Below are 56,031 nucleotides of genomic sequence, written 5' to 3' on the forward strand. Positions count from 1 at the left end.
TTTCAATATTTTTCTTGCATATTCCTGATCCAGCACTAGAATTACCTGCTCATTTAACGCTTTTTTATTCAAATTATCATAAATAATGGATTTTTCTACAATTTCAGGCAGCTGCTCAAAAATAATTTTCTGTGCAGCTTTTCCCATTATCCGTCTGCCTCTGGCAGGCATCCCCATTTCAAATCTCACTTCAACTTTATCTCCCTTTATGAGAACTGAAGTTCTTTCCAGAATTTCCTGTCCGCATCTGTCAATAAAAATTCTTCCACTTCCCCCAGTTCCTGTACTGTCATTCCCACTTTTCTGAATTTCCCTGTAAAAATTTCTCGTAAGAAAATCCGAAACTGCAATATTCTTATCCTTCGTATCTGTCAGTTCATAAGGAATTCCGCAAATTTTCCTATCCATTGTAACCCTCATTTTTGAAGGCGGAGCATAAGGATCCGACTGCACATGATCAATCGCAAGAACATACTTTTCAAACCTATATTCCCCTTTAAGCGACTTATACGCCGAATAGCTTTTTCCATCCATTGAAAATAATATTTTTTCTAATTCTTTATAATTTTTCATATTTTTATAGTCCCTTCTAAGTAATCCTGTTTTATTTTTAAATTTTATTATTTATGTCAATTTATCACTTTCCAAGTACTTATTCTCCTTTATTTTTAACATAATTTTACCACATTACTATTCTATTTCCAAAAATCTTTTTTCTTAGTTATTAAAAAACAAGGAGCTAAATACCAACTCCTTGTTTATTTTCTATATTTCTTTTATAAGTGGATAAAGTTTATTTTTTATAGAGGGGTATTTAAAAAAAAATCTTCAACTTCTTTTGCATTTTTCAAAGTTTCTTTTAATTCATTCACATCAGAATGATATAATTCTTTTTCTAAATTATTAATATAATTTTGCCATTCTTCTTCCATCTTATCTTTTGCAATATTAAATCCGCTTTCCGTATCATTCCAGTATTGAGTGATAGCATTGTCATATTTATATATATTTTTATTAAACTCTTTTATTATTTTCTCAGCAATTTTTTTCTTCCAACTACTACCACTAAAGATTCCCCATATTGCTAAACCTACCAAAATAGCAGCAGCAATACCTAAAGTTATAGGTCCTCCTATTGAAGCTACAAAAGCAGTAGCTGTAGCTGTTCCTCCTGCAATGGATATTCCTAAAGCTGAAAGAATACTAACTCCTTTTGCAACTAATATATAAGCACCTAGATTTCCTAAAGTCGAAGCCCAAAAAGCTAAACCACCTAAAGTAGCAACACCTGCTAAACCACCTATAAAAGCACTTTTAAAATCAAAATTAAGGTTAATATTCATACTATTAAAGTTATCAATTTCAAGACTCTTTTGCGTTTTTAATAAGTATTCATCCATTATATTTTTAAATTTTTCAGTTGTTTTTTCCAAATTTTTTCTGTATACATCTTGGACTTCTGAACTTATATATGAACCTAATTTTTCTAAATCAGTTTTTTTATTTTTGTATTCTCTTTCATCTATTATTTTTATAATATTTTCTTCTGTTAATATTCGATTATAGTCCTCTTTAAATTTTTGTTTGGTTTCATTATCTAAATCAAAAATTTTATTTTTAACATTTCTATTATTTTCTTCTAATAAAAACTTTCTTTTTGGTTCATTTTTCTTTATTTCTTCAAGAAGTTTAGAATAACGTTCTCTTTCATTTATTAAACCTTCGTATTTTTGTACTTCTTTTTTCATTTTTTCTGATTCATTTTTAATATAATCTTTCGTAATATTAAATACTTTTTTTTCAAGTAATTTAGGCAAATTCTCTATTGTATTTTTTAATTCTTTTTCAAAATTTTCTCTTAAATCTTCAATATCAATTGCATATGTAAAAAATCTCTTTCTTAAATCTTTTTTTGTAAATATTTTCTTTGAATTATATGAGTATCTCTCCCAAAAAGAATCAGCGACTGTGTCAGCAAATCTATCACAACCACTATCACATATATTTTTTAAATCTGTTCTAGGATTTATATGATGAGCATGTGTTGCGACTATAAATAAATTAGACATTGGAGATAAACCCGTTCCTTCTGTTTCTTCTAAGGGTGACAACACTTCAAGCGCTTCTTTTAAATAATTAGCATCTTCAATTTGTAAAAACCCTGAGGCTTGAGATAAATATACTAAAACATCAGCTTTTAATTGTGCTTGATTTGCAGCTATATTATCACTTTCAATTCCAGCAGTAATACCAGGTATATCCAAAATATCACAGTTTTTTAAAATAGGAGAATCTACAAATAATACTGCTGAACCAACATCTTTATTATAATCATGTCCTTTTCTAACTCCATATTGAGATAATATCTCTGCATTCCCACTAGCAATTTTCCATTCTCTACAATATTTTTCATCGTACAGTCTAGTGTCATCCCACTCTGTATTTTTACCTTTTCTAAAAATCCATAGTTCATCTTCAATATAATCAGGTCTCTCTAATATATCCTTAACATAGACAATAATAGATGTTGTAGGTGTCCAATTTGTAGGCATTTTTTCTTTACCTATTAAAGCATTAATCATAGTACTTTTTCCTGAATCTGATTTTCCAGAAAAAACAATTCTCGGCTTTCGTGTTATTCCTTCAATATTTTTTCTTAAATCTTCTATTTTACTGATATAATTTTGATTATTTTTAGGAAAAAAATCCTTGATGTAATTTATTATAGTATTTTTTATATAACGAACTTTATCCCAACAATCATTAATAGTTAGTTCATGAGGAATATCTTTTTTATAATTTGCTAGTTCATCTAATGACTTTCCTGTCCTTTTTGCTAATACAACTAATTCTTCTAATGATATTGTATCTAAATTTTGTTCTAATCTTGAAATTCTATCTTGTCTGACACTTATTAGTTCAGCTAATTCATTTTGTGTTAATTTTAAATAAGTTTCTCTAAAATCTTTTAAATTAAATTTTGTCATTTTACTTCTCCTTTACATTGTAATATTTAAAAAGTTAACTTCTTATTTTCTGTATAATATCATACAAACAAAGTTTTGTCAATAATTTTGATAAAAAATATGCAATTTGGCATATTTATAATTTAAAAAATTGAATTTATCGTTTTAAATCTTATTTTATATCCCTAAAATGAAATATTTTAATGACATTGGAGAACATCACAAAACTTTACAAAAAAAATACCCCAGCCAACGAAGACTAGAGTATCTTTTTCACCTTTTTTACAATTAATTATGAATAAAAATATTTCTTTTTTCATTCAAAATTACTGCACAATCTCTATTTTTTATTTTACAATATAAATTTACCGTTTTTCTAAACTTCCTGAAAATTAAAATTCAATCCCAATCTATCGCCTGTTGAGGTATATTCCCTAAATTTATAAATTAATGGTTTCCATTTTTGAGTATCAATGTGAGAATCATCCTTCATTATTTTTTCATCGACAAAAATCCCCTGTATTTCGCAGGTTACTATGGCAAACCAGTCTTTTTTTTGAACATCTGTAACTTTTGCCTCTATGTGAATTGAACACTCCTTTATTCTCACAGAATTTACCATTTCACCAGCTAGTTCAGTGAATCCTGCAATCTTAAACTTATCTTCACAATATGTATACCCAAGATTTTGCTTTACTTCTGATATTTCTGTATCGCCTGTAAATTTTTCAATTTTTTTCACACTTTCGTACAAGTTTTCATCTGGAATATTAAAAGTTACGTCCGATCCACCTTCAATATTCTTAAATCCTTTATTTCCAAATCCTATTCCCACAACTATTGATTTTCCAAGTACAAATGAAGATGATAACGGAGTTACATTGCTTTTGCCTGTTTCTTTATCCTTTGTAGTCATCAGTAATACTGGAAATCCATAATAAAACCCATTTTTTTCTAATTTTTTAAACATAATTACCACTCCTCAATATATGAAAATTTTTATGTACCTTCTTAGTAATTATACTCCCCAAATCTTTTTTCTCAATTTGCAAATAAATATTTTATCATTCAGTTATTTCTATCAAATTCCCTTCACAATCCTCAACAACGCTCTCATAATAACCATCTCCAGTCGTCCTAGGTCCACTTAAACATTTAAATCCATCATTTATAAGTCTTTTTGTCAATTTATCAACATTTTCTTTGTTCCCAACGCTAAAAGCAAGATGGATAAAGCCTTCATTCATTATTTTATCGTTTCTTTCCGAAAGTTCAGGACGTGACATTATTTCAAGCCGTGCTTCACTATCAGGAAAAGTTAGGAAATAAGTCTGTAATCCAGTATTTTTATTATGATATTTCTCATTTGCCCTTGCTTCAAAATATTTCTCATAAAATTCCCTTGTTTTTTCCAAATTTTTTACATAAATTGCTACATGATTTATTTTCATAATTGATCCTTTCAATATTTTTTATTCCAATCCTTCTATTTCCTTCTCAATTTGACTTTTTCCATCAACTAAATCCCATTTTTCATAGAGTTTTTCAATTCTTGGCATAAACATTCCAAGTAAAGGTCCAAATAGAACCATGCTAATTATCGTTCCTTCACGTAAACTCCATTCTAAATTCCTATTTTAAAACATAACCTCAATAGCCCCAAAATTAATAAATGTACAGGATAAAACAAATAATTCAAGATTTTATCCTGTTTTCCTCTCTCCTGTCAAGCCAACTTATAAGTAATGCTAAAGCCAATGTAAACAGTACATTATTTGAATTTAGCTGAAAAAGCACTGCCGACTGGAACAAGTCAATCTGCCCTCATACCAATTTTCCTTTTACATTTTTATTTTTTCTAAAATTCTGATTTTAATTATTTGAAATATTAAGTTTATATCCTTTATTAGAAAAGCTTGTAATAAATTTGTTATTTACATAGAGTTTAGTATAAAAAGTTCCACACAAAAGCAAAGGGGATTCGCTATTTTAAAAATCCCCTTATTTTTTACTAATTTTTTCAATAAATAATTTCAAATGCTAATCCAAATCTTCTCCATTACTTGCAATAACCTTTTTATACCAGTCAAATGATTTTTTCTTGCTTCTCTTCAATGTTCCATTTCCATCGTTATCTCTATCTACATAGATAAATCCGTAACGTTTTTTCATTTCTCCAGTCCCCGCACTTACTAAGTCGATAGGTCCCCAAGTTGTATATCCTAGAAGTTCCACTCCATCCAGTTCAACCGCTTCCTTCATTGCCTTTATATGATTTCTCAAATAGTCAATTCTATAATCATCTTCCACATATCCATCTGCATCTGGAACATCCACAGCTCCAAGCCCGTTTTCCACAACAAACAACGGTTTTTGGTATCTGTCATAAATTTCATTTATTGTCGTTCTAAATCCTAACGGATCTAGCCCCCATCCCCAGTCTGTCACTTCAATATATGGATTTCTCATTGTTTTTAGCAAGTTTCCTTCTCCAAGTCTATCGGCTTCAGCAGAGATACAACGAGTTGTGTAATATGAAAAACTAACAAAATCAACTGGATTTTCCCTCAAAATTTGCTCATCTTCATTTGTAATTCCAATGTTTATATTTTCTCTTTCAAAAAATTTCTTAGCATAGGCAGGATAATATCCACGAGCCTGTACATCTATGAAAAAATAATTTTCTCTGTCTTTTTCAAGTGCAGTCCATACATCTTCCGGCTTTGAAGTAAGTGGATAAAATTTCCCGGCCGCAAGCATACATCCAATTTTATTTTCAGGGTCAATTTCATGTCCAATCTTTGTAGCCCAAGCACTTGCCACTAATTCGTTGTGTGCCGCAGTATATAAAACCTGATTTTTATTTTCCCCTTCTTCAAAAACAATTCCTGCTCCCATAAATGGTGCGTGTAATAAAATATTAATTTCATTAAATGTAAGCCAGTATTTTACAAGTCCTTTATATCTAGTGAAAATTACAGTACACAATCTTTTGTAGAAATCAATAACTTTCCTGTTTCTCCATCCTCCATATTCCTTGATTAAATGAATAGGGAAATCAAAGTGCGTTATTGTAACCAATGGCTCAATGCCATATTTTCTACATTCCTTAAATACATTTTCATAAAATTCAAGCCCTTTTTCATTCGGAGTTTCTTCATCTCCATTTGGGAAAATACGAGTCCACGCAATCGACATTCTATAAGTCTTAAATCCCATTTCAGCAAACAATGCAATATCTTCCTTATATCTATGATAAAAATCAATCGCCCCTTTAGCAGGATAAAAATGCTCATCGTCAAATTCCAGCATTTTTCTCTCCCCAGTAATTACAGCAAGCCTATCTTCCCCAACTGGCGAAAAATCTACATTGGCAAGCCCTCTTCCATCCACATTATAAGCTCCTTCAAGCTGATTTGCAGCAGTAGCTCCGCCCCATAAAAAGTCTTTTCTAAATCCCATCTCTATTTCCTCCTTAATAATTTTCATATTTTTAATTATTTTTAAAAATTTTATCTTTATAATTATTTAAAATTTTAAACTTTAGAAATAATTCTTTATGTTAACAATACAACAGTTTTCAAAAACAATTTATAGTTTTCACTATCATTTCAAAATCAATTTAATTCTTTCAGTTTATTTCTCACAATTTCTATTAACTTTTAGTAATAATCTATATTTTTACAATAATTTAAAATCAAAACTAAAAAATAAACAAAAAAAACAAAACTAAAAGGGGAAAATATTCATTTAGAACCATTCCCCACCATTTCAGTTTTGTCTAATCCAAATAGCAATAATCTAAAATTTAAAAGTTTATAATTTCACATATTCTTTACATAGTAATTATACCCTAACTTTTTCATTTGTCAATAGAAATTTATTTTTTGTTTTCATGTTATTTAAGAAATAAAAATTTTATTTTTTTGATCTTTATAATAAACAATATTTAGTTAACCTAATCTGAAATTTAAACTAAATTATCAAATAATTTTATTATTAAAAAATAATACTAAATATAATGTCTCTAAACTATTCTGCATAATCAAAATCTTCTATTATTTTATCTAGATTCTCCATAGTAAAATTCTTTTTCAAATATTCCAATTTCTTTTTCAGTTCCTTTTCCTTTTTAAATATTCCAAGTTTATTTTCATATTCATCCAGTTTCCGAACTCCCTTTTTTATATTATCAAAAACTGCTTGTCTCGTAACTCCACATTGCTCTGCAATTTCTGAAAGAGAACTGTTTTCTTCCAGATAAAGTTCTAAATATTCTCTCTTTTTCTTTGGAAAAAGTTCGCCATAATAGGAAAATAATACAGAATATTTTAAAAAATCATCTAATTTATCCATATATTTTCAAACTCCCTTTATTTTTTTACTTTTTTTACAATTTGTTTTTTCCATACATACTTTTCCATTTTATTTTTATCAATTTTATTTTTCACAATTTTTATTTTTTCTAAAATTGCTTTATAATTTTCATTTTCAATTCCAAAAACATCTTTAGAAATTTTTTCACATTTTTCCAGTAATTCCAATGTCTTTTTATAATTTTTATTTTCAAAATAAGCATTTATAAAATTATTCAAAATATTTAAATAGAGATTACTGCCTTCTCCAACTCGTCTCTTTAATATTTTCAACACTTCATCTACTATATTTTCTGCCATCTTTTTTTCATCAAGTTTCAAATAAGGCTTTACCATATTGCTCAATATAATTGCTCCCTGAATCTCACTATCTTCCAGATCCTGCAATATTATCAAACTTTTTTTTTGCCATTTCACCGAATCCTGATACCGACCATTTTCCTCATAAAAAAGCCCCAAATTATTACAAATTCCAGCAAATATATATCCATTTTGAAAATTATTTTTTTTATAAATTTTTATCGCCTTATGATATTTTTCCTCAACTTTTTCATAATTCATCATAACCCTGTAAACTTCAGCAAGATTAGCATTACAAGTCACATACGGAAGACTGTTTTCACCATAAATCTCCAAAATAATATTTTCCGCCTTCGTCAATAATCTTACCGACTCATCAAATTTCCCCACATATTTCAACGCATTCCCCAATTCCGTCAAAATTTTCACATTTTCTTCACTCTCCTGCCCAAAAATTCTTCTAAACAACACCCTCAATTCTCTCAAAACCTCAATTTCCTTCTCAATTTCCCCATTATTCAAATACTCTTCCCTTTTCACAAGCAATTCCTGAATCCTATTTTCTTTTACTTCCTTTTCTTTTCCAGTCATTTATAATTTCCTTCTTTTTAAATTTTTTTTATTTTATACTCAAATTTATTTTAAATTAAACCGCTAAAAATCATATGAATTTAGGAGTTGACTAAAATAGTCACAGTTTTTAAGTTCAGTTTTAAGACAGTTTTACTATATATTCAAATCCCTTTAACAAATGTTCCCAACAACTCCATTTTTTATCGAAATAACTTATCAACAATTCAATATTAACCACTTTTTTTATTTAACTATTATATTCATCTCCATTTAAAAGCCAAAAATTACATTCTATTTATTTTTCTTTCAATCTTTTGTAAAAAATTTATAACAAATTAACTATCTAAATAAAAAATAATATTAACCTCACCATATCAATATTATTTATAATATCATAATTTTTTAAATAAATCTAATTTTTTTCCTTTAGGAAAGAGTAAAAATTTTGGAGAATGATTAAAAAAATTATATTTTTAAATAATTTAACTTTCTGTAAAATATAATAATTAATTTCATAAATTTGAATATATAGTAAAACTATCTTAAAATCGAACTCAAAAACTATGACTATTTTACTTAAAACCTAAATCTATATAATTTTCAATAGTTTAATTTTAAATGGATTCGAGTATAATTAAAAAAATATTTTATTCTATCTTTAAAAAATACACAAAAAAATTATAATAATAAATAAAAAAAACTCCGCTAAGGAGAATATGACATGACAAAAATAAATTCAACAAATAAAAAAATGGCGTCCCCGGTTGGACTTGAACCAACGGCCCTCTGATTAACAGTCAGATGCTCTAACCAGCTGAGCTACGGAGACACACATATTCAAAAAAGTTTGGCAACCGCCTATCTTCCCAGGACAAGTCCAAGTATTTTAGGCGCTAACAGACTTAACTGCCGGGTTCGAAATGTTACCGGGTGTATCCCTGTCGCTATCATCACCAAACTGGATATATATGCTGCCTATCAAGACAATGAGAAATAAATAGCAGAAGTAAAAGATCACCTTAAAAGCAGACGTAATATTAGTACTGGTCAGCTGAATGCATTGCTGCACTTGCACCCCCAGCCTATCAACCATATGTTCTCTATGGATACTGCGAATACTCATCTCAAAGCTGGCTTCCCGCTTAGATGCTTTCAGCGGTTATCCGTGCCAGACGTGACTACTCAGCCGTGCCACTGGCGTGACAGCTGATGCATCAGAGGTCTGTCCAACCCGGTCCTCTCGTACTAAGGTCAGATCTTTTCAGTATTCAGGCGCCTGCAGTGGATAGGGACCGAACTGTCTCACGACGTTCTGAACCCAGCTCGCGTGCCTCTTTAATGGGCGAACAGCCCAACCCTTGGGACCTTCTCCAGCCCCAGGATGAGACGAGCCGACATCGAGGTGCCAAACACTTCCGTCGATATGGACTCTTGGGAAGTATCAGCCTGTTATCCCCCGGGGTAGCTTTTATCCGTTGAGCGACGGTCCTTCCATGCGGAACCGCCGGATCACTAACTCCTACTTTCGTACCTGCTCGACCCGTCAGTCTTGCAGTCAAGCTCCCTTATGCGTTTGCACTCTCAGGCTGATTTCCATCCAGCCTGAGGGAACCTTTGAGCGCCTCCGTTACTCTTTGGGAGGCGACCGCCCCAGTCAAACTGCCCGCCTAGCACTGTCTCCGTTGCCAGATTAGAATTCCGGCAGCATATGGTTGGTATTCCAACAGCGACTCCGCAATGGCTGACGCCACTGCATCACAGTCTCCCAACTATCCTATACACACACTGCCAGAACCCAATGCCAGGCTGCAGTAAAGCTCCACGGGGTCTTTCCGTCCTACTGCAGGTAGCCGGTATCTTCACCGGCATTACAACTTCACCAGGTCTCCAGCCAAGACAGCTCTCAAATCATTTCACCATTCGTGCAGGTCGGAACTTACCCGACAAGGAATTTCGCTACCTTAGGACCGTTATAGTTACGGCTGCCGTTCACCGGGGCTTCAAATCGGAGCTCTCACCCCTCCTCTTAACCTTCCGGCACTGGGCAGGTGTCAGCCCATATACGTCGCCTTTCAGCTTAGCATAGACCTGTGTTTTTGGTAAACAGTTGCTTGAGACTCTTCACTGCGGCCTGTTTCCCCTGGGAGCGTCTCTCTCTTCAGGTATGTCAGGCACCCCTTCTCCCGAAGTTACGGGGCTATTTTGCAGAGTTCCTTAGCTAGAGTTATCCTGTCGGCTTTAAGTTTCTCACTCTGTCCACCTGTGTCGGTTTACAGTACGGGCGCTGCTTCTCATCGATAGAAGTTTTCCTGGCAGTGTAGGATCTGCGACTTATGCAAATGCACTTCCCCGTCAGGTCTCACGTCTAGGCGCGCGGATTTTCCTGCGCGCCCACGCTGGGCCCTTAGAAAGGCTAAACCGTCAGCCTTCTCACATACCTTCCTGCGTCACTCCGTCTCTCAAGCGATAACAGCGGTACAGGAATATTAACCTGTTTTCCATTCGCCGTCACAATTTTGCTTATGCTTAGGTCCCGACTTCCCCAGGGCGGACAAGCCTTCCCCTGGAAACCTTGGACTTCCGGCCGGCGGGATTCTCGCCCGCCTTCTCGCTACTCATTCCTGCATTCTCGCTTCTGATACCTCCAGGATGGCTTTGCGGCATCCCTTCGACTATACAGAACGCTCTCCTACCAAGATACAAGGTACCTTCCGCAGCTTCGGTTTATGTCTTAGCCCCGTTACATCTTCGGCGCAGGCACTCTCGACCAGTGAGCTATTACGCACTCTTTCAAGGCATGGCTGCTTCTAAGCCAACCTCCTGGTTGTCTATGAATGTCCACCTCCTTTCCCACTTAGACATAATTAGGGACCTTAGCTGGCGGTCTGGGCTGTTCCCCTCTCGTCCGAGGACCTTGTCATCCACGGACTCACTCCTGAACATAATATATGGTATTCGAAGTTTGCTTGATTTCGGTAAGCAGTACGCCCCCTAGATCATACAGAGCTCTACCCCCACATATCTCAGTTCAAGGCTGCACCTAAATGCATTTCGGAGAGAACGAGCTATCTCCTAGTTCGATTGGCTTTTCACCCCTAGACCTGCCTCATCTCCCAACTTTTCAACGGCGGTGAGTTCGGCCCTCCACTGAGTCTTACCTCAGCTTCAGCCTGGACAGGCCTAGATCACTAGGTTTCGCGTCTATGGCCGGCGACTTGTCGCCCTGTTAAGACTTGGTTTCCCTTCGGCTCCGTCTATTAACCTTGCCACCAGCCATAACTCGCAGGATGATTAACCAAAATCCACGCAGTCACCCGGAACGGGCTCCTACCGTTTGTAGGCACACGGTTTCAAATTCTGTTTCACTCCCTTGCTCAGGGTTCTTTTCACCTTTCCCTCACGGTACTCTTCACTATCGGTCAACAGCAGTATTTAGCCTTGCGTGATTTGGTCCACGCTGATTCACGCCAGATTCCTCGTGCCTGACGCTACTCGGGTGCTTCCAGTCTCCACATACGCTTTATGTTCTACAGGACTTTCACCTTCTTCGGTCCAGCTTCCCAGCTGGTTCCACTTACACATATGCAGATTAAACATTATGACAATCCGTTAATGGAAGTCCCGCAACCCCGTGCCAGCAACGCTGTCCGCTTGGCACTGGCACGGTTTAGGCTTTTCCCCGTTCGCTCGCCGCTACTCAGGGAATCGTTTTTTACTTTCCTTTCCTCCTGCTACTTAGATGTTTCAGTTCGCAGGCTTGCCGTTTTCACGCATGCCCTCCAGGCATGCAGGTTTGCCCATTCGGAAATCCGGGGATCAGCGATTATGTGCATCTCCTCCCGGCTTATCGCAGCTTATCACGTCCTTCGTCGGCTGCTGTTGCCTAGGCATCCTCCGTGTGCCCTTTCTAGCTTTTTTATCCAGAATAACTTTTTTTACTCCAGTTCAGTTATAATCTTTTACCTACTATTCATTTCCCATTGTCCTAAATAATAATATTGGTGGAGATAAGCGGGTTCGAACCGCTGACCTCTGCCTTGCAAGGGCAGCGCTCTCCCAACTGAGCTATATCCCCAAGACATCTTATGGTGGGCATGGCTGGACTCGAACCAGCGACCCCCTGCGTTATCAGCACAGTGCTCTAACCACCTGAGCTACACGCCCATAAGATACATAAAGAAGCAGTGCTTATCGCTCCTTAGAAAGGAGGTGATCCATCCGCACCTTCCGGTACGGATACCTTGTTACGACTTCACCCCAATCACTATCCACACCTTAGATGCTTTCCCCCTTGCGGTTGGACCGGCAGCTTCAGGTGCAGACAACTCTCGTGGTGTGACGGGCGGTGTGTACAAGACCCGAGAACGTATTCACCGCAGCATTGCTGATCTGCGATTACTAGCGATTCCAGCTTCATGAAGCCGAGTTGCAGGCTTCAATCCGAACTTGGACCGGCTTTGAAGGTTGGCTTGGCGTTGCCGCCTTGCAGCTCTCTGTGCCGGCCATTGTAGCACGTGTGTAGCCCAGATCATAAGGGGCATGATGACTTGACGTCATCCCCGCCTTCCTCCTGCTCTTCGCAGGCAGTCTCGCCAGAGTCCCCAACCTAATGATGGCAACTGGCAATAGGGGTTGCGCTCGTTGCGGGACTTAACCCAACATCTCACGACACGAGCTGTCGACAGCCATGCACCACCTGTCTCTGCGTTCCCGGAGGCACAGCCTGCTCTCGCAGGCCTTCGCAGGATGTCAAGATCTGGTAAGGTTCCTCGCGTTGCGTCGAATTAAACCACATGCTCCACCGCTTGTGCGGGTCCCCGTCAATTCCTTTGAGTTTCAGCCTTGCGGCCGTACTCCCCAGGCGGATTACTTATCGCATTTGCTTCGGCACGGACACTCTTCATGCCCACACCCAGTAATCATCGTTTACAGCTAGGACTACCAGGGTATCTAATCCTGTTTGCTCCCCTAGCTTTCGCACTTCAGCGTCAGTTACCGTCCAGTGAACTATCTTCATCATCGGCATTCCTGCACATATCTACGAATTTCACCTCTACTCGTGCAGTTCCGTCCACCTCTCCAGTACTCTAGCCGCATAGTTTCCAGGGCAGGCTTGCGGTTGAGCCGCAAGTTTTCACCCCAGACTTATCCGGCCGCCTAGATGCCCTTTATGCCCAATAATTCCGGATAACGCTCGCGACATACGTATTACCGCGGCTGCTGGCACGTATTTAGCCGTCGCTTCTTCTGCAGGTACCGTCATTTTTTTCTTCCCTGCTGAAAGCACTTTACAATCCGAAGACCTTCATCGTGCACACAGAATTGCTGGATCAGGGTTGCCCCCATTGTCCAATATTCCCCACTGCTGCCTCCCGTAGGAGTAAGGGCCGTATCTCAGTCCCCTTGTGGCCGTCCACCCTCTCAGGCCGGCTACCTATCATCGCCTTGGTGGGCCGTTACCCCACCAACAAGCTAATAGGACGCAAGGCTCTCCTGCAGCATTCCTTTTCATCAGGCTGGACATGAGTCCGCCTGACTTTATCAGGTTTTATCAGTCGTTTCCGTCTGTTATCCCTGACTGCAGGGCAAGTCCCTTACGCGTTACTCACCCGTCCGCCTTGGCTAGGCTGTGCAAGCACAGCTTCGCCAAAGACTTGCATGTGTTAAGCATTCTGTCAGCGTTCATCCTGAGCCAGGATCAAACTCTTCATTCAATATATTCGCATATATTTAAATTTCACCTAATTAGTCTTGACGCCATCTTTTTCAAGATGCTTGACTTGTTGATTATACACTTAATTGCTTCTTTACATTATTAATATCTCTATTGTCCATGATACATTTTCGTATCGACAAGATATATATTATCATAAAAGGGATTGTTTGTCAACTACTTTTTTGAAATTTTTTAGTGTATTGTATAATCAAGTGCAATACCTAAAACATATAAAAAAAACATAGTAAAAATAATATACTAAAAGCATTTCACCAAAGAAAAAAGTACATTCTTACTACGCAAAATAATAATGATGAAAATTTTAAATAAAGTCACCATAAATATTTTTACTTCTTCTGAAAAAAGACAAATTCAGATATACCTTAATGAAAGAAATTTTATTTGCTTTATCGCTAAATTGTTTATCAGAAACTTTTTTATTATTTTTAGAGTAGTTAAGCATAATCCAGTTCTGCAGATTGATTCTTCGTTTTTTTAAAAAATTAACCAAAAATTAATTTTATATTTTTTTAATAATTTAAAATTAATCATTCCTTATTTTTAGGAGCTTTATATCATTTTTTGTGTATTTATTTAATTTTATTTTAATATTTAAAGATATAAAGAAATCATCATTATCAGCGCTTTATAATGGATTTAATAAAATATAAAATATACTCTAATAATTTTAGATATATTATGATACAATATTTTAACTTAATTTACTTATTTAATAAAATTACTAGAAAAGTATTTTTAATATTATTTGAAAAAAAGAGATAAATATTAAATACTAGTTCGTAATAAAAAATTAAATATTCAAATTAATGGGAATTATTAAAAAATGGAGGAAATGAATTATGAAGAAAGAGCTGAAGGATTTTATCTACTTTATGAATGAAGAAAATATTGAAAAGTTAAATAAGGAGATATGTAAAAATTTTTATTTAAAAAACGAGGAAATTAAAGATAAAAATATTGAAAAAATTCAATTTGACAATTTGACATTTGGAATTTATTTTTCTAAAACTAACGATAACAAAGAAAGAATACTTGTTTTAAAAAATGAAAAGAAAATAAAATGTGGATATTTTTCTATAAATGGAGTAAAAAAAGAATTTTATAGTGATTTATATTTTCTAATTTTACATAATAATGAAAAAGATAAAAATGTTATTTTTGAAGATCTTATTGAAAAAATTTTAGGAATTATTAAAATAAAAGAAATAAGCTTATAAAACATAATAAATTTATTACAAATTTTTTGTAAAAATTATTTGATTTTTTTAAAAATAGGGGTATACTTTAATTGTAAAGAATAAAAATGGAGGTATTTATATGAAAGTTTTAGCTATGATTTTAGCTGGTGGAAGAGGTTCAAGACTTGATATTCTATCAGAAAAAAGAGTTAAACCAAGTGTTCCTTTTGCTGGAAAATTTAGAATAATAGATTTTGCACTCAGTAACTGTTCAAATTCAGGTATTTACGATGTTGCATTACTTACTCAATATTTGCCACTGTCATTAAATGAACATATCGGTTCTGGAAAACCTTGGGATTTTGACAGAAGAGATTCCAGTATTACAATGTTACAACCACACGAAAAGCTTGGAGGAAACTCTTGGTATCAAGGAACTGCAGATGCTATTAGACAAAATATTGACTTTATTAAAAGTAAAAATCCAAAATACGTATTAATCTTATCAGGAGATCATATTTATAAAATGGATTACAGATGGATGTTAAAAGAACATGAAGAAAATGAAGCTGAATTAACAATAGCTGTACAACCTGTACCTATTGAAGAAGCAAGCAGATTTGGTATTTTTGAAGTTGATAAAGATAAAAAAATATTAAACTTTGAAGAAAAACCTGCAGAACCAAAAAGTAATTTAGCTTCAATGGGAATTTATATTTTTAATACTGATTCTTTACTAGAATATCTTGAAAAATTAGAAAATAGCGATTTAGATTTTGGAAAACATGTTATTCCTTCAATGATTCAAGAAGATAGAAAAGTTTATGTTCATACTTATGACAGTTATTGGAAAGATGTAGGAACTTATGATTCATACTTGGAAGCAAATTTGGACTTAATCAAAAAATCTGAAGAAGTTGGAATTAACTTGTACGACCAAGGATGGAAAATTTATACAAGAAGTGAAGACTTAGCGCCAGTAAGAATTGGAGTTACAGGAAGTGTTCAAAATTCACTAATCTGTAATGGATGTAAAATTGAAGGAAGTGTTGAAAATTCAGTATTAGGACCAGGTGTTACTGTTAGAAAAGGGGCAACTGTTAGAAATAGTATAATTTTTTCTGGAACTTACGTAGATGAAAATTCTCACCTAGATACAATTATTGCCGATAAAAAAACATATATTGGTAAAAACTCATTTATAGGAAATGGAAATGCAAATATTCCAAATAAAGAACGTCCAGATTTATTATCTTCAGGAATTACAGTTATTGGAAAAGGTGTAGTTATACCTGATGGATCAATTGTTGGTAAGAATGTAAGAATTTTTGCTGAAGTAAAAGTACATGATGACAATAGATTAATAGAACCAGGAGAAACTATTAAATGGTAATCTAAATTGTTTAATATAAGAAATTTTTTTAATAAGGAGTGATTAATTTGAAAATTGTATATTTGGCATCTGAAGTGGCTCCGTTTTATAAATCTGGTGGATTAGCCGATGTTCTTGGTGCATTGCCTAAAAAAATGCAGGAATTGGGACATGAAGTTTCTATAATAATGCCTAAATATGACATAATACCATTAAAGTATCTTGAAAAACTAGAATGGGTTGCAAGACTTGAGAGTCATGGAGATGTATTTAATTTGGTAAGATATCCTGATGACAAAATAAATTATTATTTTATTGAAAATAAAGCATTATACGAAAGAGGACATGTTTATGGAGATTTTGACCAAGATGTTCAATATGCGATGTTTTCAGAATTGGCACTCAGATTCTTAAAGGAAATTAATTTACAGGCTGATATTTTACACTGTAACGATTGGCAAACTGGTCCAGTTCCATATTTTTTAAATGTCAGATATAATTATGATCCATTTTACTGGGACATGAGAACTGTTTATTCAATTCACAATCTAATGTATCAAGGTAGATTTTCTAAATATTCATTTGAAAGAATGGGATATTATATGGATGATAGAAATGATCTAAACTTCATGGAAATCGGAATAGGATATGGTGATGTAGTAAATACAGTAAGTCCGACTTATGCTGAAGAAATAAAATATGCATATTTTGGTGAAGGGCTTGAATGGATCACAAACAGAAAATATATTCATGGTATTTTAAACGGAATAGATACAGATGTATTTAACCCTGAAACAACAAAAGGGATAATTCACTTTAATAAAGAATCTTTAGATAAAAAACGAGAAAATAAATACTTATTACAAGAAAAATTAGGACTTCCAAAATCAGATGTTGCTCTAATTTCAATAATTTCAAGACTTGTTGAAGGAAAGGGATTGGATCTAGTATCTGCAGCTCTTGAAAATCTACTGCAATATGATGCAGTCCAAATTGTAATTTTAGGAAGTGGAGATAAATTTTACGAAGACTATTATAACCATCTAGCTTGGAAGTATCCTGATAAATTCAAAGTTTATCTTGGTTATAATGGACAGCTTGCAAATGAAATTTATGCTGGAAGCGACATGTTTTTAATGCCTTCAAGATATGAACCTTGTGGACTTAGTCAAATGATTGCAATGAGATTTGGAACTATCCCAATCGTAAGGGAAACTGGTGGATTAAAAGATTCTGTCAAACCTTATAACATCTTTACAGACGAAGGAAATGGATTCTCATTCACAAACTTTAATGCAGATGACATGTTATTTACAATAAAAGTTGCAGAAGGAATTTATTATGATAGACCTGATATTTGGGAAAAATTAGTTAAAAGAAATATGGATTTAGATTTTTCTTGGGATAGATCTGCAAAAGAATATGAAAAACTTTATGAATTAGCTAAATCTTATTAATTATAAAAAATCAAATTTATACAAAAAATGGAGTAAAACAATATTGTTAAACTCCATTTTTTATTGCACTCAGACCTATTTAAAATTAAACTATTAAAGAGCATATAGATTCAAAATAGTCATAACTTTTGAGTTCAGTTTTAAAGCAGTTTACTATAAATAAAAAAAACTCCGCTAAGAAGAATATGACATAACAAAAATAAATTCAATTTTACAAATAAAAAAAGGGCTGTCTCAAAATGATTAAAATTTTGAATTCAGCTTCTTTTTTTAAATTCTCCAATTTCTCGCAGTTATCTGAATTAGAATTTTTTTCTAATCGAAGAAAAACTGTACTAAAAAATTAGAGAACTCTGTTTCTCTTAAAACTTAATTAACGGCCAATTCATAAAGTTGCATGCCTTCACGTTTCTGTATTTTTTATGAACATATTTTCTTAAATTATATTCAACAGCGAATAGTATAACTTCAACTTTAGCCTTAGACTTTTCACGGTATTTAAAGCGTTTAAAGTTCATATTCTGCTAAATTGCCCCTCAACCTGAATACTCCTGTTCATTCTAAGTATTATCCCTTTTTCTGTTGCTATATTTTCCTGTGACTGTTTTCTGAATCTTAAAAAATTATCGGCTACATAAAGTTTTTTGTTATGTGGTGTCATTTTACATTTTTCTGCAAGTGGACATCCCGCACAGTTAGTACATCCGTATACTTTCTTTTCCGATATATATCCGCTTTTATTTTTTTGTTTTGAAACATGCCTGAATTCAAGTTCCCGATTATTTGCACACGTATATGTATCGGTTTCTTCATTGAATGACATGTTTTCCACCACTTTCATACCCCGCATCTGCAACAATATTTTTAAATTTTAAACTTCTACTTTCCAATACTGACTTCATTCTCATAAACATTGCATCCCTATCCGTTTTAGAGCAGCTGTTTCTATTACCACAAATTTTAATATGCGCATCATATTCAATTTTTGTACCGTCAATAAATACATTTTCTAAATCGATTTTATTTAATTCATTAAATCTGTTTATCAGCTGATAGAACAACTCCTCGATTTCGATTTTATAGTTGGAGATAAATCTGGCAACTGTATTATGATCAGGGGCAGGACATCCTCAAATAAAAAAAAATGGCGTCCCCGGTTGGACTTGAACCAACGGCCCTCTGATTAACAGTCAGATGCTCTAACCAGCTGAGCTACGGAGACACACATATTCAAAAAAGTTTGGCAACCGCCTATCTTCCCAGGACAAGTCCAAGTATTTTAGGCGCTAACAGACTTAACTGCCGGGTTCGAAATGTTACCGGGTGTATCCCTGTCGCTATCATCACCAAACTGGATATATATGCTGCCTATCAAGACAATGAGAAATAAATAGCAGAAGTAAAAGATCACCTTAAAAGCAGACGTAATATTAGTACTGGTCAGCTGAATGCATTGCTGCACTTGCACCCCCAGCCTATCAACCATATGTTCTCTATGGATACTGCGAATACTCATCTCAAAGCTGGCTTCCCGCTTAGATGCTTTCAGCGGTTATCCGTGCCAGACGTGACTACTCAGCCGTGCCACTGGCGTGACAGCTGATGCATCAGAGGTCTGTCCAACCCGGTCCTCTCGTACTAAGGTCAGATCTTTTCAGTATTCAGGCGCCTGCAGTGGATAGGGACCGAACTGTCTCACGACGTTCTGAACCCAGCTCGCGTGCCTCTTTAATGGGCGAACAGCCCAACCCTTGGGACCTTCTCCAGCCCCAGGATGAGACGAGCCGACATCGAGGTGCCAAACACTTCCGTCGATATGGACTCTTGGGAAGTATCAGCCTGTTATCCCCGGGGGTAGCTTTTATCCGTTGAGCGACGGTCCTTCCATGCGGAACCGCCGGATCACTAACTCCTACTTTCGTACCTGCTCGACCCGTCAGTCTTGCAGTCAAGCTCCCTTATGCGTTTGCACTCTCAGGCTGATTTCCATCCAGCCTGAGGGAACCTTTGAGCGCCTCCGTTACTCTTTGGGAGGCGACCGCCCCAGTCAAACTGCCCGCCTAGCACTGTCTCCGTTGCCAGATTAGAATTCCGGCAGCATATGGTTGGTATTCCAACAGCGACTCCGCAATGGCTGACGCCACTGCATCACAGTCTCCCAACTATCCTATACACACACTGCCAGAACCCAATGCCAGGCTGCAGTAAAGCTCCACGGGTCTTTCCGTCCTACTGCAGGTAGCCGGTATCTTCACCGGCATTACAACTTCACCAGGTCTCCAGCCAAGACAGCTCTCAAATCATTTCACCATTCGTGCAGGTCGGAACTTACCCGACAAGGAATTTCGCTACCTTAGGACCGTTATAGTTACGTGCCGTTCACCGGGGCTTCAAATCGGAGCTCTCACCCTCCTCTTAACCTTCCGGCACTGGGCAGGTGTCAGCCCATATACGTCGCCTTTCAGCTTAGCATAGACCTGTGTTTTGGTAAACAGTTGCTTGAGACTCTTCACTGCGGTATGTTTCCCTGGGAGCGTCTCTCTCTTCAGGTATGTCAGGCACCCCTTCTCCCGAAGTTACGGGGCTATTTTGCAGAGTTCCTTAGCTAGAGTTATCCTGTCGGCCTTAAGTTTCTCACTCTGTCCACCTGTGTCGGTTTACAGTACGGGCGCTGCTTCTCATCGATAGAAGTTTTTCCTGGCAGTGTAGGATCTGCGACTTATGCAAATGCACTTCCCCGTCAGGTCTCACGTCTAGGCGCGCGGATTTTCCTGCGCGCCCACGCTGGGCCCTTAGAAAGGCTAAACCGTCAGCCTTCTCACATACCTTCCTGCGTCACTCCGTCTCTCAAGCGATAACAGCGGTACAGGAATATTAACCTGTTTTCCATTCGCCGTCACAATTTTGCTTATGCTTAGGTCCCGACTTCCCCAGGGCGGACAAGCCTTCCCTGGAAACCTTGGACTTCCGGCCGGCGGGATTCTCGCCCGCCTTCTCGCTACTCATTCCTGCATTCTCGCTTCTGATACCTCCAGGATGGCCTTGCGGCATCCCTTCGACGGCCTACAGAACGCTCTCCTACCAAGATACAAGGTACCTTCCGCAGCTTCGGTTTATGTCTTAGCCCCGTTACATCTTCGGCGCAGGCACTCTCGACCAGTGAGCTATTACGCGCTCTTTCAAGGCATGGCTGCTTCTAAGCCAACCTCCTGGTTGTCTATGAATGTCCACCTCCTTTCCCACTTAGACATAATTAGGGACCTTAGCTGGCGGTCTGGGCTGTTCCCCTCTCGTCCGAGGACCTTGTCATCCACGGACTCACTCCTGAACATAATATATGGTATTCGAAGTTTGCTTGATTTCGGTAAGCAGTACGCCCCCTAGATCATACAGAGCTCTACCCCCACATATCTCAGTTCAAGGCTGCACCTAAATGCATTTCGGAGAGAACGAGCTATCTCCTAGTTCGATTGGCTTTTCACCCCTAGACCTGCCTCATCTCCCAACTTTTCAACGGCGGTGAGTTCTACTCCACTGAGTCTTACCTCAGCTTCAGCCTGGACAGTATAGATCACTAGGTTTCGCGTCTATACTGGCGACTTGTCGCCCTGTTAAGACTTGGTTTCCCTTCGGCTCCGTCTATTAACCTTGCCACCAGCCATAACTCGCAGGATGATTAACCAAAATCCACGCAGTCACCCGGAACGGGCTCCTACCGTTTGTAGGCACACGGTTTCAAATTCTGTTTCACTCCCTTGCTCAGGGTTCTTTTCACCTTTCCCTCACGGTACTCTTCACTATCGGTCAACAGCAGTATTTAGCCTTGCGTGATTTGGTCCACGCTGATTCACGCCAGATTCCTCGTGCCTGACGCTACTCGGGTGCTTCCAGTCTCCACATACGCTTTATGTTCTACAGGACTTTCACCTTCTTCGGTCCAGCTTCCCAGCTGGTTCCACTTACACATATGCAGATTAAACATTATGACAATCCGTTAATGGAAGTCCCGCAACCCCGTGCCAGCAACGCTGTCCGCTTGGCACTGGCACGGTTTAGGCTTTTCCCCGTTCGCTCGCCGCTACTCAGGGAATCGTTTTTACTTTCCTTTCCTCCTGCTACTTAGATGTTTCAGTTCGCAGGCTTGCCGTTTTCACGCATGCCCTCCAGGCATGCAGGTTTGCCCATTCGGAAATCCGGGGATCAGCGATTATGTGCATCTCCTCCCGGCTTATCGCAGCTTATCACGTCCTTCGTCGGCTGCTGTTGCCTAGGCATCCTCCGTGTGCCCTTTCTAGCTTTTTTATCCAGAATAACTTTTTTTACTCCAGTTCAGTTATAATCTTTTACCTACTATTCATTTCCCATTGTCCTGACAGATATAAAGATATGTAAAGAAGCAGTGCTTATTGCTCCTTAGAAAGGAGGTGATCCATCCGCACCTTCCGGTACGGATACCTTGTTACGACTTCACCCCAATCACTATCCACACCTTAGATGCTTTCCCCCTTGCGGTTGGACCGGCAGCTTCAGGTGCAGACAACTCTCGTGGTGTGACGGGCGGTGTGTACAAGACCCGAGAACGTATTCACCGCAGCATTGCTGATCTGCGATTACTAGCGATTCCAGCTTCATGAAGCCGAGTTGCAGGCTTCAATCCGAACTTGGACCGGCTTTGAAGGTTGGCTTGGCGTTGCCGCCTTGCAGCTCTCTGTGCCGGCCATTGTAGCACGTGTGTAGCCCAGATCATAAGGGGCATGATGACTTGACGTCATCCCCGCCTTCCTCCTGCTCTTCGCAGGCAGTCTCGCCAGAGTCCCCAACCTAATGATGGCAACTGGCAATAGGGGTTGCGCTCGTTGCGGGACTTAACCCAACATCTCACGACACGAGCTGTCGACAGCCATGCACCACCTGTCTCTGCGTTCCCGGAGGCACAGCCTGCTCTCGCAGGCCTTCGCAGGATGTCAAGATCTGGTAAGGTTCCTCGCGTTGCGTCGAATTAAACCACATGCTCCACCGCTTGTGCGGGTCCCCGTCAATTCCTTTGAGTTTCAGCCTTGCGGCCGTACTCCCCAGGCGGATTACTTATCGCATTTGCTTCGGCACGGACACTCTTCATGCCCACACCCAGTAATCATCGTTTACAGCTAGGACTACCAGGGTATCTAATCCTGTTTGCTCCCCTAGCTTTCGCACTTCAGCGTCAGTTGCCGTCCAGTGAACTATCTTCATCATCGGCATTCCTGCACATATCTACGAATTTCACCTCTACTCGTGCAGTTCCGTCCACCTCTCCAGCACTCTAGCCCTGTAGTTTCCGGGGCAGGCCTGCGGTTGAGCCGCAGGTTTTCACCCTAGACTTACAGGGCCGCCTAGATGCCCTTTATGCCCAATAATTCCGGATAACGCTCGCGACATACGTATTACCGCGGCTGCTGGCACGTATTTAGCCGTCGCTTCTTCTGCAGGTACCGTCATTTTTTTCTTCCCTGCTGAAAGCACTTTACAATCCGAAGACCTTCATCGTGCACACAGAATTGCTGGATCAGGGTTGCCCCCATTGTCCAATATTCCCCACTGCTGCCTCCCGTAGGAGTAAGGGCCGTATCTCAGTCCCCTTGGTAGTCCACCCTCTCATAGGCTACCTATCATCGCCTTGGTGGGCAGTTACCCCACCAACAAGCTAATAGGACGCAAGGCTCTCCTGCAGCATTCCTTTTCATCAGGCTGGACATGAGTCCGCCTGACTTTATCAGGTTTTATCAGTCGTTTCCGTCTGTTATCCCTGACTGCAGGGCAAGTCCCTTACGCGTTACTCACCCGTCCGCCTTGGCTAGGCTGTGCAAGCACAGCTTCGCCAAAGACTTGCATGTGTTAAGCATTCTGTCAGCGTTCATCCTGAGCCAGGATCAAACTCTTCATTCAATATATTCTTATATATTTAAATTTCACCTAATTAGTCTTGACGCCATCTTTTTCAAGATGCTTGACTTGTTGATTATACACTTAATTGCTTCTTTACATTATTAATATCTCTATTGTCCATGATACATTTTCGTATCGACAAGATATATATTATCATAAAAGGGATTATTTGTCAACTACTTTTTTAAAATTTTTTTAAATGGCTTAAAAATTATAGTGGTTTATAGTGGTTTTTTTGCTGGTATGCCAGTTTTTCTTGGGTATTTTTCACTTGTTTTTTTTAATTTTAAAATTTCTAATATTATTCTTTTATCTTCATTTTCTGGCAATTTAAATTCAAAAATATTATTTATTTTTGCATTTAAAATTTTTAAAGCCTTTTTAGATTCTTCTATTTCGTTTAAATTTAGTTTTTGTGGCAGAAAACGGCCATTTACTTTTATAAATGGAATCATGTATTCTAAAATTATTCTTAGATTGGCCACTCCTCGACAAAGTGCAATATCATAAATTTCACGGTTATTTTTTATTAACTCTTCAGAACGTTCAAAACTTGTATTTACATTTTTTAAATTTAATTCTTTTATTACTTCATTTATAAAGTCTATTTTTTTTCTGACCGAATCAACTAATAAAAAATTTTTTTCTGGATAATAAATAGCAAGTACAAGCCCTGGAAATCCAGCACCTGTTCCAACATCAATAAATGATTTTTCAGTATCATTTATAACTTTTGTTAAAAATAACGAATCTACGAAATGTTTTTCCAACATTCCTTTTTTATCTCTAATTGCTGTTAAATTCATGACTTGATTTTTTTTATATAAAAGTTCTAAAAATTCCATCATCTTTTCAATTTTTTCATTTTCCACTTTAATTTCTGATTTTTCAAGTAAACTTATAAAATATTCTTTAAAATCAATATTTTCCAATTTTTTTCTCCTAATTTCTATTTTTCATTTTATTTTAAAACTCCATCCAGATACATCAATAATACTGAAATATCTGCTGGCGTTACTCCAGACATTCTAGATGCTTGCCCGACGTTATATGGCTGATTTTCCTTCAAACGTTGTTTTGCTTCTCTTGTAATCCCCTTCATTTTTTCATAATCAAAATCTTTAGGAATTTTTTTGTCATCAAGTTTATGCTGTTTTTCCATAATTTGCATTGCTTTGGCGATATAGCCTTCATATTTTGTCTGAACTTCAATTTGATATTCAGTTTCAGCATCAAAACTTAAATTTGGTGCATTTTCAATAATTTCAGCAATATACTTTATATCTTGATATGTCACCTTTGGACGACGCAAAATTTCTTTTAAGGTAGTTCCACTCTTTAGACTTTCATTGTATTTGTCAAGAATTTCTACAAGTCTTTCGTTACTAATTCCTAATTTTATATTTTCCAGTTTTTCTATAGTTTCCTTTACATTTTTTTTCTTTTCTTCCACAATGTCATAATATTTTTTATCCAGAAGTCCGATTTTATAAGCCTTTTCAGAAAGTCTGATGTCAGCATTGTCTTCACGTAAAATAAGACGGAACTCAGATCTTGCAGTAAACATTCTATATGGCTCAAATAATTCTTTATTTATCAAATCATCTATCATTGTTCCGATATACGAGCTTTCCCTATCCAAAATAAACGGTTCTTCTCCTTTTATTTTAAGAGCTGCATTGATTCCAGCAATAATCCCTTGTGCAGCTGCTTCTTCATACCCGCTTGTACCATTTACTTGCCCAGCCAGATAAAGTCCTTTTACTTTTCTTGTTTCAAGTGTGTAATCCAGCTCGCTTGGATCTACAATATCATATTCCACAGCATAACCATATCGCATTATATGGGCATTTTCAAGTCCATTAATTGTATTTACAATTTTTTGCTGTAAACTGGCAGGATAGCTTGTAGAAAGTCCGCTTATGTAAACTTCCGCTGTTTCAAAGCCTTCTGGTTCTAAAAATAAATGATGGCTATCTTTATCGTTAAATTTTACAACTTTGTCTTCAATTGACGGGCAGTATCTTGGTCCTGTGCTGCTTATACTTCCGTTATACATTGGTGCTTTGTCTAAATTATCAAGTATTATTTTATGTGTTGTTTCATTTGTTCTTGTTAAATAGCAAGATAATTGGGGTTTTTCCAAAATTTCGTTATTTGGTGTTCTCATCGAAAATTTTAATGGTACTCCTGTTATTCCAGGCTGCTCTTCAAGTTTTTCAAGATTTAACGTTCTAATATCAAGTCTTGGAGGAGTTCCTGTTTTAAATCTTCCCATTTTTAATCCCAATGACTTTAGTGAACTTGTCAAGTCATCAGCAGATAATTCTCCCATTCTTCCACCTTTTACACGTTTATCTCCAATATACAAAAGTCCTCTCAAAAATGTTCCTGTTGCAAGTATAACTGCTTTTGCCAAAAATTCCATTCCAGTTTTAGTTTTTATTCCCTTTACAACTTTTTCTATTCTTTTAGAACCATTTTCAACAATTTCAATTTCATCAACAATCAATTCTGTAACAATATCCTGTACAGTATCAAGATTTTCCTGACATTCTATTGTTTTTTTCATCTCTCTTGCATAAATTTTTCTATCTGCCTGAGCTCTCAACGAACGAACTGCCGGTCCTTTCTTTGTATTTAAAATTCTCATCTGCACAAAACTTTTGTCCATATTTCGTCCAATTTCTCCACCTAAAGCATCAACTTCTTTAGCCAGATGACTTTTTGCAGGCCCTCCAACTGATGGATTACAGGACATAACTCCTATATTATCAAGTGTTATCGTAAAAATTGCTGTTTTCAATCCTAATCTTGCTGATGCCAAAGCCGCTTCACTTCCCGCATGCCCAGCACCGACTACAATTACATCATAATTTCTCATTATATATAATTATGTAATTCTTTTATTTTAAAATTACATTCTCCTTTCGATTTTAAGTATGTCTACATAATCCATTATATATTAATATTTTGTTTTTTTCAATGTGATATTTTTTACAGATTTTTTATAAATTCATTTTTCTTAACTTTCATTATAACAAAATTATCAACAATATCTTCTTTTTTATTTTTTCCTGTTAAAACTGCTGAATTAATAATTTTCACGACTTTTTTCATTTCAATTTTTTCATTTAATTCATTTTGCTTTGCTCGTGCATTTTCCAAAAAGTACAGTTCAAAATGATTTCTTGTTTCAAGAATTCTCTGAATTTTATGTTTTTCAGCAAATAATTTTAATTTAATGCTTAAAATAAATTTTTTCATCTGCTCTGGAATTTTCCCAAACCTATCTCTAATTTCATCAAGCAAATCATTCAATTCACCGTCTGTTTCCAGCATTGCAAAACGTTTATAGATATTCAGCCTCTCGTCTTTTTGAATGTATGTTTCTGGAATAAATCCTCTTTCATTTAGTATGATTTCCACATTTTCAATTTTTTCAACAAACTCGCCCTTTTGCTTACGAATTTCCTCATTTAACATTTTTATATATAAATCATACCCAAAAGTTTCAATCGTTCCGTGCTGCTTGTCTCCCAAAATTTCCCCAGCGCCACGTATTTTCAAGTCTTCCATCGAAATTTGAAAACCTCCTGATTTTATCCCTTCCACTTTTAGCATGCTTTCTTCCTTTTGCCGCCCCTGCTTTGTAATATTTCTCGTTTTTAATAAATAACAGTATCCTTGCCTGTTGCTACGCCCTACACGCCCCTTCAGCTGATACACCTGCGATAAGCCTAAACCAGTAAAGTTTTCAATCAAAATAGTGTTGGCATTTCCCACATCAATTCCATTTTCAATAATTGTTGAAGCAATCAGAATGTCAAACTGCCCATTTTCAAAACGCAACAACTTATCCTTAATTTCCTTTGGCGGAAGCTGTCCGTTTATAAATTCAATTTTTACAAAGTCTGGAAGCATTTCTTTTAGTTCCTTCAATTTTTCCTTCATATTTTTTACATCGTTATAAATATAGAAAACTTGCCCATCACGTGACAGTTCACGTAGTATTGCCATTTTTATTGTTTCCTCATCCCAATCTAGTACTTCTGTTATAATAGGAAGCCTATTTGTTGGAGGAGTGTCAATTATGGAAATTTCACGGATTCCGAGCATTGCAAGGTTTAGGGTACGTGGAATCGGAGTCGCAGTTAATGTCAGCACATCCAGCTTTTCCCTTTGAGATTTTAACTTTTCTTTAGCCTTAACTCCAAATTTCTGTTCCTCATCAATAATTAAAAGCCCTAAGTTCTTAAACTGCACATCATCGCTTAGAAGCCTGTGAGTTCCAATAACTAAGTCAATAATTCCACTTTTCAAATTTTTTAAAATGTCCTTTGATTTACTCTTCGTAAGCCGTGATAAATTCTCAATTGTAATCGGATAATTTTTAAATCTTCTTTTAAACCGCTCAAAATGCTGTTCTGCAAGCACTGTAGTCGGAGCTACCATAACAACCTGCTTTCCATTGTCAATTGCTTTAAATGCGGCTCTCATTGCAACTTCCGTTTTCCCATATCCAACATCTCCACAGACAATCCTGTCCATTATTTGCGGACTTTCCATATCCTTTTTCACATCATTTATGGCATTTCTCTGATCTTCTGTTTCTTCAAATGGAAAATTCGCCTCAAATTCCTCCTGCCACACAGTATCCTTCTGATACACAAAACCATTCTGGCTTTGCCGTCGTGCTTGTATTTTGATAAGTTCTGCCGCAAATTTCTGAATATCTTCTTCGAGTTTTTTCCTTTTTCGCTTAAATCCACGTGTTCCTAGCCTGAATAATTGCGGTTCCGTATCATTTGACACATATTTTTCAAGTCTGTCCAGCTTTTCCACAGGAATATACAAAATATCCTCATCAGCATACTTGATTTTCAAATAATCCCGCTCTTCCATTGTCTGAATTCCCTTATAAATTCCAACACCGTATTGAACGTGGATTACATAGTCGCCTTCGATTATCTGATTGACTTTTTTATATTTTATAGCTTTTGTTGTTTTTTTCTTTCGCTCGTAAATATATCCGTCAAGCTCCCTGTCTGTAAGCACAATAAAATTATTTTTCCTATTTTTATTATCTGGATTTTCTGAAGTATCATTAAAGATAAATCCCTCAAACAGCTCATATTTTTCAATTTCAAGATTATTTTCCTTTTCAGTCAGAATTTGCCCATATTCACTCATTTTCTTCTCATAGTTATTCGTAAAAATATAAATATCTTCAATTTTTGACAATTTTTCAAGCCTATTTTTATCCCTAAAAGTCTCTATCTGCTCCTGCGAGAAATTTTTAGTCTGCACAAAAATACTTTTTTTCTTCAGATTTTCATATCTTTTTCGATAAATTTCCTCACGGCTTCTGTCAAGCAGGATAAACTCTTCCATTTTATAGTCCAGCAATTCCTCATTTTCAATAACAATCGTTACGTCTTCTGCCCTTAATTCGTCAATAAGCTCAATCAATTCATAATTATTTCCAGAAAGCAAATTTCCAAAAACTTTTATTTCTTCCATCTTTTCCACAGAAATCTGGCTATCAATATCAAAAACTCTTATACTTTCCAGTTCATCACCAAAAAACTCGAGTCTAACAGGATGTTCCAAGTCTGGTGGGAAAATATCAAGAATATCCCCACGTCTGCTGTACTGTCCCTTTTTTTCAATCAAATATGAATTTTCATACCCATTTTCCACAAGAAATTCTACAATTTTTGTAAAACTATATTCTTTTCCAATCTCAAAAGAAAAAAACTTAACTTTTTCAAAAAAAATATCCAAAGTAATCTGTAAATTTACAAATAAAATAAATTTTTCCTGATTTTTTAAAATATCCAGCAGTTTTATATTTATTCCTGTTATATCTTCCTTATTTTGTAAGATATTTTCAAAAATATCAATTATTTTTTTATCTTCCAGCTTATTTACATTCTCTTTACTATTTTTTTTACCAGTTTTAGATTTTTCCATTAAAATATCTTTTTGTTTTTCTGACATTTCATAGTAATTTTCAAGCATTGCATGATAATTTTCCAAATTTCTATTGGATGTGGAAATATAAATTATCTTTTTCTTTTCCGAACATAATAAAAACCACGGAATTGCACCGCGGTAAAAATTATTTTCAGATTGTAGAATTTTTTTTTCTTTATTTTTTAATTTATTTAAAAAACTTAAATTAAAGTTCATACAAAACCTTCCCATTTCTATCTGTTATTATACAATCGCCATATTCCATAAACTATGTAAATATATACAATATATGGTACAAATCCTAAAGTATGCAAATATGAAACAACAAAGACAAGTGCTATTATTAAAATTGCAAGACCAAGTCCTTGTATTATTTCAGCAAATGAAACTGTTTCAACTCCAAATACGTTTGGTTTGTAAATTGTATTTATTGGTCTTGTAAAAGGATTTAATATTAATACAGAATAAACAATCGCTTCTGCCTGGATTCCCATAAACCAGAATATAATTGTTGAAGCTCCGGCAAGAAATCCAAAAAATACTTTTCCAAAACCATGCTGTGGAGTAGTAAAAGTATCCGTCAACACAAAAACTCCCATAAAAATCACTTCTCCAAGCGAAGTAGTTACATTAATATTCTGATTTGAAGCAATATAAAATCCAAAGAAAATTGTAACAAAAAACGATACAGGTATATGCCATGTTATTTTTGACCTAAAAATCAAATATATACCCCCTAAAACTATTGCAATTATTGAAAGTTCTCCAATTATTCCTCTATCTGTCAAAATTAAAGAGGGTAATCCTGAAATACTTTCAGAAATATTTAAAACTTCCGGATTAGCCCATGCTGCAGAATTTGAAGCAAGTACAGCTGGGAAAAATGTCAATACAAATAATTTCCCTAAAATTACTGGATTAAATATTTTCTTTTCTGTTTCTCCATATATAGTTTTCCCAAACAATGTTGCCATCGCCCCTGCAAATGCCGCTACATAAATTGGTGTAAATGGTGCAAGTACTAGTCCCGTCAAAGCTCCTATTACTATCCCTGAAAAATCCTTTAAAGTGTCTTTTTTTCTTTGTATTAATAATGAAAATATTACTTCCGCCAACTCCGATCCAATAACTGCCGACAATATTACTAAAATAGGTGTTACCTGGTAAACTAAGAATGCAACAAGTAACATCGGAATCAGGGATATTAAAATATCTATATTCGTTTTTGCTATATTTTCCTGCAATTCCCTTCTTTTACTTCTAAACATATTAAATTTCACTACCTTTCCTTTTATAGTTTGTTTTTCTAATCTAAGACCATCTTCTACTCTCTAGATATTTGACAATCTAATTCTTTCTATTTTATCAATGGATAAAAATCCCTTATTCTATAATATTTATTTAATAAAATAAATATAATTTTGAATAAATTTAATATTAAATTTTAAAAATTTTATTCTGAAGAAGTTGAATCTCCACCACCTGTTGAAGTCCCTCCAGAACTACTATTTCCTCCACTATTTCCCCCTCCAGATGTTTTTGTTGAAGAATCTTGAGGTTTTACCTGTGAAGATTTATATGATGATGTATTATTTTTTAAACGGCTATGTTTTGGCTCTTTATAAAAATTATATTGATTACCTTTTTTATGTTTTTTATTTCCTTTTTTGCCACCAGTTTTATTATTTGTATTAAGTGCATATTCTGGATTAACAGCTTTATTTTGTACTGCATTTTGATTATTAGGTGCTGCATTTTGCTGTGGTTGTTGCTGTTGTGGCTGCTGTGGTTGAACTGCTACTGCAGGAGCAGGTTGTTGAACTGGTTGTGGCTGTGCTGGTTTTTGTTCAACTTTTTTATTTTCTTCCTTTTTAGCCTCCACTTTTTTATTATCAACTTTTACAGATTTATCTTTTTTACTAACTATATTTTTTCCAACTTCCTTTGTTCCATCCTCTAGTTTTTTTACTAGACCCTTTGAATTTTTTGAATCCTGACTTCCAAATGCCACTAGCACAACTGACATTAAAAACAGGAAAATTCCCTTTATCTGTTTCATCTCTCTTCTCCTTATTTTAACAAATATTAGCTTTTAACATTAAAATCGAAATTTTTATTATATAATGCTTTGTAAATTCCATTTTTATTTAACAATTCATTATGATTTCCAATTTCTTTTATTTCACCTTTTTGTATCACTACTATTTTATTACTATTTTCGATTGTTGTCAACCTATGGGCGATAACAAATGTAGTTTTTCCTTCCATAAGTTTTTCAAGTGCATCCTGAACTAGCTTTTCAGACTCATTATCAAGGGCAGAAGTTGCTTCATCCAAAATTAATATTTGAGGATTTTCTAAGATTGCACGTGCAATTGCAATACGCTGTTTTTGTCCACCTGATAACTTTATACCACGCTCTCCAATCTCTGTATTATAACTATCAGAAAGATTTTCGATAAATTCGTGTGCATTTGCCTGTTTAGCTGCTTCTACAACTTCTTCAAAAGTAGCATTTTGGCGGCTATATTTTATATTGCTAAGTATTGTTCCAGAAAATAAAAACGTTTCTTGCGGTACAATCCCTATCGCTTTACGTAAACTCTTTATTTCATAATCTCTAATATCAATTCCATCAATTTTTAATGAACCACTCGATACATCAAAAAACCTCGGTATCAGATTTACAAGTGTCGATTTCCCTCCACCTGAATTTCCAACAAAGGCAACCGTTTCACCTTTTTTAACATCTAAATTAATATTTTTCAATATTTTTTCAACACTATCCTTATATTTAAAATCTACATTTTCAAAAGTTATATCACTTACAAAGTTTTCAAATTTTATACAATTTTCCCTATTTACAATAGACGGCATTTCTTCCAAAATTTCAGCAACTCTTGTAATAGAAGACATATTTACACTTATCGAATTTATTCTTGTCATTGCACGTCTTGCAGGTGTGTACATTGATGAAATCGCACCTACTATTGTAATAAAATCTCCAGGCGTAAAATTCTTTGCCCTCAAAACTCGGTAACCACTAAACATTAATAATAATGCTATAATTATATAGTTCATTGCTTCCATGATTGAATTAGCTTTTGCATTATATTTAGCAGATTTTACAGCAATTTTCTTTAAATTAACATTCTTCTTTTTAAAATCACTTATTTCGTACTTTTCTGTGGCAAATGCCCTTATAATCCTAATTCCTGACAATGTTTCCTGTAACTTGGAATTTAAGCTATCTAATGCTTCTTGCCGCTGTTTTCCTGAACGCTTTAATCTTTTTGCATATTTTCTCACTGTAATTATAAGAATCGGAGTAACAATCATAACTCCTAAAGTTAAATCAAAATCTATATAAAATGCTATTCCAAGGCAAAGTATCAGTTTTATTACTTCAGGTATCATACTAAAAGCTTCCAATATAATTGAATTTATATTACTAGGATCTGTCATTATTCTTGTCATCATATCTCCTATTTTTTTCCCTGAAAAATATTCCATATCTAAAGTTTGTATTTTATTATAAATATCAGTAACTATATCCTTATAAATTGAAGCTGAAATTACTGTTGAGAAAATTGTATTCCAATACATAAGTACCGCACCGACTGCTGCAAGTATTATCATTGCTCCTGCTGCATATAGTATGTCTTTTTCACTTTTACCTGAAATCCCTTTGTCAAACAATCGTTTTATTAATGCTATTGGAGCTGAAGAAACAAGTGATGACATCGTTGCAAGCAATATATTAAGTATGATTAGCACATAATATTTTTTTATGTATTTTTTTAATTTAAAAATTTCTCCAAAATCTATTTTTATTTTTTTCATAAATTTACCTTTCAATTTTATATTTTGTATTTTTTATCTTTCTATGTTTCCAAATTGAGCAAGTAATTTTGGGTGCACCTTCGTCCCAAAAAAATCTATTTTTTTAGCATTTTTAATATTCCATACAGCAGTAGAATAAATTGTAGCAACTGTATCAAAATCTACTCCCATATATTCAAATATTTGAAAAGGTATTTTGCTTGTAAAAATTTCTATTTGAGGAAATTCATTTTTATATGTAAAAATCCCTCTTGGATGCAACTTAAATAGTATATCATTTTCATTATAATTTTTAAATATTTTTTGATATAACTCAACTGTTTCTTCATGTGTAAGAGACTCATCTTCTTCTAGTGGCTGACTTAAAAAAATAACTTTTTTCCTAGATATTTTTTCAATATCTGCAGTTTCCATTCCAAAAAAATTATAAATTTTTTGTTTTTGTATTTCTGTTTTTTTCATCCAAAGTTTTTTAAAATCTATAATTTCAACTTTTTCACTAATTATCTCAGGTACTTTTGTAAGACCACTCAATATTATTTTTTCTACTTTCGGAGAAAGTCCTCTTTTCAAATCTTCTTTTTTCTTAAATTTATTTTTAAACCGCTTTAAGTAAGCTTCAAAATGATCACTTCGATAATTTGACCACCCATCTTCTATTACTGTAAATTTTTCTATTTCTTTCCAAAGAATTTTAGGCTCCACTTCATTATCATTTCCAAAATATTCAATTTTATAACCATATGTTTTTTCTTTTATCAAATCTAAGAGTTTTTCTTTTAAATATTTTTTATATTTCTTCTTTGCTATTTTCCTTTTAAATAAATTTTTTACTTCTGTTACATTAATATACTCTTCCCGTGGAATATAAATTGTTTCTACATTAACTTTAGAATGTTCAAAAACTTCATTTATACTTTTTCCATGGTATACAAATATGGAATCTTCTTCAAAATTATCATTCATCATTATATAAAGAAGCAAGCTATAGGCTGACTCTAAAAATACAACTTTTTTTGTTTTTTCCATTTTTACTCTCTCCTAACGCTTTTTGAATATTTTTCTATAAATCGCTGTAGATCCATTCTTTAGTTCCTTCTTAAATTCATCAAAATTTTCAAAGTCATCTCCACTCACACGATAAATCCAGTTTTTATTAAGTTTCAAGGAATTTACACCCTTTCTAGTTGTTATAAAAACATCTACTCCTAATTTTTTTATATCCTCTCTATTGCCCTTGTATCGGTGTCCCCAAGGATAAGCCAGACAATCTGGAACTTTTCCCAGTTTCTCACTAATAATTTTTTTGTTTTCCAGAATTTCAAATTTCACAGTTTCTTTAAATTGTTCTTCACTAATTTTATCAAAAAATTCATCTTTTTTTTCTTTAAATAATCTATTCAAAAATTTCTTTTTCTCTTTTTCAAACTCATTCTCTTGAAGTTCCACAATACTTCTATATTTTTCTACAAAATTCTTTTTAGGCTTATAACCAGGAATAGAAATTTTACTTCGTAATTTAAACACAGGAAGTCCATTTAATTTTTTTGCATCCTTTTTTTCATCATAATTTCCATCAAAAAATAAGCTATAACTTTCTCTTTTAAAATATGGCGAACTTTCATTATCATAAAAAGCAAGCACTTCAATATCCTTTACTGTTAGCTGATGAGAATGTGTATGAAGCTGGAAATCAATTAGTCCGCTTTCATACATTTCTCTTATTTCATCCCAGTTTAAATAAGTTTCATCTTTTTCAATAAATTTTGTATTCAAAAATATCGTAGCTTTTATATTATACTTTTTCAAAATTGGAAAAGCTAAAGTGTAATTATTTTTATAGCCATCATCAAAAGTTATTAATATTGAATTTGGTGGCAATGTATAATCTAATCCCTTCAATTCTTCCATTTTAAAAGTCTTTTTATCCTTTATCCATTTTATATGCTCTTCAAATTCATCTATAAAAATTCCACCTTTGTTTTTTTCACTGTCAATACTGTGATACATAAGACACAAAACAAAATTTTTTCTAGTTTTATTATATAAAATAAATACCAAAAATAGCAATAATATTATTAAAAATAAATATATCATTTTCCTCTTCCTTCAAATTATAATTTACCTCTTAATTTTAAAATTTTTGCTCTTATTTTTTTTATCAATCTATCAATTTTAAAATTTAGAACTGTATTTTTTCTCCTATTACTAAAATGCACATGCCTTTTATTCCCAATATGAGTTACATAAGGCTCCTTAAAAAATATCGCTTTAAATCCATGTTCCTTATAAAAATCCGACAAAACTTCCTCATATCGCTGATTTTCTAACTTTTCATGAGACCCAAATAAATCCATATCCTTTTTTCTTCTCAAGGCCGGATTATAAGTAAATATTTCACCTTTTACACTATAATAATGCTCCCCTTTTTTTGAAACATAATCTTCATCATAAAAAAAATCTTCCTTAAAATTATCTTTTGAACGAAGTCCAACAACTAAAATTTTTTCATCTTCCTCCATCACTTCCATTGATTTTTCAATAAATCCTCTTTTAAGAAATTTCCAGTCATCTTCACAATGAAAAATATATTCAGTATCAATTTCACGATAAGCCTTATCAATTGATTTTAGCTGTCCTAATCGTGTTTCATTTACTATCAGTCTAAAATTCTGATTTCTATTATCATATTTTGAAATTAGCTTTTTCAGTTTTTTCCCTTCAGTGCTGTCTTCTGTTATTATTATTTTTTTTATCGGATAAGTATTATATTCAAAAAAGCTGTCAAGCGTCTCCTCCAGCAAATCAAATCTCCCACAGCTAGTTATTACCAGCGTTACTTCCTTCATATCTATCAAGCCCCTTCTTAGCCATTGTTTTTCTACTTTTTATAGCCTCTGCCAAATATTCATCATTTTTCTTCAGCCTACTTCTATCATTCTCCTTATGATACAAATGACAAGTCAAGGCCTCAAACTTTAATTTTTTCTTTTTACACCCTATATTAAACAACCTTACAGCAAGCTCGCTATCCTCTCTTCCCCATCCTTCTATTTCTTCTTCAAATCCATTTACTCTAATTAAATCTTCTTTGAAAAAGGACATATTACAAGATCTTATTCCACGTAAATTCCTATTTACTTTTGTAAAAATTCTAGAAAGAATTTTACTTCTTATCATATTTATATTATTCTTCACACCTTTGCTAAAAAGATTTATTTTTTTGCCTTCCATTATTTCCTTTGCCATAATTGACGAAGTTATAACTCGTGAACCTTGAATAAAACATCCTCTTTCCATATTTTTTATATGATCTTCAACAAAATGCCTATTTAATATCAAATCACCATCTATTATTATTATATAATTTCCAGTTGCCTTATTTATCGCTCTATTTCTTGACATTCCCGCTCGAAATCCCTTATCTTCCTGCCATGAATGAATAATATTACTTTGTGGGTAACTTTGCTGAAATCTTTTTACAAGATCAATTGTTTCCTGCTTTGAACCATCATCAGCAATTATTATTTCCTTTGGAGCAACAGTTTGTTCTAGTACACTATTTAAACATACTTCTAGAGCTTTTGGCCAGTTGTATGTAGTAATAATGAGTGAAGTGTCATTTCCCAAATTATTATAATATTCTTCACGTAATTTTGTATATTTTGTCATTGTATAAATAGAACTATATTTGGCAAGTAAATAGCCTTCATAGCCATCCATAAATCCAAGCTGCAAAATATACATTTTTAAAAATCTAAACATCATTTTTGAATATATTTTTAAAAAACTTGGATTTTTTCCTTTTTTTATATATTCTTTGGCACTTTGTGAAGTATACCTGTTTAATTTTTCAAGAAATTCTTCTATACTGTCATAGGTATAATGGATTATCATTTCTTTTATTTTTTTTATTTTACTGTCAGTCTGATATTGCTCATGAACTTCGCGGCTACTTATTTTCACTTTACCGTTTTTCCATAGTCTGATTACATAATCATCCCATCCTCCAAATTTTATTTCTCTTTTAAATGCAATATTTCTCAATTTTATTTTATAAACATCACTTGATGGATTTTCACTATTTATAATTATTTTTATTTTTTCCTTTAATTGTGGCGATATTACTTCATCTGCATCTATTAGCAAAATCCAATCACCTTTACATTTTTCCAAAACAGAATTTTTTTGTGGTCCATACCCCTTCCACTTTTCCACAAAAACCTTTGCTCCCTTAGAAAGTGCGATTTCTACAGTCTTGTCTGTACTTTCACTATCAACAATTATTATTTCATTAGCAATCTCCTTTACTGAATCTAAAGTTTTTCCTATCCTATTTTCTTCATTAAAAGTTATTATTCCTACAGATAATTTCATAATTGTTTCTCCCATTTCATATTTTTAATTCCTAAATAGCAGACAAATTATTTTTATAACTTAACTTATCAAATACTTTTTCAAAATCTACATCATTAATCCGTTTTTCAGTATAGTCAATCAATATATTACCCTCTTCTTTTATCCGCCATTTATTTTTATTAATTTTTGGTCCATAAAAAGCCATTATTTTTTTATTTAACCCTTCAGCAATATGTAAGATGGCAGTATCCAGTGATACTACCAAATCACTATTTTTAATTATAGATATTGAGTCAAGTACCGTTCTGGACTTTTCAAAAAATAAAATATTTTTATTATCTGTCTTTTCAAGTATATTATAAATTGTTTCCCTATCATTTGGAGAATCCAGTATTATAATTCTATAACCCTTATAAATTTCACTTAATCTTTTTATTATAATTAAAGCAATATCCTCATTTATTTTCCTTCCTCTGGAAGCTCCAAAAAAGTTTAACGCAATTATTTTCTCATCAACATTATTTTCATCTAAAAATTTTTTCACGTTTCTTTCAGAATCTTTTGAAACTGGAACATCATAAATTGTATCTTCTATCTCAATATTCACTTTCTTCATCATCTGCTTATAAATTTCAACCATTTTTAAAGTGTTATTCTGCCTCACATTCTTATTGTATATTTTATAGCCATCTTTATTATATCCAACATTAACTGTAGCATTTACTCTATTTATAAGATAAAATTGCTTATATTTCAATCCTTCTGTTGAATCAAACAAAACATCATAATTATTTTTTCTCAATATTTGTGCGACTTTTCTCCATTCAAAAATTTTTTTCCTGTCAAATATATAATATTCATCTATATTTTCGTTTAATTTCAATAAGTCTTCTAAAGATTTATCAGAAACAATATCAATTTTTATATTAGGATAGTGTTTTTTTATTTCTCTAAAAATAAATGAACTTATTATAAAATCTCCTATTTTCCCATCAGTTCTTAAAAATAAGATTTTATTTATTTTTAACGGATCTAAGTCTACATCCTTTTTTCTTTTATCAAATATCTTACTTAATATTTCATTTTTTTTATCAATTAATTTATCTCTATATGGTCTATAAAATTTCCAGTTTATTTTATTCATTATATTTTTATTCCTTATGTAAATACAATTATTTACGTTAATTCAGGACAACGTATAATCCCATTAATTTCCTTTATCTTTTTCTATTTCCTTTATCTTATTATTTAGCCATTTTATTGGTTCTGACAATGAAAAATTATAAGTTTGATTATGACTTCCTTTTATATTTGAAATTACCTGCAAACTATCAGCTGTTGTTTTAGGCGACCATCTACATAAATTATATTTATCGTTTGCATAGAAACTCAGCAAGGGTTTATTCAATGAAGAAGCTATATGAATTGCACCGCCGTCAACTCCAATTACCAAATCAGCTGTAGCCACAAACAAAATAAAATCATTAATACTAAGTTTTTCAGATAAGGAAATATCTAAATTTTTATTTATATTACCTACTAGCCTTTTATAATACTCCTCACTTCCAACAGTTCTTCCCATAATAATTTTTATATTTTTTATCTTCTCATCTTCTATATTATTTAATAGCTCAGCTACTTCTTCAGGTTTCATTTTTCTGTCCCTGCCTTGTGGCACCAATAAAATTTTTATTTTCTGAGTTTTTTCATTTATTTTTTCAGAATCAGATTTCCAAAATTTTTCCATTTTGGCAACATCTTTTTCCAAAAGCTCAATATACGGTTTTTGTTTTTCTATTTTAAAATATTTAGAAAACTCAGAATTTATCAAATAGTCTGTAATGTGAGTTTCAATGGATGGAGTACAGATAAAATCATAATTTTTTACATTTTTTCTATTATAATAATGCCCCTCATTATCTTCTCCAAAAACTATCGTGATTTTAGGACTTAATATTTTTTTCCAAATCATTTTATTTGTATTTTCCTTACTTGAGAAATCTAGTAATACATCCCATTTTTTACGATTTTTAAACATATCTTTCCGTTTAACAATACTGTCTATTACTTTTTCATTTTTATTACAAAAATTTGCAAATTCTAAATTTCTATCTGTTACCGCCAATCCCAAGTTTGCCTCAGGATACATTTCTTTTAATTGTCTCGCATAACAAAAGGATATTAAAGTATCACCAATAAAATCCTTTGGATTTATCAATATCGTTTTTATATTTTTTAAATTAATATCTTTATATCTTCTTTTAGTACCAAATAGCCATATTATTATTTTAGATCTTATTCCATCTATTATGCTCATAGTTACCTTCCTTATTATTTATAAATAGTTACTTATCTTTACTTATTTTTTTCTACTAATTTTTTTAATTTTAGTTTATTAGTTTCCATTGAAAAATCATTAGCTCTAATTAATGACATTTTTTTATAATTTTCATATTTTTCATTATTGTCTATTAATTCATAAACTCTTTTTACGAATGTATCCTTATCATTTAATGGAATTAATTCTCCATATTCACTATTTTTTCCAAGTATGTCCTTAGGTCCTGTAGGGCAGTCATAAGCCACGACAGGTGTTCCAAAAGCAAGGCTTTCCAGAAGTACAGTCGGCAATCCTTCATATTTCGCAGTATGCAAAAATAATTTTGCATTTTTAAAAAATGGATATGGATTTTCAATTTGTCCAAGTAAAATTATATCATCTTCTAAATTATATTCCTTAATTTTCTGTCTAATCAATTTAACTTTTTCACCATTTCCAATAAAATAAAGTTTCTCCTTTATTCCTCGCTGCTTCAGCTTGTAATAAATATCAACAAGGTGTTCAGGTTGTTTTTGCTGTGTCAAGCGTGATACTTGTAAAAAGTAATCCTCTTTTAGATAATTTCCATATTTAGGATTCACATCTTCAGCCTTTTTCCTAATTATTTCAAGATTTATTGGATTATAAACTAATTCCACTTTAGTTTTATCCATTCCTAGAATTTCCACAAATTCATCTCTCATTGTATCACATATTGTCAGTATTTTATCATATTTTTTATATTGTTTTTTATATTTTTCTACTTTTTCTCCACTTAATTTTTCTCCAAAAGTAAGTGAAAAATGAATCCATGCAAATATAGGCACTTTTATATCAAAATTCTTATATTTAAGCAAATTTGAAGAATAGTCTATAATAACATCATATTTTTTTTCTTCTATTATTTTTTCAACTTTTTTTAAATAAGTAGTTTTTGTTCGTAATCTATAAATTTCTTTAATAATTTTGCTTTTTCCATTATAATTATCAAATAAAAATTCATAATTTACCTTTTTAGGAATTTCATTTTCAAACAAATTATTTTCCCCATGATTCCAAGTTATGAGCAAATCAACATTATATCCCAATTCAATTAAATTTCTTAACACATTAAGTAAAACTCTCTCTTCTCCTCCCATGCTCAAATGACCATGCAATACCAATATTTTCATACTTCTCATCCTTTTTTTATTTTCTTCACCAAGTTTAATTTATCCTATACATTTTTTCAAAATATTCAAAAAAAGTTCTATCTTTTTTTCTCTTACTATTTTCTATTTTAAAAGACAATTTATGAATATCTGATTTTTTCATTATTTCCAGTAATCTTTCTTCAGAATATTTATCAAACCACACTCTAAACATTTCATGCGGAAAAGTATCAGAAATAATTTGACACTGCTCGTTTTTATAATAATTTTCTATCAGTTCGTTATAAAGTATCTGCAGAATAAAATAATTTGGAACTGTATCGTTATTTTCCCAAAAAATCATTAACATGTTTAATAACGTATTAATTACTTTATTATTTTTATGCGAAAAAATAACACTGCTCAACATTCTTACCTTTGATTTTTTACTCCATGAAAAATAAATTGAATCATAGTCTTCCCATTCCTTTTTATTTTCCAAATTTTCATCTCTTTGAAACAAAAAATAATCCATTTGAAAATACTTTTCAGATATATAATCTGTCAAAAGTATCGTCGCATCCATCCAGACACCGCCATAGTTACTTAACAATGCAAACCTTAATATATCTGAAAAATGAGCATATCCCATTCTTTTGTCATTTAACTTTTCCAAAATATATTCTGGAATATCAAGATACTCCTTTATACTTTCGTTATCTAGACGAATGACAGTATAATCTCTCCCATATTTCTCCATAGATTTAAAGCATATTTTTACAACACTAGGTAATTTTTCATAATCCCAGCCTTGTCCCCAAAATTGCCATATTATTTTCTCACCCGTTAATATCTTTTTTGCCTTAATTTCTTTTCCCCTAACTTTATTCTCAAAATAATCCTTTAAAATATTATCCCAATCTTTTGCAATTATTTTTTGATTCAAAAGATATATTTCACTTTGTAATCTATCATATACTTTTTTAGGCAGTAATTCCTTATATATATATTTATAAGGCTTCTTATTTAGTTTTTCATTAATTTTATAAATTCTGCTATTAGAAAACTTATATTTCTCCATTCCACACTCCTGTCATTTAACCAGTAAAAAATACTTTAGTATTCAATTTTACTAATTTAAAATTTATGTCTACTATTTAGACATAATATATTATAGCATCATTCTATACTTTCTAAATTTAAATTTTTTTGATTTTTAATATTTCTATACAAATAGTCAATAAAAAATATTAATACTGTTAAAGTTATTATTAAATGCTTATCATTCAAATTATCATCTGTCATCCCTTGAATTATCCAAGCTAGAAAAGAAACTTTTGTCCCTATCTCAAATGCAATTATTTTTGTATTTTTATCATACTTATAAAAATTCATCTTAAATAATTTTGCTAATAAACTTATAATCATCAAAATAAAAAATACAAAGCCTAAAATTCCAAAATCCAATAAATATTGCAGATATGAATTATGCGAGGCTACATAATGCTGAGTACGCAATTTATTTCCAGTAAGAAAATATTTATAAACATAATCACTAACTCCCGTTTTCTTATAATAATCCAAATTAAATTTTTTTCTTTCCTCAGCCTTCCATCCATATAATGGTTTCTGTTTGAAGGCTTCTATTCCAGTTTTCCAGAAAATCACCCTTAAATTACTTGAAGGATCATTTTTATATTTGACTATATATTGTATTCTATTCGATATTGAAACTGGCAACATAAAGTAACCTGCAAAGCACATTAAAATAACAGCTAATACATATCTTTTTCTTTTTTTATACATAATGTATAAAATCGTAGGAATTAAACAGATATAAACCATTTTAGATCTATTTACAATAACTATAAATAAAACTAAAACTGACATTATAGCCAAATAAATTTTTATTATTTTATTTTTTTTATTATCTTCATTTTTGTAAAATAACAAAAAAGACAACAAATATAAAAATATTATACACATAATATTTGCAAAATCCTGAACAGTCAAAATAGCAGTAACTCTTGGATAATCAAATCCTTTAGGATGTACCCATTCATTATAATTTTTTATAAAATTGAAAATTGCTAAAATTAAAATTACTGTTCCACCAAATAAAAATGACTTTAAAAAATCAAAAATTCTTTTATTGTTATTTATAAAATAAACTAACGGAAAAAAAATCAAATATCTTAAATTATAATTATCTAGTCGTGATCCTATTCCACCATCAAATACTGCTATCATAAAAGACATGACAACAAATATAATTAAAAATATTGAAAATTTCATATCTATTTTAGAAAAAAATTCCTTCCAATTTTTTTTTAAAAACATCGAAATCACAAATATCAATAACAATACTGGTATCACAACATTATTCTCAAATTTTTCAGATAAAAATAAAGAAACTCCCAATAATAAACAAAAAATAAAACCTGCCTTATTTATAATTAAATTTATTTTTTCATTACTCATATATAATTTTCCTTTCTTTTTAATAAATTTCATGGCATTTGCAAAAATCTATAAAACTTAATCTATATAATTTTTACTTTTATAATTATCTAAATTTAAACATCAAATATGTTTTATAATTTCTTTATAGACTCTTTCTACACTAATTTCAGGTATCCCTTTATAATAATCCTTTCTATACCTATGCTGATTTTTAGGAACTTTCACAATATTATTCTCATAAAATTCATTATCCTCAATAACATTACTCTTCTCTTTCCACGGAAAGAATCCCAACGCTCTCTTCCCAGGTCCAAAAATCCCAATAACAAAAGGCTTTTCAAAACCACTCGCAATATGAATCGGAGAACTGTCGTTTCCCACAACAATATCAGCTTTTGAAGTCAATGCCCCAAATTCCACAAGATTAATTTCTCCACGAAAATCAATTACATTTTTATCATTTTCAAAATTTAAGGAAAGTCCCTTTTCAGTTTTTGAACCAGTTATTCCAATAAAATAATCTTTATTTTTTTTCAATTTTTCAATAACTTTACGATACTTTTCAATCGGCCACATTTTTTCAGATCTTTGACTGCCCGGAGCAATTAATATTAATTTTTGCCCTTTATTTCCAAAATATCCATTATTTTCTAAAATCTTGTCAATTTTTGTAAAATCTTTCTTTGCAGGATAAATTCTAATTGGAATTTTTTTTCCTTTATATTCAACTAAATCAAGCAATCTTTCTACTTCATGTTTTTTCATATCATAATGAACCTTCTTATTTAGCAAAAATGAGCCTGTTGCCACATCAAAACCTACAATATCAGGAATTTTTGCCAATTTTGCAAGTAATATTGACTTTATAAATCTATGTGGTATAATAGCATAATCATATTTTTTTTGTTTCAAAATTTTTAATATCCTTAAAAACCCCTTTATTCCCTTATCTTTTCCCTTTTTATCATAAAGAATTATTTCATTTAAATTAGGATTATTACTTATAACACTTTTATTTGTTGGTAATGTTAAATAATCAATCTCTGATTTGGGATATATATCCTTTAATTCTTGAATCAAAGGTGTCGACAAAACAATATCTCCAATAAATGCTGTGTGTATTACCAATATTTTCATTTTTTCTCCTTAACTCTGCATATAGGTTTATTATATCATATTTAGTATATTTTTATAATAGTTATTTTTATATTTTGAATTAACTTATACTAAATTCCATTAAAAAACAACAAAAAAACATAACTTATGAAAATTCACTAAGTTATGTTTCTCTAACATTTCGGAATGAAACTAAAAGTTACTTTGAATTATTTTAATGTTTTTTGTTCAAATCTTTTGCCACCATAATATAATACATATTTTTTATCTTGCAGTGCTCCAGGATTTACAAATATTATACCATTTTTTTCTGCAAAGTATTCTTTGTGTGTGTGTCCAAAAACACAAATTTCAGCCTTTTCTAAATGTGCCTTTTTTTCTAATTCTTCAAGTGATTGTTTCACACTATACAGATGTCCATGTGTAAGAAATACTTTTTTACCCATTAAATCAAATATTCTCGTATCTCTTGTTTCAAAATCATCCATATCAGTATTTCCTTTTACAATAGCAAAAAGTACATCCCTATAAACTAATGACATATCAATTGCATCGGTGCTGTGATCTCCTGCAAAAATTACAATTTCTGGATTTTCTAACTCCATCACCTGCTGAAAATAATCAAGTCTTTTGTGACTATCCGAACAAATTAATACTTTCATTAAATCTCCTCTCTCCATCTTCCTCTTTTTAGCCCAAAAATTCTTTACATATTCAAACTCCTTCAAAATTGGGCTAATAAAAACTAAACATTTTAAAAGTTTTATACAAAACAATCATAATTTTTTAGTCTAGTTTTAAAGTAGTTTTAGTATATTTATCTAGATTAAATTTCAAATTTTAAAATAAACATTTTCCAAATAACTTATCCATATAACAAAATTACTTTAAAACTGTTTTTGAATATTATAGTTATTCTACTCAATCAGTTATTTATATAATTTAATATTCAAGCTTATGGTATTTTGAATAAATTATATCATATTTTTTAATTTTATACTAATTTTTTTCTGTTATTTCATCTATATTTAATCATAGGTTTTTTGATAAGTTTTATTTATTATAATCTAAAAAAATTTATAAAAAGTATTATTCTTATTATAATTACCTTTTATAATAAAATTAAATTAAATATCAGATTTTAAACTACTAAAAAGATTTATAATATATTCGTTATTTAAATAGAGTTTAGTATAAATATAAAAAGAAAGGAGTATATTTTAAAAATTAAGATATGGGGATATCTCATAAAATAAATAAAATTATCAAATCATAAATTTTATATATTTTGTTATATTTTTAAAATCAATAAAAACAATATCTTTATGCTTTTTAAAAATATATAATATTTATGTTAATAACGTTATTTTTGACTTATGAGACACCCTAAATATCTGTTATTATTTGTAACTAAAAATTACTTTTTATTATTTGACTTTTTAAACAATAAAAATCGGTTTTTGGAGATTCTCAAGTATTCTAACTCCGAGTTTTCCAGTAATTCTTTCTACCATTACTGTATATCGTAAGTCTCCCATTAAAACTAAATCATAATTTTGAGATTCGTTCATAATTGTCTTGAATGTATCTCCTTTTTTATGAATAAGGTTATAGTTTTCTCCAAATCTTTGAGCTAAGCTATTTTCATCATCTTCTTCAACATTTACACGCAATACGTTCATTTTTTGCTCACCAAATATGTAGAAAAAAGTAAATAGTGTCTTATTTGCATTATAAGCACCGTCATCAAGCAATACTAAATTATCCAATCTGAAATTTTCCACATTTGGTAAAATAATTAATGGCTTAAATATACTTCTTAAAATTTCCTTCAATACAGGAGTTACTTTTTCATTTTTTACAAGCACGAGCAAATCATATTTTTTCAATTCTTCCAAAATAATTTCAGAAGTTTCTCCATCCTTTGTGTAAAAATTTGAAATATCAGCTGTCATTTTTTCCTTAATTTTTTTTACAGTTTTTTCTTCCAGTTCTCTATATTCCTTAAAGGCATAATTTGCTCCAATATTTAATCCCATACCTTCAATGCTCACAGGAAAAACTTCATACTTTAAGACATCCTTGATATAGATAACATCAATATCAACATCATATTTTTTCTTAAAAATTTGTGCAAAATTAACCAATGGCTGTATTTCATTTTCTGCCGTAACTAAAAACAATGCTTTCTTTTGTAACATTTTAACCACTTCCTTATTATGATAATTTTATTTACCTATTTATCTTCTTCACTAAAGTCAGGAGCTTCTGTAATTTTTACAACAGAAGCAATCTTTTCATTGTTTCTGACTTTCATTATTCTAACACCTGTTGCAGAACGGCTTCGTACAGTAATATCATTTATACTTGTTCTAATTAACGTACCTTCCGAAGTAATAAGCATGATTTCATCATTTTCTCTTACAATTTTTACATCTGCAATTTTTCCAGTTTTATCATTAAGTTTTGCATTAATAAGCCCTTTTCCACCTCTTGACTGAAGCCTGTATTCAGAAAGTTTTGTACGTTTTCCATATCCTTCTTCAGTAATTGTAAGGATTCTCATTTTATTATTATCCATTTCAGAATTAATAATTGCAGCTCCTACAACTTTATCCTTATCCCGTAATGTAATTCCCCTTACTCCAACTGCTGTTGTTCCCATACTTCTTACATCTTTTTCAGAAAATTTAATGGCAATACCATTTCTAGTTGCCGCAAAGATTTCATCTTCTCCGCTTCCGCTTGTAAGTCCAATAAACATAACTTCATCATCATCATTTAATCTGATTGCCCGTTTTCCAGCCTTCATAATATTACTAAACAATGTCAATTCAGATTTTTTAACAACTCCATTTCGTGTTACAAAGAATAAGTTTTTATTCTTTTCAAATTCACGAACTTTTATTATTGTGCTAACTTTTTCATCATTATCTAAATTTATAATATTTCCAATAAGTTTTCCACGAGCCTGTTTTCCAGTTTCAGGAATTTCATAAACTTTTATGCTGAATACCTTTCCCTTCGTTGTAAAAATAAGCAATGTATCAAGAGCTTTGGCAATATACATATCCTTTACAACATCATCTTCCACTGTATTTGTAGCATTTACTCCAATTCCACCACGTTTTTGAGAACGGTAAGTATCAATTGCCACACGTTTTACATAACCTTTTTCTGTCAAAGTAACGACAACTTTTTCATCTTTAATTAAATCTTCTATGCTAATTTCAGCTCTTGCATTTCTAATTTCAGTTCTACGTTCATCCCCAAAATCTTCCTTTAACTTAAGTGCCTCCTCTTTAATTATACCATATATTTTTGAATCATCAGACAAAATTCCCATTAATTTTTTAATTAATTGTATAAGTTCATTATACTCTTGGTTAATTTTATCTCTTTCAAGCCCAGTAAGTCTTTGCAATCTCATATCCAAAATAGCCTTTGCCTGAATTTCTGAAAATTCAAATTTCTCAATTAATTCAGCCCGTGCAACATTTGCATCTTTAGAAGCACGTATAATTCTAATTACTTCCTCAATATTATCAAGAGCAATTTTAAATCCTTCCAAAATATGAGCCCTATTTCTAGCCTTTTTCAATTCAAATTCAGTTCTTCTCGTAATTACTTCAAACCTATGTTCCAGATATTTCTGAAGAACCTGCTTTAAATTTAATACTCTCGGTGCATTGTCCACAAGTGCAAGCATAATTACACCAAATGTATTTTGCAAATCGGTAAATTTATAAAGGCTGTTTAAGATCAGTTCACTTTCCTCACCTTTTTTCAACTCAATTACAACTCTAATACCATCCCTGTCAGTTTCATCCCGCAAATCAGATATTCCCGTAATTTTCTTCTGTTTTACTAAATCTGCAATTTTTTCAATAAGTCTAGACTTATTCACTTGATATGGCAATTCCGTTACAATAATTGATTTTTTTCCAGTTTTGGATGTTTCAATTTCCACACGTCCTGCAACTCGCAATTTTCCACGTCCAGTTCTATACGCATCGTAAATCCCCTGTTTTCCATTAATTATACCGCCAGTTGGAAAATCTGGACCTTTGACATAAGTAATCAATTCGTCAATAGAAATTTCAGGATTGTCAATCAATGCGATAATTCCATCAACTACCTCCCCTAAGTTGTGTGGCGGAATATTTGTAGCCATTCCAACCGCAATTCCATTTGCTCCATTTAATAATAAATTAGGCAGTTTAGCAGGTAATACAACTGGCTCATCCAAACTTTCATCAAAGTTCTTTCTGTAATCAATCGTATCTTTTCCAATATCTGCAAGCAGCTCCTCAGTAATTTTAGCCATTCTAGCTTCTGTATACCGCATTGCTGCCGCTTCATCTCCATCAATCGAACCAAAGTTTCCATGTCCATCAATAAGTTCATATCTCATATTAAAATCCTGAGCCATTCTAACCATCGCACCGTAAACCGAAGAATCCCCATGCGGATGGTATTTCCCCAGTACATCTCCGACAATTCTTGCCGACTTTTTAAATGGAGTCTTATGGCTCATTCCCATTTCACTCATGGAAAACAAGATTCTTCTATGCACAGGCTTTAATCCATCTCTTACATCTGGCAATGCACGGCTTACAATTACACTCATCGAATAATCCAAATAAGCCGCCTTTATCTCATCCTCAATATAGACATTTGACTCATTCGATAAATCCGTAGCCTTAGGCATTCCTTCCACAACTATCTCTCTATCATCATTATCATCCATTCCCGTTATCTCATCTTCTCTTTCATCATCATTTTTAAAATCATCCGACATCCCTTTGCACCTCTTTTCTTCTCTTCCTTATAAATCATAATTTATAACCTAACTTTATATTTTTATTTATCAGATATCTAAGTTTCTTACATAATTTGCATTATCTTCAATAAATTTCCTTCTCGGCTCAACCTTATCCCCCATCAGAATATTAAACATTTTATCCGCATAAGATGCATCTTCCATCGACACTTTTAACAATGTTCTCACTTCTGGATCAAGGGTAGTTTCCCAAAGCTGTTCTGGATTCATTTCTCCCAGTCCTTTGTAACGTTGAATTGTATATTTTCTTCCATCTTTTTCCAAAACTTTTGTCACTTGCTTTAGCTGGTCATCTGAATAGGCATATCTAATCGCCTTTCCAGCCTGAATTTTGTATAAAGGCGGCTGTGCAATATAAATGTAGCCTTCGTTAATTAATTCTCTTAAATGTCTGTAAAAGAATGTCAGCATTAATGTTCGGATGTGAGCCCCATCAACATCGGCATCTGTCATGATTACGATTTTATGGTATCTTAATTTTTTTATATCCATATCATCGCCAAATCCAGCTCCAAAGGCTGTAATCATCGCACGAATTTCTGCATTTTCCAGAGCCTTATGCACTCCTGATTTTTCAACATTTAATATTTTCCCACGAAGTGGTAATATCGCCTGAAATCTTCTATCTCTTCCCTGTTTTGCAGAACCTCCCGCTGAATTTCCTTCGACTATGAAAATTTCTGATTCAGCTGGATCCTTTGAGGAGCAGTCTGCCAGTTTTCCAGGTAGTGATCCAACTTCCAGCGTATTTTTTCTAAGTACAAGTTCTCTTGCCTTTTTCGCAGCTTCTCTTGCTCTTTTAGACATTACCATTTTTTCAATGATTTTTTCAGCTGCCTTTGGATGATCCTCCAAATAAAATTTTAAATTTCCTCCAACAATATTTGATACAATCCCTGTAACTTCACTATTTCCAAGTTTTGTTTTTGTTTGCCCTTCAAATTGAGGTTCAGGTATTTTTACGCTTATTACGCAGACTAGCCCTTCTCTTACGTCTGTCCCTTGAAATGTTCCATTTTTATCCTTAATCAAGTTCATCTGCTTTGCAATATCATTAATAGTTCTTGTAAGTGCTGTTCTAAAACCGCTGACATGAGTTCCACCTTCGTGTGTATTTATATTATTTACAAATGAATAGACATTTTCCCTTTGAGAAGTCGTATAATTCATAGCGATTTCTACTTCCACAAATTTTGCGCTTCGGTGTTTTTTCACAGTATTCCCATTTTCATCCACAGTTTCCACTTCTTTAGCTTCCTCAATCTGCATTTTATCAGCCATATAAATCACATCATCAATAATTTTTTCATCATCAATAATTTCATTTAAAAAGTCCTTTATTCCACCTTCAAACAAAAATTCTTCGGTTTTTATATCATCAGCGTTTCTTTCGTCAACTAACTCAATTTTTAAGTCCTTATTCAAATATGCCAATTCCTTCAAACGTGATTCCAGCACAGAATAATCATAAACTGTTGTTTCAAAAATTTCATCATCAGCCTTAAATCTAATTACAGTTCCATGTTCATTCTCGTCAGCTGTGCCTATCTCCTCCACAGGCGTTGCTGGCACACCTCGTCTATATGTTTGTCGAAAAACTTTTCCATCACGCGTGACAGTCGCCTCAAGCCACTCTGACAAGGCATTTACAACAGATACTCCAACTCCGTGAAGTCCACCTGACACTTTGTAGTTATCATTATCAAATTTTCCACCAGCATGCAATACTGTAAGTACAACTTCCAATGTTGATTTTCCTGTTTTATGCATTCCCACAGGAATTCCACGTCCATTATCAGTTACTTCGATTATATTTCCTTCCAATATTTTCACAGTAATCTTATCACAAACTCCAGCAAGCGCCTCATCCACACTGTTATCTACAATTTCCCACACAAGATGATGAAGCCCACGTGACGAAGTCGACCCAATATACATTCCAGGACGCTTCCTAACTGCTTCCAGCCCTTCCAGAACCGTAATAGCTTCTGCTCCATAATTATTAGCCATTATTTATTCCCTCCATTTTATACCAAACTTTATACCTTCTTTTATTTCAAATTACACTAAACTTTGCTTATGAAAAGCAAAAATAGCATATATCCGTTGTAATAACAAAGCAATTTTAAACTTCTTGTCAAATAATGATATGATTCAAAATCCACAAAAATTTATTGTTCAAACAAGAAACTGCATTATTTCCCAACGCAAAAATTCCCAAACACGTGATCTAAAATATCCTCAGATGATATTTCCCCAGTAATTTCCGAAAGTGAATCTAATGCTTCCTTTAAATCCACAGAAATCAAATCCATAGGAAGCCCCATATCTATCGTTTCAAAAATATTTTTTATCGCATCCTTTGTCTTTTCAAGTGCCGTTTTATGACGAATATTTGTAATTATCAATTTTTCTGATGAGTTTTCCACATCTTCTTCCACAATATACGAATAAATTTTTTCCTGCATATCTTCAATTCCAACATTGTCCTTTGCTGATATTTCAACAATATTTTCCAGATTATGTCCTGCAAGATTAATTTTTTTATTTAAATCAATTTTATTCAATAATACTATAACTTTCTTTTTATTTTCTTTAATCTGATTTATAACTTCTATATCTTCGTTTTCAAGCTCCTTTGAAGCATCCAGCACAAGCAGCACCAAATCAGCCCTCCCAATAAACTGCTTAGACTTTTCCACGCCAATATTTTCCACAATATCATCAGTTTTTCTGATTCCAGCCGTATCCACCAGAACTAATGGAACTCCCTTTATATTAATTATTTCCTCAATAACATCCCGTGTTGTCCCTGCAACATGTGTTACAATCGCTCTTTCCTCGTGAAGTAGAGCATTCAGCAATGTAGATTTTCCCACATTAGGTTTTCCCACAATAACCGTTTTTATTCCCTCTTTTATTTTTTTCCCTGTATCATAAGAATCAATCAGACGATTTGCCTCTTCATAGACTTTTTCCAAATTATTTCTCAATTCAGCCGGCAATGGATCGTCAATCCCTTCCTCAGGATAATCCAGTACAACATTCACATGAGCCGTAATATCAAGAAGCGCCTTTTTAAACTGGTTCACTTTATCTCGTAAATCCCCTCTTAACTGATCCAGCGATAAAGACACGCTTTTTTCCGTCTTTCCTTGAATTATATCCATAACCGCCTCAGCCTGCGATAAATCTATTCGCCCGTTCATAAATGCCCTTTTTGTAAATTCACCGCTTTCAGCATGTCTTGCCCCATTTCTCAACACAAGCTCAAGCACCTTTTCTGAAACAAGTGTTCCACCATGGCAATTTATTTCCACAATATCTTCACAAGTGTAGCTTTTTGGAGCTTTTAGCCTAACAGCCATCACTTCATCTGCTGTTTTTTCACCATCCTTGATAAATCCGTAATTTAATTTATAAAAACCCAAATCAGCATTTGGGTTCTTTTTAACAAATATTTTGTCCAGTATTTCAAATGATTTATCTCCAGATATTCTTATTATGGCAATTCCACCTTCACCTTTTGGAGTGGAAATAGCCGCAATTGTATCAAATAACATCTTAAACCTCTATTTCTAAAATCATTTTTCTAATTTTTTTCATCCAGTTTTTTAATAATCAAATATCTTTTTGGATCCTCTCCTACACTTTCAGTTTTCAATCCCTTCATAAATGAAATTTCCTCATGAATAATTCTACGTTCATGTGATACCATAGGATTTAGCTTTATTGCATTTCCAGTCAATAAAACTGCCTTTCCTTTTTTTCTTGCCAAATCTCTCAATGAATGTTCACGTTTTTCTTTGTAATTATTAGAATCTATAGAAATTTTTAAATGTTTAAATTTTTTAGTCGTGCTTATTAAATATTCTAAACTATTCAAGGCACTTCCCTTTTCCCCAATTAAAAATCTCATATCTTTTCCATCTAGAATAACTAAATATTTTCCACTATTTTCTTTTTTAATATTTATAATTCTTATATCTAGCCTTATACCTATGATAAATTCTTTAAAAAAAACTCTAATTTTATCTATATTTGTATCAGAATAATTTTCTTGATTAAATTTTTCATCATTTTCAAAACTTTCATTTTTATAACTTCTTTTATTATTATTTCGATTATTTTCCTTATGTAAATCATAATTTTTTTCATCTTTTTTTACAAATTTACTTTCATCTTGTACTTTTAATTTCTCAGTTTCTATTTTATTAGTTCTTAGCTCAGATTTTTTAATAATTTCAATTTCATATTCACCTTTTATATTTATAAATAATATTTTTTTTGGATATTTCAAAACTTTTACTTGATAAGTTTCATCTTCCTTTAGTGTCAAGGAACGGCTTATCATATTTTTAAGTTCTTCCTCATTTTGAGCTTTTAATATTATCTTTTCCATCATCACTTCTTCCTTTCAAAATGAAATATTGCTGAACTAATGATAAAGCCCCTGAAACTAAATAATATAACGTTACTCCTGATGGCATTTTATAGAATATAAATAACATCATAAGAGGCATCATATACAGCATTGTCTGCATTTGCTGGTTAGATTCCTGTCCACTTGTTGCACTTGTCATTATTTTTTGTTGAATATAAGTAACACCTACATTTAAAATTGGTAATAGATTAAATGCAAAATTTCCTATCATAAACAGTCTATCAGGCTGTTTTAATGTAAACCATAAAAATTTTGCATCTGCTGGAATTGCATTTCCGCTAAAAGCCCAGTATAGTGCCACAAATACAGGCATTTGAATTAGTAGCGGCAAACATCCTCCCAATGGATTTACTCCGCTTTCTCTATAAAGTTCGGCTGTTTTTTGCTGATATTCTTGTGGATTATCTTTATATTTTTCTTTTATTTTTTCGAGTTCAGGTTGTAATTCCCTCATTTTTTTCATTGATTTTTCTTGTTTCAATGTCAAAGGGAATATAATTATTCTCATTAAAACTGTAACAATTATTATTGCTATTCCATAATTTCCTACAACACCGTATATCGCATTTAAAATATGTACGACAAAATCGACTAGTGCTTGTATTTTAAACATGTATAATTTCCTCCATTTTTATAATAAGCTATCTTTTGTATTTTTTACATGAAACTTTTTTTAGTTAAAGTTATAAACTCTAATTAGAATAACTTAAAATTTCTCATTTTATTTTAACGGATCATATCCACCCTTATGAAAAGGATGACATTTTAATAATCTTTTTATGGTTAGGTAACTCCCTTTTATTGCTCCATATTTTGTAATTGCCTGTCGTGAATATTCTGAACAAGTTGGATAAAATCTGCATCTTCTTCCTAAATACGGTGAAATACCCTTTTGATAAATTTTTATAACAAATAATAATATTTTTTTTATCATTTTATCACCTTAATAATATCTCTTTCTATATCCTTATACTTTAAATTTTTTAAATTATCCTTTAAGATAGACTTGCCGACAAATACATAATCAGTATTTTCTTTAAATTTATCTTTATGTATTTTTACAAACTCCCTAAAAATTCTTCTTATTCTATTCCTTTGAACTGCATTTCCAGTTTTTTTGCTAGCTACAAAGCCAAATCGCTGTTTATTATTTTCTCTTATAAAAATAATAGCATACTTTGTATGCATTTTTTTTGATTTGTTATATATTAATGAAAAATCCTTTGTTTTTTTTATTTTGTTGATAGACATACTTCTCTTCTTTAGATTTTAAGATAAACGAGAGCTTAATGAATATTCAAAATCTTTATTATATAAATAAAAAAGCTCTCCTATTTGTTTTAGATTAATGCTTTTAAAAACCCAGTGTTGAATTTAACACCGGGTTATGCTGATAGTTTAGTTCTTCCTTTAGCTCTTCTTCTTTTTAAAACATTTCTTCCGCTTTTATTTTGCATTCTTTTTCTAAATCCATGATCTTTTTTTCTTTTTCTTTTATTTGGTTGATATGTTCTTTTAGTCATTTTTTATCCTTTCTTTCGTGTTTTTAAAAAAGTTATTGTCTTTTATAAGTATTATATACAATATTCAAAAAAAAGTCAAGTTTTAAGCCATTTATATTTAAATTTCAATTTATATTTAGTTTTTATT

At 32.5% G+C, this 56,031-nt stretch carries 38 protein-coding genes, 4 tRNA genes and 6 rRNA genes (1 of these 48 running past the window's edge); 3 read left to right on the forward strand and 45 right to left on the reverse strand.

The genetic code is table 11. The features are described from left to right. From FVE73_RS10345 to FVE73_RS10410, 13 genes are all read right to left on the reverse strand, one after another. Positions 1-573, reverse strand: partial view of an ABC-ATPase domain-containing protein gene (locus FVE73_RS10345; RefSeq protein ID WP_018498467.1) — the 5' end (the start) only. Its footprint begins 1,131 nt before the window's first position; the window shows 573 of its 1,704 coding nt (coding positions 1-573); it begins with the start codon at positions 571-573; the stop codon falls past the left edge of the window. A 227-nt stretch (positions 574-800) separates the two neighbouring features. Further along, positions 801-2,987: a dynamin family protein gene (locus FVE73_RS10350; protein ID WP_018498468.1), complete on the reverse strand. Its 2,187-nt coding sequence runs from the start codon at positions 2,985-2,987 to the stop codon at positions 801-803. Positions 2,988-3,342: 355 nt separating this feature from the next. Beyond that, complete coding sequence (locus FVE73_RS10355) at positions 3,343-3,936, reverse strand: flavin reductase family protein (RefSeq protein WP_018498469.1); 594 nt, start codon at positions 3,934-3,936, stop codon at positions 3,343-3,345. A gap of 94 nt (positions 3,937-4,030) precedes the next feature. Then, the gene (locus FVE73_RS10360; protein WP_018498470.1) at positions 4,031-4,417 is read right to left on the reverse strand and encodes a VOC family protein; all 387 of its coding nucleotides are present in this window, start codon (positions 4,415-4,417) and stop codon (positions 4,031-4,033) included. 589 nt (positions 4,418-5,006) lie between these two features. After that, positions 5,007-6,428: a 6-phospho-beta-glucosidase gene (locus FVE73_RS10370; RefSeq protein ID WP_018498472.1), complete on the reverse strand. Its 1,422-nt coding sequence runs from the start codon at positions 6,426-6,428 to the stop codon at positions 5,007-5,009. A 570-nt stretch (positions 6,429-6,998) separates the two neighbouring features. Beyond that, entirely contained in the window at positions 6,999-7,322 is a 324-nt protein-coding gene (ylxM, locus tag FVE73_RS10375) for a YlxM family DNA-binding protein (RefSeq protein ID WP_018498473.1), read from the reverse strand. Between the two features lie 17 nt (positions 7,323-7,339). After that, a complete protein-coding gene (locus FVE73_RS10380; RefSeq protein WP_018498474.1) occupies positions 7,340-8,233 on the reverse strand; it encodes a tetratricopeptide repeat protein in 894 nt (297 codons plus the stop codon). 734 nt (positions 8,234-8,967) lie between these two features. Beyond that, positions 8,968-9,044: transfer RNA gene (locus FVE73_RS10385), tRNA-Asn, on the reverse strand. Positions 9,045-9,060: 16 nt separating this feature from the next. Further along, positions 9,061-9,173, reverse strand: a 5S ribosomal RNA gene (rrf, locus tag FVE73_RS10390). A gap of 61 nt (positions 9,174-9,234) precedes the next feature. After that, positions 9,235-12,133, reverse strand: a 23S ribosomal RNA gene (locus FVE73_RS10395). A gap of 81 nt (positions 12,134-12,214) precedes the next feature. Continuing rightward, a tRNA-Ala gene (locus FVE73_RS10400) sits at positions 12,215-12,290 on the reverse strand. A gap of 11 nt (positions 12,291-12,301) precedes the next feature. Then, a tRNA-Ile gene (locus FVE73_RS10405) sits at positions 12,302-12,379 on the reverse strand. 38 nt (positions 12,380-12,417) lie between these two features. Then, positions 12,418-13,929 (reverse strand): 16S ribosomal RNA (locus FVE73_RS10410). Together the 16S, 23S and 5S rRNA genes with 3 tRNA genes alongside form the textbook arrangement of a ribosomal RNA operon. Before the next feature lie 862 nt (positions 13,930-14,791). Here FVE73_RS10410 and FVE73_RS10415 point away from each other — a divergent pair. The 3 genes from FVE73_RS10415 to FVE73_RS10425 all read left to right on the forward strand — a co-directional run bounded on the left by FVE73_RS10415 (position 14,792) and on the right by FVE73_RS10425 (position 17,959). Then, a complete protein-coding gene (locus FVE73_RS10415; RefSeq protein ID WP_018499467.1) occupies positions 14,792-15,169 on the forward strand; it encodes a hypothetical protein in 378 nt (125 codons plus the stop codon). Positions 15,170-15,269: 100 nt separating this feature from the next. Then, positions 15,270-16,523 carry a glucose-1-phosphate adenylyltransferase gene (locus FVE73_RS10420; protein WP_018499468.1) on the forward strand — a complete coding sequence of 418 codons (1,254 nt, stop codon included), beginning with the start codon at positions 15,270-15,272 and terminating at the stop codon, positions 16,521-16,523. Between the two features lie 47 nt (positions 16,524-16,570). Next, complete coding sequence (locus tag FVE73_RS10425; RefSeq protein WP_018499469.1) at positions 16,571-17,959, forward strand: glycogen synthase; 1,389 nt, start codon at positions 16,571-16,573, stop codon at positions 17,957-17,959. A gap of 514 nt (positions 17,960-18,473) precedes the next feature. Here the strand turns inward: FVE73_RS10425 and FVE73_RS10430 are convergent. The 32 genes from FVE73_RS10430 to rpmH all read right to left on the reverse strand — a co-directional run bounded on the left by FVE73_RS10430 (position 18,474) and on the right by rpmH (position 55,904). Next, a complete protein-coding gene (locus tag FVE73_RS10430) occupies positions 18,474-18,794 on the reverse strand; it encodes a transposase (RefSeq protein ID WP_169458052.1) in 321 nt (106 codons plus the stop codon). Further along, positions 18,769-19,020, reverse strand: a complete 252-nt coding sequence (locus FVE73_RS10435) for a hypothetical protein (protein ID WP_018499471.1) — start codon at positions 19,018-19,020, stop codon at positions 18,769-18,771. Before FVE73_RS10435 ends, FVE73_RS10430 begins: the two co-directional genes overlap by 26 nt. An 84-nt stretch (positions 19,021-19,104) precedes the next feature. Continuing rightward, positions 19,105-19,181 (reverse strand) — tRNA-Asn (locus FVE73_RS10440). A gap of 16 nt (positions 19,182-19,197) precedes the next feature. Beyond that, positions 19,198-19,310: ribosomal RNA gene (gene rrf / locus FVE73_RS10445) — 5S ribosomal RNA — on the reverse strand. A 61-nt stretch (positions 19,311-19,371) separates the two neighbouring features. Further along, positions 19,372-22,261 (reverse strand): 23S ribosomal RNA (locus FVE73_RS10450). Between the two features lie 115 nt (positions 22,262-22,376). After that, positions 22,377-23,884: ribosomal RNA gene (locus FVE73_RS10455) — 16S ribosomal RNA — on the reverse strand. A 221-nt stretch (positions 23,885-24,105) separates the two neighbouring features. Next, complete coding sequence (gene rsmG / locus FVE73_RS10460) at positions 24,106-24,816, reverse strand: 16S rRNA (guanine(527)-N(7))-methyltransferase RsmG (protein ID WP_018498384.1); 711 nt, start codon at positions 24,814-24,816, stop codon at positions 24,106-24,108. Between the two features lie 29 nt (positions 24,817-24,845). Beyond that, positions 24,846-26,768 (reverse strand): tRNA uridine-5-carboxymethylaminomethyl(34) synthesis enzyme MnmG, encoded by a 1,923-nt coding sequence (mnmG, locus tag FVE73_RS10465; RefSeq protein ID WP_018498385.1) that lies wholly within the window; start codon positions 26,766-26,768, stop codon positions 24,846-24,848. A 113-nt stretch (positions 26,769-26,881) separates the two neighbouring features. Then, a complete protein-coding gene (mfd, locus tag FVE73_RS10470) occupies positions 26,882-30,079 on the reverse strand; it encodes a transcription-repair coupling factor (protein ID WP_018498386.1) in 3,198 nt (1,065 codons plus the stop codon). Between the two features lie 17 nt (positions 30,080-30,096). Beyond that, positions 30,097-31,143: an RnfABCDGE type electron transport complex subunit D gene (locus FVE73_RS10475; RefSeq protein ID WP_018498387.1), complete on the reverse strand. Its 1,047-nt coding sequence runs from the start codon at positions 31,141-31,143 to the stop codon at positions 30,097-30,099. 173 nt (positions 31,144-31,316) lie between these two features. Continuing rightward, the gene (locus tag FVE73_RS10480) at positions 31,317-31,922 is read right to left on the reverse strand and encodes a hypothetical protein (RefSeq protein WP_018498388.1); all 606 of its coding nucleotides are present in this window, start codon (positions 31,920-31,922) and stop codon (positions 31,317-31,319) included. A gap of 26 nt (positions 31,923-31,948) precedes the next feature. After that, positions 31,949-33,706, reverse strand: coding sequence for an ABC transporter ATP-binding protein (locus FVE73_RS10485; protein ID WP_018498389.1), 1,758 nt, complete (start codon positions 33,704-33,706; stop codon positions 31,949-31,951). Positions 33,707-33,739: 33 nt separating this feature from the next. Then, on the reverse strand, positions 33,740-34,735 hold the full coding sequence (locus FVE73_RS10490) for a glycosyltransferase family 52 (RefSeq protein WP_018498390.1): 996 nt from the start codon (positions 34,733-34,735) through the stop codon (positions 33,740-33,742). A 12-nt stretch (positions 34,736-34,747) separates the two neighbouring features. Further along, on the reverse strand, positions 34,748-35,803 hold the full coding sequence (locus FVE73_RS10495) for a polysaccharide deacetylase family protein (protein ID WP_018498391.1): 1,056 nt from the start codon (positions 35,801-35,803) through the stop codon (positions 34,748-34,750). Positions 35,804-35,820: 17 nt separating this feature from the next. After that, complete coding sequence (locus FVE73_RS10500) at positions 35,821-36,555, reverse strand: glycosyltransferase (protein ID WP_018498392.1); 735 nt, start codon at positions 36,553-36,555, stop codon at positions 35,821-35,823. After that, on the reverse strand, positions 36,527-38,083 hold the full coding sequence (locus FVE73_RS10505) for a glycosyltransferase family 2 protein (protein ID WP_018498393.1): 1,557 nt from the start codon (positions 38,081-38,083) through the stop codon (positions 36,527-36,529). Before FVE73_RS10505 ends, FVE73_RS10500 begins: the two co-directional genes overlap by 29 nt. 31 nt (positions 38,084-38,114) lie before the next feature. Beyond that, entirely contained in the window at positions 38,115-39,209 is a 1,095-nt protein-coding gene (locus FVE73_RS10510) for a glycosyltransferase family 9 protein (RefSeq protein WP_018498394.1), read from the reverse strand. 63 nt (positions 39,210-39,272) lie between these two features. Beyond that, on the reverse strand, positions 39,273-40,382 hold the full coding sequence (locus FVE73_RS10515; RefSeq protein WP_018498395.1) for a glycosyltransferase family 9 protein: 1,110 nt from the start codon (positions 40,380-40,382) through the stop codon (positions 39,273-39,275). A gap of 38 nt (positions 40,383-40,420) precedes the next feature. Next, entirely contained in the window at positions 40,421-41,557 is a 1,137-nt protein-coding gene (locus FVE73_RS10520; protein WP_018498396.1) for a glycosyltransferase, read from the reverse strand. Positions 41,558-41,591: 34 nt separating this feature from the next. After that, positions 41,592-42,596, reverse strand: coding sequence for a capsular polysaccharide synthesis protein (locus FVE73_RS10525; RefSeq protein ID WP_018498397.1), 1,005 nt, complete (start codon positions 42,594-42,596; stop codon positions 41,592-41,594). A gap of 98 nt (positions 42,597-42,694) precedes the next feature. Further along, positions 42,695-43,996 carry an O-antigen ligase family protein gene (locus tag FVE73_RS10530; protein WP_018498398.1) on the reverse strand — a complete coding sequence of 434 codons (1,302 nt, stop codon included), beginning with the start codon at positions 43,994-43,996 and terminating at the stop codon, positions 42,695-42,697. 102 nt (positions 43,997-44,098) lie between these two features. After that, positions 44,099-45,115 carry a glycosyltransferase family 9 protein gene (locus FVE73_RS10535; protein WP_018498399.1) on the reverse strand — a complete coding sequence of 339 codons (1,017 nt, stop codon included), beginning with the start codon at positions 45,113-45,115 and terminating at the stop codon, positions 44,099-44,101. A 188-nt stretch (positions 45,116-45,303) separates the two neighbouring features. Continuing rightward, positions 45,304-45,756 (reverse strand): YfcE family phosphodiesterase, encoded by a 453-nt coding sequence (locus FVE73_RS10540; RefSeq protein WP_026239032.1) that lies wholly within the window; start codon positions 45,754-45,756, stop codon positions 45,304-45,306. Between the two features lie 777 nt (positions 45,757-46,533). Beyond that, positions 46,534-47,295, reverse strand: coding sequence for a hypothetical protein (locus FVE73_RS10545; protein WP_018498401.1), 762 nt, complete (start codon positions 47,293-47,295; stop codon positions 46,534-46,536). Positions 47,296-47,330: 35 nt separating this feature from the next. Beyond that, the gene (gyrA, locus tag FVE73_RS10550; protein ID WP_018498402.1) at positions 47,331-49,895 is read right to left on the reverse strand and encodes a DNA gyrase subunit A; all 2,565 of its coding nucleotides are present in this window, start codon (positions 49,893-49,895) and stop codon (positions 47,331-47,333) included. Between the two features lie 69 nt (positions 49,896-49,964). Continuing rightward, on the reverse strand, positions 49,965-51,947 hold the full coding sequence (gene gyrB, locus FVE73_RS10555; RefSeq protein WP_018498403.1) for a DNA topoisomerase (ATP-hydrolyzing) subunit B: 1,983 nt from the start codon (positions 51,945-51,947) through the stop codon (positions 49,965-49,967). Positions 51,948-52,132: 185 nt separating this feature from the next. Further along, positions 52,133-53,500, reverse strand: a complete 1,368-nt coding sequence (gene mnmE, locus FVE73_RS10560) for a tRNA uridine-5-carboxymethylaminomethyl(34) synthesis GTPase MnmE (RefSeq protein ID WP_018498404.1) — start codon at positions 53,498-53,500, stop codon at positions 52,133-52,135. Positions 53,501-53,529: 29 nt separating this feature from the next. Further along, positions 53,530-54,339, reverse strand: coding sequence for a Jag family protein (locus tag FVE73_RS10565; protein ID WP_018498405.1), 810 nt, complete (start codon positions 54,337-54,339; stop codon positions 53,530-53,532). Continuing rightward, positions 54,308-54,994 (reverse strand): YidC/Oxa1 family membrane protein insertase, encoded by a 687-nt coding sequence (locus FVE73_RS10570; protein WP_018498406.1) that lies wholly within the window; start codon positions 54,992-54,994, stop codon positions 54,308-54,310. Before FVE73_RS10570 ends, FVE73_RS10565 begins: the two co-directional genes overlap by 32 nt. A gap of 108 nt (positions 54,995-55,102) precedes the next feature. Then, on the reverse strand, positions 55,103-55,312 hold the full coding sequence (gene yidD / locus FVE73_RS10575; protein ID WP_026239033.1) for a membrane protein insertion efficiency factor YidD: 210 nt from the start codon (positions 55,310-55,312) through the stop codon (positions 55,103-55,105). Then, a complete protein-coding gene (gene rnpA, locus FVE73_RS10580) occupies positions 55,312-55,632 on the reverse strand; it encodes a ribonuclease P protein component (RefSeq protein WP_018498408.1) in 321 nt (106 codons plus the stop codon). Before rnpA ends, yidD begins: the two co-directional genes overlap by 1 nt. Positions 55,633-55,766: 134 nt before the next feature. Next, positions 55,767-55,904 (reverse strand): 50S ribosomal protein L34, encoded by a 138-nt coding sequence (gene rpmH / locus FVE73_RS10585; protein ID WP_018498409.1) that lies wholly within the window; start codon positions 55,902-55,904, stop codon positions 55,767-55,769. Positions 55,905-56,031 lie beyond the last annotated feature (127 nt).

Origin of the sequence: Leptotrichia wadei, from assembly GCF_007990545.2 — a bacterium.
In the GTDB taxonomy this organism is placed as follows: Bacteria; Fusobacteriota; Fusobacteriia; order Fusobacteriales; family Leptotrichiaceae; genus Leptotrichia; species Leptotrichia wadei.

Bases quoted from the DNA above. Each gene is read 5' to 3' on its own strand.
- FVE73_RS10350 (WP_018498468.1), bottom strand. From the start codon at position 2,987: ATGACAAAATTTAATTTAAAAGATTTTAGAGAAACTTATTTAAAATTA.
- FVE73_RS10355 (WP_018498469.1), bottom strand. From the start codon at position 3,936: ATGTTTAAAAAATTAGAAAAAAATGGGTTTTATTATGGATTTCCAGTA.
- FVE73_RS10360 (WP_018498470.1), bottom strand. From the start codon at position 4,417: ATGAAAATAAATCATGTAGCAATTTATGTAAAAAATTTGGAAAAAACA.
- FVE73_RS10370 (WP_018498472.1), bottom strand. From the start codon at position 6,428: ATGGGATTTAGAAAAGACTTTTTATGGGGCGGAGCTACTGCTGCAAAT.
- ylxM (WP_018498473.1), bottom strand. From the start codon at position 7,322: ATGGATAAATTAGATGATTTTTTAAAATATTCTGTATTATTTTCCTAT.
- FVE73_RS10380 (WP_018498474.1), bottom strand. From the start codon at position 8,233: ATGACTGGAAAAGAAAAGGAAGTAAAAGAAAATAGGATTCAGGAATTG.
- FVE73_RS10415 (WP_018499467.1), top strand. From the start codon at position 14,792: ATGAAGAAAGAGCTGAAGGATTTTATCTACTTTATGAATGAAGAAAAT.
- FVE73_RS10420 (WP_018499468.1), top strand. From the start codon at position 15,270: ATGAAAGTTTTAGCTATGATTTTAGCTGGTGGAAGAGGTTCAAGACTT.
- mnmG (WP_018498385.1), bottom strand. From the start codon at position 26,768: ATGAGAAATTATGATGTAATTGTAGTCGGTGCTGGGCATGCGGGAAGT.
- mfd (WP_018498386.1), bottom strand. From the start codon at position 30,079: ATGAACTTTAATTTAAGTTTTTTAAATAAATTAAAAAATAAAGAAAAA.
- FVE73_RS10480 (WP_018498388.1), bottom strand. From the start codon at position 31,922: ATGAAACAGATAAAGGGAATTTTCCTGTTTTTAATGTCAGTTGTGCTA.
- FVE73_RS10485 (WP_018498389.1), bottom strand. From the start codon at position 33,706: ATGAAAAAAATAAAAATAGATTTTGGAGAAATTTTTAAATTAAAAAAA.
- FVE73_RS10490 (WP_018498390.1), bottom strand. From the start codon at position 34,735: ATGGAAAAAACAAAAAAAGTTGTATTTTTAGAGTCAGCCTATAGCTTG.
- FVE73_RS10495 (WP_018498391.1), bottom strand. From the start codon at position 35,803: ATGATATATTTATTTTTAATAATATTATTGCTATTTTTGGTATTTATT.
- FVE73_RS10500 (WP_018498392.1), bottom strand. From the start codon at position 36,555: ATGAAGGAAGTAACGCTGGTAATAACTAGCTGTGGGAGATTTGATTTG.
- FVE73_RS10505 (WP_018498393.1), bottom strand. From the start codon at position 38,083: ATGAAATTATCTGTAGGAATAATAACTTTTAATGAAGAAAATAGGATA.
- FVE73_RS10510 (WP_018498394.1), bottom strand. From the start codon at position 39,209: ATGAATAAAATAAACTGGAAATTTTATAGACCATATAGAGATAAATTA.
- FVE73_RS10515 (WP_018498395.1), bottom strand. From the start codon at position 40,382: ATGAGCATAATAGATGGAATAAGATCTAAAATAATAATATGGCTATTT.
- FVE73_RS10520 (WP_018498396.1), bottom strand. From the start codon at position 41,557: ATGAAAATATTGGTATTGCATGGTCATTTGAGCATGGGAGGAGAAGAG.
- FVE73_RS10525 (WP_018498397.1), bottom strand. From the start codon at position 42,596: ATGGAGAAATATAAGTTTTCTAATAGCAGAATTTATAAAATTAATGAA.
- FVE73_RS10530 (WP_018498398.1), bottom strand. From the start codon at position 43,996: ATGAGTAATGAAAAAATAAATTTAATTATAAATAAGGCAGGTTTTATT.
- FVE73_RS10535 (WP_018498399.1), bottom strand. From the start codon at position 45,115: ATGAAAATATTGGTAATACACACAGCATTTATTGGAGATATTGTTTTG.
- FVE73_RS10540 (WP_026239032.1), bottom strand. From the start codon at position 45,756: ATGAAAGTATTAATTTGTTCGGATAGTCACAAAAGACTTGATTATTTT.
- FVE73_RS10545 (WP_018498401.1), bottom strand. From the start codon at position 47,295: ATGTTACAAAAGAAAGCATTGTTTTTAGTTACGGCAGAAAATGAAATA.
- gyrA (WP_018498402.1), bottom strand. From the start codon at position 49,895: ATGTCGGATGATTTTAAAAATGATGATGAAAGAGAAGATGAGATAACG.
- gyrB (WP_018498403.1), bottom strand. From the start codon at position 51,947: ATGGCTAATAATTATGGAGCAGAAGCTATTACGGTTCTGGAAGGGCTG.
- mnmE (WP_018498404.1), bottom strand. From the start codon at position 53,500: ATGTTATTTGATACAATTGCGGCTATTTCCACTCCAAAAGGTGAAGGT.
- FVE73_RS10565 (WP_018498405.1), bottom strand. From the start codon at position 54,339: ATGGAAAAGATAATATTAAAAGCTCAAAATGAGGAAGAACTTAAAAAT.
- FVE73_RS10570 (WP_018498406.1), bottom strand. From the start codon at position 54,994: ATGTTTAAAATACAAGCACTAGTCGATTTTGTCGTACATATTTTAAAT.
- rnpA (WP_018498408.1), bottom strand. From the start codon at position 55,632: ATGTCTATCAACAAAATAAAAAAAACAAAGGATTTTTCATTAATATAT.
- rpmH (WP_018498409.1), bottom strand. From the start codon at position 55,904: ATGACTAAAAGAACATATCAACCAAATAAAAGAAAAAGAAAAAAAGAT.